55 protein-coding genes are annotated in these 55273 nt (G+C 70.3%); 26 read left to right on the top strand and 29 right to left on the bottom strand.

The annotated features are described in order from the left end of the window. Positions 1 to 256: 256 nt before the first annotated feature. From rpmB to ITJ66_RS12585, 8 genes are all read left to right on the top strand, one after another. A complete protein-coding gene (gene rpmB / locus ITJ66_RS12550) occupies positions 257 to 493 on the top strand; it encodes a 50S ribosomal protein L28 (protein WP_056010522.1) in 237 nt (78 codons plus the stop codon). Further along, positions 493 to 660: a 50S ribosomal protein L33 gene (gene rpmG, locus ITJ66_RS12555; protein ID WP_056010525.1), complete on the top strand. Its 168-nt coding sequence runs from the start codon at positions 493 to 495 to the stop codon at positions 658 to 660. The genes rpmB and rpmG overlap by 1 nt, the downstream gene beginning before the upstream one ends. Positions 661 to 662: 2 nt before the next feature. Next, the gene (gene rpsN / locus ITJ66_RS12560) at positions 663 to 968 is read left to right on the top strand and encodes a 30S ribosomal protein S14 (protein ID WP_064294760.1); all 306 of its coding nucleotides are present in this window, start codon (positions 663 to 665) and stop codon (positions 966 to 968) included. Between the two features lie 165 nt (positions 969 to 1133). After that, positions 1134 to 2501, top strand: coding sequence for a DHA2 family efflux MFS transporter permease subunit (locus tag ITJ66_RS12565; protein WP_370582710.1), 1368 nt, complete (start codon positions 1134 to 1136; stop codon positions 2499 to 2501). 203 nt (positions 2502 to 2704) lie between these two features. After that, positions 2705 to 2986: an HU family DNA-binding protein gene (locus ITJ66_RS12570; protein ID WP_064294762.1), complete on the top strand. Its 282-nt coding sequence runs from the start codon at positions 2705 to 2707 to the stop codon at positions 2984 to 2986. A 160-nt stretch (positions 2987 to 3146) separates the two neighbouring features. Continuing rightward, on the top strand, positions 3147 to 4316 hold the full coding sequence (locus ITJ66_RS12575) for an exonuclease SbcCD subunit D (RefSeq protein ID WP_194644849.1): 1170 nt from the start codon (positions 3147 to 3149) through the stop codon (positions 4314 to 4316). Beyond that, entirely contained in the window at positions 4316 to 7555 is a 3240-nt protein-coding gene (locus tag ITJ66_RS12580) for an AAA family ATPase (RefSeq protein ID WP_194644850.1), read from the top strand. Before ITJ66_RS12575 ends, ITJ66_RS12580 begins: the two co-directional genes overlap by 1 nt. 108 nt (positions 7556 to 7663) lie before the next feature. Further along, positions 7664 to 9658 (top strand): cytochrome c oxidase assembly protein, encoded by a 1995-nt coding sequence (locus ITJ66_RS12585; protein ID WP_370582645.1) that lies wholly within the window; start codon positions 7664 to 7666, stop codon positions 9656 to 9658. A gap of 68 nt (positions 9659 to 9726) precedes the next feature. On the opposite strand, the gene ITJ66_RS12590 is transcribed toward ITJ66_RS12585, so the two are convergent. After that, positions 9727 to 10794, bottom strand: coding sequence for a hypothetical protein (locus ITJ66_RS12590; protein ID WP_194644851.1), 1068 nt, complete (start codon positions 10792 to 10794; stop codon positions 9727 to 9729). A 66-nt stretch (positions 10795 to 10860) separates the two neighbouring features. Between ITJ66_RS12590 and ITJ66_RS12595 the strand changes: the two genes are divergently transcribed. Both ITJ66_RS12595 and ITJ66_RS12600 read left to right on the top strand, forming a co-directional pair. Continuing rightward, complete coding sequence (locus tag ITJ66_RS12595) at positions 10861 to 12120, top strand: ATP-dependent RecD-like DNA helicase (RefSeq protein WP_194719016.1); 1260 nt, start codon at positions 10861 to 10863, stop codon at positions 12118 to 12120. Positions 12121 to 12341: 221 nt separating this feature from the next. Beyond that, positions 12342 to 12776: a hypothetical protein gene (locus ITJ66_RS12600; protein ID WP_086475145.1), complete on the top strand. Its 435-nt coding sequence runs from the start codon at positions 12342 to 12344 to the stop codon at positions 12774 to 12776. A 52-nt stretch (positions 12777 to 12828) separates the two neighbouring features. Here the strand turns inward: ITJ66_RS12600 and ITJ66_RS12605 are convergent, their stop codons facing one another. The 4 genes from ITJ66_RS12605 to ITJ66_RS12620 all read right to left on the bottom strand — a co-directional run bounded on the left by ITJ66_RS12605 (position 12829) and on the right by ITJ66_RS12620 (position 15437). Then, the gene (locus ITJ66_RS12605; protein WP_194644852.1) at positions 12829 to 13533 is read right to left on the bottom strand and encodes an alpha/beta fold hydrolase; all 705 of its coding nucleotides are present in this window, start codon (positions 13531 to 13533) and stop codon (positions 12829 to 12831) included. Between the two features lie 123 nt (positions 13534 to 13656). Then, on the bottom strand, positions 13657 to 14316 hold the full coding sequence (locus ITJ66_RS12610) for a heme oxygenase (biliverdin-producing) (RefSeq protein WP_137244281.1): 660 nt from the start codon (positions 14314 to 14316) through the stop codon (positions 13657 to 13659). Between the two features lie 94 nt (positions 14317 to 14410). Next, a complete protein-coding gene (locus ITJ66_RS12615) occupies positions 14411 to 15025 on the bottom strand; it encodes a hypothetical protein (protein WP_194644853.1) in 615 nt (204 codons plus the stop codon). Between the two features lies 1 nt (position 15026). Further along, positions 15027 to 15437, bottom strand: a complete 411-nt coding sequence (locus tag ITJ66_RS12620) for a DUF4383 domain-containing protein (RefSeq protein WP_192019770.1) — start codon at positions 15435 to 15437, stop codon at positions 15027 to 15029. A 166-nt stretch (positions 15438 to 15603) separates the two neighbouring features. Between ITJ66_RS12620 and ITJ66_RS20045 the strand changes: the two genes are divergently transcribed. Beyond that, the gene (locus tag ITJ66_RS20045) at positions 15604 to 17265 is read left to right on the top strand and encodes an Ig-like domain-containing protein (protein ID WP_194644854.1); all 1662 of its coding nucleotides are present in this window, start codon (positions 15604 to 15606) and stop codon (positions 17263 to 17265) included. 58 nt (positions 17266 to 17323) lie between these two features. On the opposite strand, the gene ITJ66_RS12630 is transcribed toward ITJ66_RS20045, so the two are convergent. After that, complete coding sequence (locus ITJ66_RS12630; protein WP_370582646.1) at positions 17324 to 17632, bottom strand: DUF2470 domain-containing protein; 309 nt, start codon at positions 17630 to 17632, stop codon at positions 17324 to 17326. A 146-nt stretch (positions 17633 to 17778) separates the two neighbouring features. On the opposite strand from ITJ66_RS12630, the gene ITJ66_RS12635 reads away from it, so the two are divergent. Next, entirely contained in the window at positions 17779 to 19077 is a 1299-nt protein-coding gene (locus tag ITJ66_RS12635) for a serine hydrolase (protein ID WP_194644856.1), read from the top strand. 103 nt (positions 19078 to 19180) lie between these two features. Continuing rightward, the gene (locus ITJ66_RS12640; RefSeq protein WP_194644857.1) at positions 19181 to 19732 is read left to right on the top strand and encodes a DinB family protein; all 552 of its coding nucleotides are present in this window, start codon (positions 19181 to 19183) and stop codon (positions 19730 to 19732) included. A gap of 26 nt (positions 19733 to 19758) precedes the next feature. Here ITJ66_RS12640 and ITJ66_RS12645 read toward each other — a convergent pair whose 3' ends face one another. Continuing rightward, on the bottom strand, positions 19759 to 20322 hold the full coding sequence (locus ITJ66_RS12645; RefSeq protein ID WP_192006889.1) for an ABATE domain-containing protein: 564 nt from the start codon (positions 20320 to 20322) through the stop codon (positions 19759 to 19761). Positions 20323 to 20413: 91 nt separating this feature from the next. On the opposite strand from ITJ66_RS12645, the gene ITJ66_RS12650 reads away from it, so the two are divergent. Then, positions 20414 to 21349: a DMT family transporter gene (locus ITJ66_RS12650; protein WP_194644858.1), complete on the top strand. Its 936-nt coding sequence runs from the start codon at positions 20414 to 20416 to the stop codon at positions 21347 to 21349. A gap of 5 nt (positions 21350 to 21354) precedes the next feature. Here the strand turns inward: ITJ66_RS12650 and ITJ66_RS12655 are convergent, their stop codons facing one another. Continuing rightward, positions 21355 to 22515 carry an NAD(P)-binding domain-containing protein gene (locus ITJ66_RS12655; protein WP_194644859.1) on the bottom strand — a complete coding sequence of 387 codons (1161 nt, stop codon included), beginning with the start codon at positions 22513 to 22515 and terminating at the stop codon, positions 21355 to 21357. Positions 22516 to 22578: 63 nt separating this feature from the next. After that, positions 22579 to 23151 carry a hypothetical protein gene (locus tag ITJ66_RS12660; RefSeq protein WP_192019764.1) on the bottom strand — a complete coding sequence of 191 codons (573 nt, stop codon included), beginning with the start codon at positions 23149 to 23151 and terminating at the stop codon, positions 22579 to 22581. 41 nt (positions 23152 to 23192) lie between these two features. Between ITJ66_RS12660 and ITJ66_RS12665 the strand changes: the two genes are divergently transcribed. Next, positions 23193 to 23858, top strand: coding sequence for an SIMPL domain-containing protein (locus ITJ66_RS12665; protein ID WP_194644860.1), 666 nt, complete (start codon positions 23193 to 23195; stop codon positions 23856 to 23858). 8 nt (positions 23859 to 23866) lie between these two features. On the opposite strand, the gene ITJ66_RS12670 is transcribed toward ITJ66_RS12665, so the two are convergent. Next, on the bottom strand, positions 23867 to 24775 hold the full coding sequence (locus ITJ66_RS12670; protein ID WP_370582647.1) for a DMT family transporter: 909 nt from the start codon (positions 24773 to 24775) through the stop codon (positions 23867 to 23869). A gap of 117 nt (positions 24776 to 24892) precedes the next feature. Here ITJ66_RS12670 and ITJ66_RS12675 point away from each other — a divergent pair, with 117 nt between their 5' ends. After that, positions 24893 to 25774: a LysR family transcriptional regulator gene (locus tag ITJ66_RS12675; protein WP_192019763.1), complete on the top strand. Its 882-nt coding sequence runs from the start codon at positions 24893 to 24895 to the stop codon at positions 25772 to 25774. Between the two features lie 66 nt (positions 25775 to 25840). Here the strand turns inward: ITJ66_RS12675 and ITJ66_RS20180 are convergent, their stop codons facing one another. Then, positions 25841 to 26926: a GTP-binding protein gene (locus ITJ66_RS20180; protein WP_194644861.1), complete on the bottom strand. Its 1086-nt coding sequence runs from the start codon at positions 26924 to 26926 to the stop codon at positions 25841 to 25843. A 93-nt stretch (positions 26927 to 27019) separates the two neighbouring features. Here ITJ66_RS20180 and ykgO point away from each other — a divergent pair, with 93 nt between their 5' ends. Next, positions 27020 to 27142: a type B 50S ribosomal protein L36 gene (gene ykgO, locus ITJ66_RS12685; protein WP_079707423.1), complete on the top strand. Its 123-nt coding sequence runs from the start codon at positions 27020 to 27022 to the stop codon at positions 27140 to 27142. Between the two features lie 3 nt (positions 27143 to 27145). On the opposite strand, the gene ITJ66_RS12690 is transcribed toward ykgO, so the two are convergent. Then, positions 27146 to 27565: a hypothetical protein gene (locus ITJ66_RS12690; RefSeq protein WP_064294781.1), complete on the bottom strand. Its 420-nt coding sequence runs from the start codon at positions 27563 to 27565 to the stop codon at positions 27146 to 27148. Positions 27566 to 27807: 242 nt separating this feature from the next. On the opposite strand from ITJ66_RS12690, the gene ITJ66_RS12695 reads away from it, so the two are divergent. Continuing rightward, the gene (locus tag ITJ66_RS12695) at positions 27808 to 28875 is read left to right on the top strand and encodes a LacI family DNA-binding transcriptional regulator (RefSeq protein ID WP_194644862.1); all 1068 of its coding nucleotides are present in this window, start codon (positions 27808 to 27810) and stop codon (positions 28873 to 28875) included. A 547-nt stretch (positions 28876 to 29422) separates the two neighbouring features. On the opposite strand, the gene ITJ66_RS12700 is transcribed toward ITJ66_RS12695, so the two are convergent. Next, positions 29423 to 30931, bottom strand: coding sequence for an HNH endonuclease signature motif containing protein (locus ITJ66_RS12700; protein WP_191942069.1), 1509 nt, complete (start codon positions 30929 to 30931; stop codon positions 29423 to 29425). Positions 30932 to 31286: 355 nt separating this feature from the next. Between ITJ66_RS12700 and ITJ66_RS12705 the strand changes: the two genes are divergently transcribed. From ITJ66_RS12705 to ITJ66_RS12715, 3 genes are all read left to right on the top strand, one after another. Then, the gene (locus tag ITJ66_RS12705; protein ID WP_194644863.1) at positions 31287 to 31622 is read left to right on the top strand and encodes a nuclear transport factor 2 family protein; all 336 of its coding nucleotides are present in this window, start codon (positions 31287 to 31289) and stop codon (positions 31620 to 31622) included. Between the two features lie 260 nt (positions 31623 to 31882). Next, a complete protein-coding gene (locus ITJ66_RS12710) occupies positions 31883 to 32479 on the top strand; it encodes a hypothetical protein (protein ID WP_194644864.1) in 597 nt (198 codons plus the stop codon). A 141-nt stretch (positions 32480 to 32620) separates the two neighbouring features. Continuing rightward, the gene (locus ITJ66_RS12715; RefSeq protein WP_137244261.1) at positions 32621 to 33271 is read left to right on the top strand and encodes a GntR family transcriptional regulator; all 651 of its coding nucleotides are present in this window, start codon (positions 32621 to 32623) and stop codon (positions 33269 to 33271) included. 39 nt (positions 33272 to 33310) lie between these two features. Here the strand turns inward: ITJ66_RS12715 and ITJ66_RS12720 are convergent, their stop codons facing one another. From ITJ66_RS12720 to ITJ66_RS12740, 5 genes are all read right to left on the bottom strand, one after another. Beyond that, entirely contained in the window at positions 33311 to 34561 is a 1251-nt protein-coding gene (locus tag ITJ66_RS12720) for an amino acid permease (RefSeq protein WP_194644865.1), read from the bottom strand. Between the two features lie 43 nt (positions 34562 to 34604). Beyond that, on the bottom strand, positions 34605 to 36605 hold the full coding sequence (locus ITJ66_RS12725; RefSeq protein WP_194644866.1) for an AarF/ABC1/UbiB kinase family protein: 2001 nt from the start codon (positions 36603 to 36605) through the stop codon (positions 34605 to 34607). 162 nt (positions 36606 to 36767) lie between these two features. Further along, complete coding sequence (locus ITJ66_RS12730; protein ID WP_192019755.1) at positions 36768 to 37262, bottom strand: NUDIX domain-containing protein; 495 nt, start codon at positions 37260 to 37262, stop codon at positions 36768 to 36770. Between the two features lie 93 nt (positions 37263 to 37355). Then, positions 37356 to 38582, bottom strand: coding sequence for an MFS transporter (locus tag ITJ66_RS12735; RefSeq protein ID WP_370582648.1), 1227 nt, complete (start codon positions 38580 to 38582; stop codon positions 37356 to 37358). Next, on the bottom strand, positions 38579 to 39604 hold the full coding sequence (locus ITJ66_RS12740; RefSeq protein ID WP_194644867.1) for a zinc-dependent alcohol dehydrogenase family protein: 1026 nt from the start codon (positions 39602 to 39604) through the stop codon (positions 38579 to 38581). Before ITJ66_RS12740 ends, ITJ66_RS12735 begins: the two co-directional genes overlap by 4 nt. 128 nt (positions 39605 to 39732) lie before the next feature. Here ITJ66_RS12740 and ITJ66_RS12745 point away from each other — a divergent pair, with 128 nt between their 5' ends. Then, the gene (locus tag ITJ66_RS12745; RefSeq protein ID WP_194644868.1) at positions 39733 to 40665 is read left to right on the top strand and encodes a helix-turn-helix domain-containing protein; all 933 of its coding nucleotides are present in this window, start codon (positions 39733 to 39735) and stop codon (positions 40663 to 40665) included. Further along, the gene (locus ITJ66_RS12750) at positions 40665 to 41387 is read left to right on the top strand and encodes an SDR family NAD(P)-dependent oxidoreductase (protein WP_194644869.1); all 723 of its coding nucleotides are present in this window, start codon (positions 40665 to 40667) and stop codon (positions 41385 to 41387) included. The genes ITJ66_RS12745 and ITJ66_RS12750 overlap by 1 nt, the downstream gene beginning before the upstream one ends. A 9-nt stretch (positions 41388 to 41396) precedes the next feature. Here ITJ66_RS12750 and ITJ66_RS12755 read toward each other — a convergent pair whose 3' ends face one another. The 9 genes from ITJ66_RS12755 to ITJ66_RS12795 form a co-directional block, all read right to left on the bottom strand. Continuing rightward, the gene (locus tag ITJ66_RS12755; RefSeq protein WP_191942058.1) at positions 41397 to 42266 is read right to left on the bottom strand and encodes a MurR/RpiR family transcriptional regulator; all 870 of its coding nucleotides are present in this window, start codon (positions 42264 to 42266) and stop codon (positions 41397 to 41399) included. Then, positions 42256 to 43293, bottom strand: coding sequence for an N-acetylmuramic acid 6-phosphate etherase (gene murQ, locus ITJ66_RS12760; protein WP_194644870.1), 1038 nt, complete (start codon positions 43291 to 43293; stop codon positions 42256 to 42258). The genes ITJ66_RS12755 and murQ overlap by 11 nt, the downstream gene beginning before the upstream one ends. Beyond that, complete coding sequence (locus ITJ66_RS12765) at positions 43277 to 44218, bottom strand: N-acetylglucosamine kinase (protein ID WP_194644871.1); 942 nt, start codon at positions 44216 to 44218, stop codon at positions 43277 to 43279. Before ITJ66_RS12765 ends, murQ begins: the two co-directional genes overlap by 17 nt. Further along, positions 44215 to 45879, bottom strand: coding sequence for a glycoside hydrolase family 3 protein (locus ITJ66_RS12770; RefSeq protein WP_194644872.1), 1665 nt, complete (start codon positions 45877 to 45879; stop codon positions 44215 to 44217). Before ITJ66_RS12770 ends, ITJ66_RS12765 begins: the two co-directional genes overlap by 4 nt. Beyond that, the gene (locus tag ITJ66_RS12775; protein WP_079706980.1) at positions 45876 to 46718 is read right to left on the bottom strand and encodes a carbohydrate ABC transporter permease; all 843 of its coding nucleotides are present in this window, start codon (positions 46716 to 46718) and stop codon (positions 45876 to 45878) included. The genes ITJ66_RS12770 and ITJ66_RS12775 overlap by 4 nt, the downstream gene beginning before the upstream one ends. Before the next feature lie 83 nt (positions 46719 to 46801). After that, on the bottom strand, positions 46802 to 47773 hold the full coding sequence (locus ITJ66_RS12780; protein ID WP_370282131.1) for a carbohydrate ABC transporter permease: 972 nt from the start codon (positions 47771 to 47773) through the stop codon (positions 46802 to 46804). Positions 47774 to 47779: 6 nt separating this feature from the next. Continuing rightward, on the bottom strand, positions 47780 to 49066 hold the full coding sequence (locus ITJ66_RS12785; protein ID WP_085514313.1) for a sugar ABC transporter substrate-binding protein: 1287 nt from the start codon (positions 49064 to 49066) through the stop codon (positions 47780 to 47782). Positions 49067 to 49306: 240 nt separating this feature from the next. Then, complete coding sequence (locus ITJ66_RS12790; RefSeq protein ID WP_192019951.1) at positions 49307 to 49984, bottom strand: FCD domain-containing protein; 678 nt, start codon at positions 49982 to 49984, stop codon at positions 49307 to 49309. Continuing rightward, positions 49981 to 50709, bottom strand: a complete 729-nt coding sequence (locus tag ITJ66_RS12795; protein WP_194644873.1) for an SDR family oxidoreductase — start codon at positions 50707 to 50709, stop codon at positions 49981 to 49983. The genes ITJ66_RS12790 and ITJ66_RS12795 overlap by 4 nt, the downstream gene beginning before the upstream one ends. A gap of 116 nt (positions 50710 to 50825) precedes the next feature. On the opposite strand from ITJ66_RS12795, the gene ITJ66_RS12800 reads away from it, so the two are divergent. Both ITJ66_RS12800 and ITJ66_RS12805 read left to right on the top strand, forming a co-directional pair. After that, positions 50826 to 51596 (top strand): SDR family NAD(P)-dependent oxidoreductase, encoded by a 771-nt coding sequence (locus ITJ66_RS12800; RefSeq protein ID WP_194644874.1) that lies wholly within the window; start codon positions 50826 to 50828, stop codon positions 51594 to 51596. Between the two features lie 269 nt (positions 51597 to 51865). Next, positions 51866 to 52771, top strand: a complete 906-nt coding sequence (locus ITJ66_RS12805; RefSeq protein WP_064294922.1) for a serine hydrolase — start codon at positions 51866 to 51868, stop codon at positions 52769 to 52771. A gap of 214 nt (positions 52772 to 52985) precedes the next feature. On the opposite strand, the gene ITJ66_RS20185 is transcribed toward ITJ66_RS12805, so the two are convergent. Further along, positions 52986 to 53417: an NUDIX domain-containing protein gene (locus tag ITJ66_RS20185; RefSeq protein ID WP_370582649.1), complete on the bottom strand. Its 432-nt coding sequence runs from the start codon at positions 53415 to 53417 to the stop codon at positions 52986 to 52988. After that, entirely contained in the window at positions 53414 to 54256 is an 843-nt protein-coding gene (locus ITJ66_RS20190; RefSeq protein ID WP_194644875.1) for a hypothetical protein, read from the bottom strand. Before ITJ66_RS20190 ends, ITJ66_RS20185 begins: the two co-directional genes overlap by 4 nt. Before the next feature lie 112 nt (positions 54257 to 54368). On the opposite strand from ITJ66_RS20190, the gene ITJ66_RS12820 reads away from it, so the two are divergent. Beyond that, positions 54369 to 54968, top strand: coding sequence for a DUF4190 domain-containing protein (locus tag ITJ66_RS12820; RefSeq protein WP_137244246.1), 600 nt, complete (start codon positions 54369 to 54371; stop codon positions 54966 to 54968). Positions 54969 to 55273: the final 305 nt, after the last annotated feature.

Raw genomic sequence — 55273 nt, forward strand, 5'->3', positions numbered from 1 at the left:
TGTGGGAGAGTAGGACACCGCCGGACTTCTTCGTTGAAATGGCCACCCAAGGTTCTTGGGTGGCCATTTTGCGTTAAGTACGAGAAACACGAATTTGCAAAACGCCTGGTCACAGCGTACGCTTGACCCTTGGTGTGGACGCTCCATGTCCACATCGTGTCCACGATCCCCACCGCTTACGCAGACCGGGATCGCGCACGCCGACAAGAGATCTTGGGCAGGGCAGTCGCCCTGCGGTAATGAAGGAGAAACTACTATGGCAGCAGTGTGCCAGGTGACTGGAGCCGTTCCCGGCTTCGGTCACAACATCTCGCACTCGCACCGTCGCACGAAGCGCCGCTTCGACCCGAACGTGCAGAAGAAGACCTACTACGTGCCCTCGCTGCGTCGTAACGTCACCCTCAAGGTGTCCGCCAAGGGCATCAAGGTGATCGACGCCCGTGGCATCGAATCCGTCGTCAAGGACATTCTCGCTCGTGGGGTGAAGATCTAATGGCTAAGCAGCAGGACGTCCGTCCAATCATCAAGCTCCGTTCGACGGCTGGTACCGGTTACACGTACGTGACCAAGAAGAACCGTCGCAACAACCCAGACCGTCTCGTGCTCAAGAAGTACGACCCCGTAGTGCGCAAGCACGTTGAATTCCGAGAGGAGCGCTAAACATGGCTAAGAAGAGCAAGATCGCCCGTAACGAGCAGCGCAAGGTTATCGTCGACCGCTACGCCACGAAGCGCGCCGAGCTGAAGAAGGCCCTCGTCGACCCCGCCGGGACCGACGAGTCGCGTGAAGCAGCTCGCCTCGGCCTCCAGAAGCTCCCTCGCAACGCTTCGCCGGTTCGCCTCCGCAACCGCGACGCCATCGACGGACGCCCGCGAGGCAACCTCTCGAAGTTCGGCATCAGCCGCGTTCGCTTCCGCGACATGGCGCACAAGGGCGAACTGCCCGGCGTCCGCAAGTCGAGCTGGTAACACCCGCTCAGTCGGAGCTCACATTCCGCTGACACAGCATCGCAACACCGAAAGGGCCGTCCGCATCGCGGGCGGCCCTTTCGCGTTGTCGGCGACAGCTGCAAGGATCGAACGATTCCCACATCCACCGAGGAGGCGCTGCTGGACGTCCGTACGCAACGAGCAATCGCCCTCCTGGTCGCCGGCTGCTTCTTCATGGAGAACCTCGACGGGACCATCCTCACCACCGCCGCACCGAGCATCGCGCGCGACCTCGGGACCTCGTCGACCGCCGTCGGGCTCGCCGTCACCGCATTCCTGCTCACGGTGGCCGTCCTCATCCCCGTCAGCGGTTGGCTGACGGACCGGTTCGGCGCCAAGCGCATCTTCGCGCTGGCGATCGCGGTGTTCACGATCGCCTCTGTGCTGTGTGCGTTGAGCTCGAGCCTGCCGATGCTCGTCGGCTTCCGGGTGCTCCAGGGCGTCGGCGGGGCGTTGATGGTGCCGGTCGGTCGACTGGCCGTGCTCCGGGTGACGCCCAAGGAGCGGTTGATCCAGGCCATCGCCCTCCTGACGTGGCCCGCCCTCGCCGCCCCGATCATCGCGCCGTTCCTCGGTGGGGTCATCACCCAGTACGCCTCCTGGCACTGGATCTTCCTCATCAACGTGCCGATCGGTGTCGTCGCGTTCATCGTGGCGCTCCGCATCGTCCCCGACTTCGCCGCCGACGAGGTGCCTCCGCTCGACTGGCTCGGCCTGTCGCTCGCCTGCGTCGGGCTCGCGTCGCTCCTGGTGGCGGCGTCCCTGGTGTCCGGCGCCGGGTTCGATGCACGGTGGTTCGCCGGGTCGCTCGTGGCAGGTGTCGTTCTGCTCGCCCTCGCGATCCGACACCTGTTCCGCGCGCCCCACCCGTTCGTCGACCTCCGCTCGCTGCGGATCGAGACCTTCCGCCTGGCCAACGCCGGCGGCAGCGTCTACCGGCTCACGATCAGCGCCGTCCCCTTCCTCCTGCCGCTGCTCTTCCAGGACGCATTCGGCTGGACGCCCGTCCAGGCCGGTTCGATGGTGCTCTTCCTCTTCGCCGGCAACCTCGCGATCAAGCCGGCGACGACCTGGATGTTGCGGCGGTTCGGATTCCGTCTGGTGCTCGTGTCGTCGAACCTGATCGGAGTCCTGTGCATGGCCGGGATGGCGTTCCTCACCGCCGGCACGTCGATCGTGCTGATGGCACTGCTGCTCTTCCTCAGCGGGGTCGCCCGGTCGATCGGCTTCACGGCGTACAACACGATCACCTTCGCCGACGTCGAACCCGCTGCGATGTCGCGCGCCAACACCCTCAACTCGACCCTGCAACAGGTCGCGAGCGGCTTCGGTGTCGCCGTCGGGGCGATCCTGCTGACGACCGGATTCTCCCTCGAGGACGGGGTCGGTGGCGGCCAGCTGCTGCCGTATCAGTTCACGTTCCTCGCGATCGCCGTCCTGACCCTCTTCCCGACGATCGAGGCGTGGTTGCTGTCGCGAGCTGCCGGGCACAGCGTCATCGGGGTCCGCTGAGCGGCCACACCGACGGCTCCCAGCTGGGAAACGACCGACACGCAGGCCCGATTGTCCGCGTAGAGCGGAGAAATCCGCGAAATCTCGCGGATTGCTGCTACATTCGAGGCGGTCACACCGACCAGTTGGTGCCGTATCAGCGACACCTTCGCTACCAACACATCAGCTGTACGTTGCAGCAACGTCCGAGGAGGACCCTCACAATGGCAAATTTGAACAAGACCGAACTCGTCGCCGCCATCGCCGCATCGACCGGCCAGAGCCAGGCGACCGTCGGCAGCGTTGTCGACGCGCTGTTCACCACCGTCGCTGAGACCGTCGCCACGGGCGGCAAGGTCTCGATCCCGGGTTGGATCGCCTTCGAGCAGACCGACACCGCCGCTCGCACGGGCCGCAACCCGCAGACCGGCGCCGAGATCCAGATCCCGGCCGGCAAGCGCGTCAAGGTGACCGCCGGCTCGAAGCTCAAGGCTTCCGTCAAGTAAGTCGTCGCGGGCGTCAGCCCGCACGGACTCGGACCACGGAGACACTCCGCCGGTTCAGACCACACAGCAGGGCGTCGCGAGAGCGACGCCCTGCTGTCGTTCGTCCGGGTGCCGTCCGGGGCGCGGCGAGGTGTCGGCGGCTCGGCCTAGCATTGCTGTCATGCGGATCCTCCACACCTCGGACTGGCACCTCGGCCGTTCGCTGCACGGGGTCGACCTGCTCCCCTTCCAACGCGACTTCCTGGCGCACCTCGAGCAGACGGTCGTGGACCACGAGGTCGACGTCCTCCTCGTCGCCGGCGACATCTACGACCGCGCCATCCCGCCGGTCGAGGCGGTGACGCTGCTGTCGGAGTCGCTCGGGCGGCTGGCGGGCCGCACCCGGGTCATCCTCGCTCCGGGCAACCACGATTCGGCCATCCGGCTCGGTTTCGGCGCCGCCATGCTGCGCGACGGGATCGACATCAGAGCCGACCTCGCTCGGGTCGGCGAACCGGTCCTGGTGGACGACGAGCACGGGCCCGTCGCCTTCTACCCGCTGCCCTACCTCGACCCCGACACCGCGCGAGGGGTGCTCGCCCCGGACGACCAGCCGCTCGCACGGTCGCACGCCGCCGTCATGGGTGCAGCCCTCGCAAGCGTCCGAGCCGATCTCGCGCAGCGTCGCGAGCATGGAGCGGTCCGATCGGTCGTGGCTGCGCACGCCTTCGTCATCGGCGGTCTCGCGAGCGACAGCGAACGCGACATCCGGATCGGCGGGGTCGATGCGGTGCCCGCCCAGCTGTTCGACGACTTCGACTACGTCGCGCTCGGCCATCTCCACGGTGCGCAGCGCGTCGGGGCCGCGTCGGGCGTCGACCGCATGCGGTACTCCGGGTCGCCGCTCGCCTACTCCTTCTCCGAACGCAACCAGGTGAAGTCGAGCGTGCTGGTCGACCTCGCCGTCGACGGCTCCGTGCACCTGGAGCTGCTGCCGGCGCCGGTGCCGCGTCGGCTCGTCGACGTCACCGGAACCCTCGCAGAGCTGCAGGGCCCCGCGGGAGACGACGCCGTCGATGCCTGGGTGCGCGCCACGGTCACCGACGACGTGAGGCCACCGGAGCTGTACGCGACGCTGACCCGGCGCTTCCCGCACCTGCTCGTCTGGTCGCACGCGCCGGCGGACCGCTCCGAGGAGGCGCGCGCCGCAGCCGTCACGGCGGTCTCCGACCCGGTCGAGGTCACCGCCGAGTTCATCGAGTACGCGACGGGTGCACCGGCGACCACTCGCGAGCGCGAGCTCATCGCGGCGGCGAACGAGGCCGCACTCGCTGCGGAGGTGAGCGCCTGATGCGCCTGCACCGACTCACGCTGCAGGCCATCGGGCCGTACGCCGGTGAGCACACCATCGACTTCGTCGAACTCGGGCGGGCTGGTCTGTTCCTCCTGGAGGGACCGACCGGCGCCGGCAAGTCCACGATCATCGACGCCATCGTGTTCGGGCTGTACGGAGAACTCGCCGGTACCGGGGCCAGTAAGGACCGCCTCCACTCGCACCACGCGCAGCCCGGGACGGAACCGTTCGTGGAACTCGTGTTCGAGACCGGATCCGGCGTGTACCGGGTGCGGCGGACGCCGGCCTACCAGCGGCCGAAGCAGCGCGGTGCCGGCTTCACACCGCAGCAGGCGAGCGCCACCCTCGTCCGCCTGACCGACCCCGACGCACTGGCCGGAGAGACCCTGTCGACCCGCGCGCAGGAGATCGGTCCCGAGATCAGCCGGATCGTCGGTCTCTCCCGGGAGCAGTTCGTCCAGACGATCGTCCTCCCGCAGGGCGAGTTCGCGAAGTTCCTCGCCGCCGGCGGTGAGGAGCGCAGCGAACTGCTCCGGTCCCTGTTCGGGACGGAGCACTACGAGCGGGTCGCCAAGCACCTCGTCGAGCGGCGACGGCAGGCCCAGCGAGACATCGAAGGCGCACGAGAGGCGCTGGGCCGCGCGATCTCCCGGTTCGCGGGAGCGGCCGAACTCGACGACGCACGGGAACTCGTCGCGGGCAGGGGAACGGACACCCCGGCCGGGATGGACGCCGCCTCGACAGTCGATGCCGAGCCAGGCGATACCGCGACTGCCGGTGATCCGTCGGCTGCGGAGCCCGACCTCCACCCGGACGTCGCGGATGGCGAGCCCGATTCGGACATCGCGACCCTCGCGGTCCCGCTCGAACCCGATTCCGAAGACCTCGTCGGTGACGCCACGCGCATCGTCGCCGTCCTCGAGCGCCACGCCGCAGCCGACGCCTCGACCGCTGGCGAGGCGCGGGTCGCCCTGGAGGGCGTCCGCACCGAACACGCCGCGGCCCAGACGCTGCTCGCGTCCATCGAACGTCGCGCGGAGCTGCTGACCGAGCGTGAGCTGCTCTCGGTGGACGACGAACCGGTCGCGCGGCTCTCCGAACGGATCGCGGCAGCGGCTCGGGCGGACACCGTCGCGTCCGCGCTCGCCGGAGCGGCCACGGCATCGGTGGCGCTCGAGGACGCCATCGCGTCGCTCGCCGCGATGGAGGAGCAGGCCGACGAGGCGATCGTCGCACTCGACGACGCGTCCGTCACCGCGCGCCGCGAATCCCTCACCGTCGAGCGGGCGTCGATGGCGGCCGTGCTCGTCCTCGAAGCCGCCGACGCCGACCGGGAACTCGCGCTCGCAGCACTCGCCGAGGAGCTCGCGACCGTCGACGAACGGCTCGCCGAGCTCGCAGCGGAACAGACGCGACGGGACGCCCGCCGGGCAGCGCTCAGCTCGGCACCGGAGCGCGCCTCGCGTGCGGCCACCGAGTCGGCCAGGGCCGCCCGGTCCGTCGAGCGCGCGGCTGAACGCCGCACGGTGCTGGATCGGGTGGACGCGGCCGACGAACGCCTCGCGGGGCTCGCCGATGAGGTCACCGAGGCCGCCACGGCCGCGAAGGCGGCGATCGATGTCGAGACGTCGCTGCGCCTCCGGAGGATCGAGGGCATGGCGGGTGAACTCGCCACCGGCTTGCGGGACGGCGAGCCGTGCAGCGTCTGCGGCTCGCTGAGCCATCCGGCGCCCGCGGTGCTCGACGGAGACCACCCCGACGCGGACGCGGTCGACGCGGCATCCGTCGCTCGGGCCGATGCCGAGGCGAGGATGCAGTCGGCGCAGAACACCCGGGACATCGCCCGGGCGGAGCGCCGTCGCCTCGTCGAGCAGTTCCTCGCGCTGGCCGACGACCCGGGCGACGTCGCCGCTGCCGGCTCCACCGACGCTTCGACGACGGCGACTGCCGGGTTCGACCCGGTCGCTGCGCGGGCGGCCGTCGATGCGGCCGCTGCGGAGGCCGAGCGGCAGCACGCGGAGGCCGTGGTCATCGCCGAGGAGGCGGACGCCGAGGTCGCGGAGGCCGGACGCCTCGCGGAGGAGCACCTGGCCGGCGTGGTCGCGGTGTCGGAACGCACCGCCACCCGGGCGACACTGACCGAGCGGCTCGCCGCCGCGCAGCGCGCCCACGAGCAGGCCCGCGCCGAGGTGGCCGGTGTCCTTGCCGGTCGAGCGGCTTCACTCGCCGAGCTCGACGCGATGCTCGAGGCCGAGCTCTCCTCGCTGTCGCTGCTCGCGGCGGCACGAGCGACCGTCGCAGACCGGCGCCTGCGTGACGCTGAGCGCGCGGTCGAGCTGGAGGCGGCACTCGAGCGGGCCGGGTTCGCCGACCGCGCGGCCGCAGAGGCCGCAGCCATGAACGGGGTCGAACGAGCGAGCGCCGAGGCGCGGGTGGCCGACCACCTGCGTCACACGACCGCGAACGCGGAAGCACTCGCGAGCCCGGCCATCGCCGGTGTCGCCGGTACCGCCGCCCCCGACGTCGAAGCGACGGCCCGACGACTGGCCGACGCCGAGGCGGCGGCAGGCACCGCGACCGCGGCGGCCGCCGTCTCCGCACGACGAGCGACCAACGCGGCTGCCGCCGGCACGGCGCTCGCCGAGGCGGCCGACGAGAACGCCGATGCGGTCCGCGAGGCCGCGGCCGTCGTCCGCCTCGCCGACGTGGTGTCGGCCACCGGCAGCGAGAACAGCACGAAGGTCACCCTCGGCACCTACGTCCTCCTGCGCCGCTTCGAGGATGTCGTTGCGGCGGCGAACGCGCGCCTGGAGTCGATGTCCGGCGGGCGCTACGAGCTCGTCCGCAGCGACGTCAAGGAAGGACCCTCCCGCAGCCAGCGCGTCGGGTTGTCACTCACGGTCCACGATCACCGGACCGACCGGCGTCGCGATCCGAAGTCGCTGTCCGGCGGCGAGACGTTCTACGCCTCGCTCTGCCTCGCACTCGGGCTGGCGGACGTCGTCACGGGCGAGGCCGGCGGGGTCGAGCTCGGCACGCTCTTCGTCGACGAAGGGTTCGGCAGCCTCGACCCCGAGACGCTCGACACCGTGATGGCCGAGCTCGGTCGGCTGTCAGCCGGAGGGCGCGTCGTCGGCGTCGTCAGCCACGTCGAGGAGATGAAGCAGCGCATCGGCGAACGCATCGAGGTGCGGCGGCTGGAAGACGGCTCCTCGACCCTGCTCGTCCGGTCGTGACCGGCGCCCTTCGACAGGCTCAGGGACCGGTGGTTCGGCTGAGGGACCGGTGTTTCGGCTGATCCCGCTGCGGTCGGGGTTCCCAGCAGCGCCGCGTAGGCTTGCAGCGTGAATCGTGTCGTCCGCCTCGCGGGTCCTGCCCTCCTGCTCCTCGTGGCCGTGGCGACCCTCCTCGCGGGTCTGGCCTTCGGCGGCGGAGCGGATGCGCAACTCCTGGGCGATCCCGGCGCCGTCGTGCGGTGGGGACTCCCGATCGCACAACTGCTCGTCAACCTGAGCGCGGCCGTCACCATCGGCGCGTTGCTCATGGCCTGCTGGGCGCTCAGCCCGGACCGGCGCGAGTACGGCGCGGCGCTCGACGTCGCCGCAGCCGGCGCCGCGGTCTTCACCGTCGCGTCCGGCGTGACGGGCTTCTTCACCTTCCTGAACGTCACGCAGGTGCCGCTCACCTTCGACGACGCGTTCGGTGCGAAGCTCAGCCTCTTCTTCACCGGGATCGAGTCGGGCCAGGCCTGGCTGCAGACGACGCTCATCGCCGCGGCCGTCACGGTGCTCTGCTTCGCCGTCCGCAACCACACGGTGCTTGTGTTCGTCTTCGGGCTGTCCCTCGTGTCGCTGCTGCCGATGGCCCAGCAGGGTCACTCCGCCGAGGCGAGCGGGCACAACGCCGCCGTCACCGCGCTCGGCCTGCACCTCGTGTTCGCCGCCATCTGGCTCGGCGGTCTGCTCACGCTCGTCTTCATCCGCAAGACCCTCGAAGACGGCCGGCTCGCCCCCGTGCTCATGCGGTACTCGACCGTGGCACTCGTGTCCTTCGTCGTCGTGGCGGTCTCCGGGTATGTGAGCGCCGAGCTGCGCATCGGCTCGCTCGACCGCCTGGGCACCCCGTACGGCATCCTCGTCCTCGTCAAGGTCTTCGCCCTGCTGGCGCTCGGCCTGTTCGGTGCGCTGCAGCGTCGGGTGCTGATCGGTCGCATCGAGCGGTCCGCCGCTGCACGTGCGGACACCCCCGCGGGCCGCACCGGCACCTTCTGGTGGCTGGTCGCCCTCGAGCTCGGGTTCATGGGCATCGCCTCCGGTGCCGCCGCAGCCCTCGCGAAGACGGCCCCGCCGGTCGACCAGACCGTGCCGGCCGCGCCGACGCCCGCGGTGCTGCTCACCGGGGAGGAACTGCCGCCGGAACTGACCTTCGCGCGGTACTTCACCGAGTGGAACATCGACCTCCTGTGGCTGCTGGCCTGTGCGTTCGGCATCTTCTTCTACATCGCGGGCGTCGTCCGCCTGCACCGCCGCGGCGACTCCTGGCCGATCCTGCGCACCGTCAGCTGGGTCCTCGGGCTGCTCGTGCTCTTGTACCTCACGTGCGGCGGCATCAACGTCTACCAGCCGTACCTCTTCAGCGTGCACATGCTCGGGCACATGGGCCTCACCATGCTCGTCCCCGTGCTCCTCGTCCCCGGAGCGCCGGTCACGCTGCTCGCGCGCGCGGTGCGGAAGCGCTCCGACGACTCCCGAGGGGGCCGGGAGTGGGTGCTCCTGGCCGTGCACTCGAAGTTCGCGGGGATCATCTCGAACCCGATCGTCACCGCGGTGCTCTTCGCCGGATCACTCTGGGTGTTCTACTACACGCCGCTGTTCCGCTGGTCGATGGAGGACCACATCGGCCACGAGTGGATGGTGGTGCACTTCCTCATCACCGGCTACCTCTTCGTGCAGTCGCTCATCGGCATCGACCCGGTCCCGTACCGCCTGCCGTACCCGATGCGGCTCCTGCTGCTCTTCGCGACGATGGCGTTCCACGCGTTCTTCGGGCTGGCGATCATCTCCTCGACCGGGCTGTTCCTCGCCGACTGGTTCGGGGCGATGGGACGCACGTGGGGGCAGGCGCCGCTCCTCGACCAGCAGACGGGCGGCGGGATCGCCTGGAGCGTCGGCGAGATCCCGACCCTGGCGCTCGCCGTCGCCGTCGCGATCTCGTGGAGTAAGAGCGACGCGAAGGATCAGAAGCGGCTCGATCGCAACGCGGACCGCACGAACGACGCGGAGCTCAACGAGTACAACGAGCGTCTCGCGCGCATGGCGGCCAACGACACCCGCTCCTAGCCCGCGAACTGTCACTCCGGAACAGTGTGAGGGGTGTCGGACTGTGCTGGAGTGACAGTTCGCGGGCTTCAGCGGAGGTCGATGTAGAGGGAGCCGTCGTCGCGGATCGTCACGAACGCCGACAGCGTGAACGGGACGTCCTCGTCGAGGGTCGAGACCGTGCCGTCGAACAGCGACTTCACGTCGACGACGAGGTGCGCGGCTCCGTCCGTCGCCGGCATCTGCCAACCGGTGTCGCCCGGCTGGACCGCCACCACGGGGTAGGCCGCGATGGACCACACCGGTAGGTCGTCCACGCGATCGCGGATCACCATGCCGAACGGGCACCCGGTGGGCTGGAGGACCTGTTGCGTGGCGCAGTTGTCGAGGTAGCCGTCGATCTGCGTCTGGACCTCCCCGACGAAGTCCGAGGTGGCACTCGCGGTCACCTCGGCGTCGACGACGCTCGCGACCTCGGTCGTCGTCGCCGTCTCCACCGACGCCGCCAGGTAGGTGGTGTCGACGTCGAAGTCGACGCTGCCCGGCGTGAAGGTGAGGAGCGGGATGGTGGAGGTGAAGGCCCCCTCGGTCCCCTCCGCGACGCGGCGGGTGTCGAGCTCGAAGCCGTTCGCCCGGAACCCCGTCGTGTGTGCGACGGTCAGCTGGACGACGCTCAACGGGCTCGTCTCGAAGCGCCACGACGGGAACAGCCCGAAGGTGCGCTCGCCGCTCGTGATCGAGAACGCCGTACTGTGCGGTTGACCCGCGAGTCGGTACGAGAAGGTCACCTCGTGGGCGCCCGAGGCGGCCGTGACGTCGGAGACGAGGCGCACGTCCTCGATCGTGCCGAGCGCTTCGCTCCGGAGCAGGGCGTCCGAGCTGTCGGCGGGCAACCCCGCGTCGGCGAGTTCGGCGGAGCTCAGGGCGACTCCGGGCAACGCGAGCGCGGTCGCGGCGTCGTCGTCTGCGAGGGCGTCGAGGTACCCGCGCGCGAAGGAACCGGCGCCGTAGACGTCGCGGGCGATGGCCGACCAGGCGGAGACGATGGCCGCGACGAGTAATGCCGCGATGCAGAGCCACAGCACGACGGCGCGGACGAGCCCACCGCGCACCGTTCCCGGGCGTCGCAGCTCCCCACGTGTCGCGACATGGCTCATCCTGACATCCTAGGCGGGCACCTCGCATAGGATTGGAGGGCGAAAACGGGAGGGAACCGAAGCATCATGAGCGTAGCCCTCTCCGCCGAGCAGCAAGCCGTCTTCGACCGCATCGAGAGCACCCGCGAGCACCTGTTCGTCACGGGTCGGGCGGGCACCGGGAAGTCGACGCTCCTCAACCACCTCGCCTGGAACACCTCGAAGCAGCTGGCCATCTGCGCCCCGACCGGTGTCGCCGCGCTGAACGTCGGCGGCCAGACGATCCACTCGCTGTTTCGCCTGCCGATCGGGCTCATCGCCGACCACACGATCGACCAGAACGATCAGACCCGCAAGCTGCTCAACTCCATCGACACCCTCGTCGTCGATGAGGTCTCCATGGTGAGCGCCGACCTCATGGACGCGATGGACCGGAGCCTCCGGCAGGCCCGGCAGCGGCCGCGCGAGCCGTTCGGCGGCGTGCAGATCGTCCTCTTCGGCGACCCGTACCAGCTCGCTCCCGTGCCGGGCAGCCTCGAGGAACGGGCTTACATCGCCGACACCTACCGCTCGTTCTGGTTCTTCGACGCCAAGGTGTGGTCCGAGACGCCGCTGCAGCTCGTCGAGCTCACCGAGATCCACCGTCAGCACGAGGCCGAGTTCAAGTACCTCCTCAACGGCGTCCGACACGGTCAGGTCACCGCCGAGATGGCCGGCCGGCTGAACGGCATGGGGGCGAGGATCCCTCCCGAGGACGGCGTCATCACCCTCGCGAGCCGCAACGACACCGTCGACCGCATCAACAAGGCGGCGCTCGCCAAGCTCGACGGCAAGCCGCTCACCGCCAACGCGGAGGTCTCGGGTGACTTCGGCGGGCGGGCGTTCCCCGCCGACGAGGCGCTCGACCTCAAGGTCGGTGCGCAGGTCATGTTCCTCCGCAACGACAGCGAGCGTCGCTGGGTGAACGGCACGCTCGGGACCGTGGTGAAGATCGACTCCACCGTCTGGGTCGAGGTCGACGGCGAGCAGTTCGAGGTCGAGCCGGCGACGTGGGAGAAGTACAAGTACTCCTACTCCTCGGTGACGAAGCAGCTGAAGCGCGACATCGTGGCCGAGTTCACGCAGTTCCCGCTGCGGCTCGCGTGGGCGGTCACCATCCACAAGTCGCAAGGCAAGACCTACGACCGCGCGATCGTCGACCTGGGCAGCCGCGCGTTCAGCCCGGGGCAGAGCTACGTCGCACTCAGCCGCATCTCGACGCTCGACGGTCTCTACCTCTCCCGGCCGCTGCGCCCGAGCGACATCATCGTCGACACCGACGTGAAGCGGTTCATGTCGGGGCAGTAGCGTCTCCGGTCTCGGCCGAAGCCGTCCGGTCCCTGAGCCTGTCGAAGGGCGACGTCGCAACGGTCGCATGTGCCCTTCGACAGGCTCAGGGACCGGGGTTGGGCTCAGGGACCGGGGTTGGGCTCAGGGACCGGGTTCGGGCTCAGGGACCGGGGTTGGGCTCAGGGATCGGCAGAGTTTGTGCGAGCGGGACCACATCCGAAGAACTACGATTATCGCTCATGACCTATGGACAAGCTCAGTGGCCGCAGCCCGGTCCGATCACCGCCTGGCGCACGCTCGAGCTGAACGCCAGCAAGCCGCCGTTCGCCGGATACTGGGGGTTCATCCCGCTCGTCGTCCGCATCGACGGCTTCGAACACCGCCCGACCTGGGGACCGTCGCAGTTCACGGTTCCGGCCGACCGGCCCGTGCAGGTCTCGTGCTCGATGGCGTGGCTGTGGGAGTTCGGCCGTGCCGACTACCTGCTGCAGCCCGGCGAGGCGCCGACGCTCGACTACATCGCCCCGGCGCAGCAGTGGGTCTCAGGCTCGCTCGCGCCGCGGGGTCAGGCGGTCATCAAGGGACGCGGCGTGCAGATCGCGATGTACGCCGTCCTCGCACTGGTCTTCGTCGCCATGTTCGGCGTGCTGGCGCTCTCGCTCGCCATGTCCTGATCGGACTTCCGCGGCCCGTGCCGCGCTGAATCAGCGGCCGGGTGGCGTGACCTCAGGTGCGGTCGACGGCCCGGAGCAGGATCGCGCCGAGTTCGGCCGGCTTGGTGAACTGCGGCCAGTGGCCCGTCGGGAGGTCGACGAACTCGACGTCCTGTAGCCGTGCCAGTTCCGCGACGTACGGGTGGCCCTGTTCCATCAGGCCGCGCAGCATCTCCGAGGAGAATTCGCACGCGACCACGGTCGCCGGGACGGACAGACGACGGTCGTCGTCGGAGAGCTGCTGTCGGTCGACAGCGACGCCCTTCGGTTGCGGGACGGCTCTGGCCCGGAACTGCTCACGGAGCTCCTCGTCCAAGTCGACGAGGTCCTCCGCGTCGAACACCGTCCAGTCGGGCAACGGGATCTCGGAGCCCGACGAGGGGAGTTCCTCGTTGATGCACGCGCCGTCGGCGAGCGGACCCGAGTCGACGTACACGGCGCGGACGACGCGGTCAGGGCGGGCGTCGATCGCGGCGGAGATGATGGCGCCGCCGCCGGAATGCCCGACGAGCACGACCGGCTCGTCGCCGGCGTCGATCTCGGCGACCACGGCGTCGACATGGTCGCGGAGGCCGATGCCCGCGCGGTCGGCAGTGACGCTCTCGAGGCCGGGGAGGGTGAGCGGTCGGACCCGATGGCCTGCCGCTTCGAGCGGGGGTGTGACCGCACTCCAGGAGGATGCGTCGAGCCAGAAACCGGGTACGAGGATGACGTCCATGCCCGAGATGCTACGCCGGGCGTGCGAGCGGCGGGAGGGGTGTTTCGCCGCCCGCAGTTCGTTCGCCCATGTTTGGGCGAACGAACACCCATTCCCCCAAGAATGGGCGAATGGACGGACGGATCAGGCGACGGCGGTCGCTGCGGCCTTCGCGGTCGCGAGGTCGCGGAAGAGGTCGGTGTTGAAGCGGTACGCCACCATGACCTCGTCGATCACGCGGGCCTGCTCCTCGTCGTCCCACGGGACGGCGTCGAGCTGCTCGCGGTAGGTGTCCTTGAACTCGCGCGGTTTCGCGATATCGCCGAAGAGGTAGAAGCCGACGCCGTTGGTGTCGAAGCCGAACTGGCGCTGCATGAGCGTGCGGATGATCTGCCCGCCAGAGAGGTCGCCGAGGTACCGGGTGTAGTGGTGCGCGACGAAGCCGCCGGGCCAGACGGCGCCGACCTCGTTGATCCGTGCCACGTACCGGGCGGTGGTGGGGAGCGGGGTGATCTGTTCGCGCCAGTCCGGACCGATGAGGAACTCGAGGTCCTGCACGATGGCGGGGAGACGCGTCAGCTTGTCGCTGATGAACGGAGCGGCGACGGCATCGGCGCGCATGCGGTCGGCTGCGGCCTCCAGAGCCTCGTAGATGAAGAAGTGCTGCGCGACGAGGGCGATGTAGTCCTCCTTCGAGCCCTTCCCGGTCATGAGGTCGCTCATGAAGTCCGCCCCCTCGCTGGAGGCATGGCCGGATGACGTGCGCTCGCGCAGGGCCTGGGAGAAGGGGATCACAGTGCTCATGTCGGACTCCGCGTCGGCTGGCTCGGTAAGGGTTGCCTAAGTGTAACGGGCCGGGCTCGAGAACGGGAGGGTGAATCTGTCGCTGTGGAGGGAATCAGTGGCTGCTGTGCAGGGAACCGTGCGGGACCGCGAACGCACCGGCGTTGGTCTGCGCCAGCGCCGGTGTCGTGAGCGCCGCCACGACCGCTGCCCCGGCGAGCAGGGTGAGCACGTACCGTCCCGTGCTCGGCTCGCGATGTGGCCGGCGGTTCGCGCGCGTCACTAGGGCGTCGAGATCGAGTTCGTCCGGCGCCGTCGATGCGAGGGTGACCCGCCGGAGTCGCCGTGCGAGCACCCCGGCGACGACGAGCAGCAGGACCGTGGATGACAGGGTCGGCAGGAACGGGGGCACGGTCGTGACGCCGAGGGAGGCGAGTCCGTACAGCGCCACCCAGACGACGACCGTGCCCACCGCGCCGGCGAAGGACGCTCGGAGGCCCGGCACCCGGTCGCGGACGAGGACCACGACGGACCACAGCAGTGCGGCGACGCCCAGGGTGACGAGCGGGATCGCGCCCACGGGGGAGGACCCGGCACCGGTCGCGATCAGCACGAGACCGGCGCCGAGCGCGCACATCGCGAGCAGGCTGTTCGAGATCGACGTCGTCCCGGAGCGGACCGCTGTGCCGGCGCCCGCCCGGGCGTCCTGACGTTCGACGGAGACCGACATGTCAGGCCGTCGCCACCCGGTGCGTGCGCTTGTCCGCAGCCAGTCCGGCACCGAGCAGCACCACGGCGCTCGCGAGGTGGAGGAAGTGGTCGGCCGTGTTGAGCGCGAGGATGTTCAGCGCGGAACCCACGATGAAGAAGCCGACGACACCGAGCAGGAGGTAGAACCCGCCGACCACCGTGTTGACGGTCTTGGCCGCGACGACGTTCGAGAGCCCGGCGATGAGCAGGGCCGCGCCGATGAGGACGTGCGCGATGTTGTGCAGCGGGTTGACCTCGAAGATCCCGAGGAGGAGGCCACCCTCGGTGGTGAGGACGGGCAGGCCGCCGGCGACGATCCCGCCGAGGAGTCCGACGACCACGTAGACCGCGCCGAAGACGGCGGCGAGGAGCCGGTTGGGTGAGTGGAGCATGGAAGCCTCCTGAGTTCGGTCGAGCCTCGGGCTGATCCGAGGCGTGAGGTGATTCGGAGGTCGGCCGCTTCTCGGTTTGGTCCCGGCGACCGTTCAACCATTCGTCCGATTTCTGCGTCTGGTATTCCAGTTGTAGGCTGACCCGGTCCAGTTGAAAGGTCCCCTCATGCTCCTGCATCCTGCACGCGCCGCACGGCGTGCCACTGCCGCCGCCGCGCTGGCCCTCGTGAGCGTGTTGGCCTCACCGGCCGCGTCGGCGCTCGCCGAGTCGCCCCGGTCCGCTCCAGTGGAGCCCGCCGGAACGGTCGCAGACGCGACCATCGCGGACGTCCTGAACGCCCGCTACGCGGACACCGCCAGGTCCTGCGACGGTGGCGAAGCCGCCTACTTCTGCAACGGCGTCGTCGTCCGCACCACCTCGACGGTGCTCCCGACCCCGCTCCAGATCTCCCGCGACGGCGCCTCGTTCAGCTACTTGCGGGCGGATCTCGGCATCGAGACGCTCTGGCCGGCCGCGTCGGCCGGAATGATCCTGCAGCCGTGGGCCGACCAGGAGTCGCAGATGCGGCTCCGGTGCGCGTTCCCCTCCGACGCCGCGACCAACACCCGACCGGACAGCTGCGACCGCTCGACCGTCGAGGTGGAGTACGGCAATCCCGAGGGCAGTAGTGCCCCCTGCCTGGAACAGGGCATCGACTCCGGCGTCGCCTGGTCGCGGCACTTCGACAGCCTCGAGTGGAAGAACGGCAACTGTGCCTTCGGGGCGGATCTCGACGGGTTCGCCGCCTCATTGGAGATCCGCGCGCTCCTCCCGGTGGACGACTACCTGGACGCCCTGTGGAACGAGGTCGTGGTCGGTGCGTGGACCGTCGAGAGCACGCCGGAGCTGCCGGTCGAGGCGTTCTTCTTCATCGAGGGGAAGCCCGGCGGCCTGGAAGCCGCGGAGGCGCTGCAGGACGAGTTCGCGGCATTGAGCGGGCGGATCGTCCCGATCGTCGGGATCGACTTCGACCGGGAGGCGCCCTTCATCCCGGTGCCGTCGTCCGAGCTGTCGGTGACGTCACCAGCCGCGCAAGTCGGAGAGGCGCGGCCCGAGTTCGCCGGCCGGGCGACGCCCGGATCCTCGGTCGTCGTGCTCGATGCCGCCGAGCGGACGGTCTGCGCCGCCACGGCCACCGATCGAGGCCGATGGTCGTGCACCCCCGACGTCGCGTTCGCTCCGGGGGCGCACGAGGTGTCCGTCGTCGAGACGTCGACGGCCGGCGTCGTGTCCGTCAACCACACCTTCGAGTACCTCGTCAACGCGGCTCCCCGGATCATCTCCCCGGCCGCCGGGGAGCGGATCGTCGGCGAGCGCGTCGTCGTCACGGGTGAGGCCGAACCGTCGAAGTTGATCGAGGTGCGCGAGGCGGGGAGCTTCCTCTGTCTCACCTTCTCGACCCCGACCGGAACGTTCAGCTGCACGGTCGAGGCCGTCGGCGTGGGCGAGAAGCGGTGGACGGCCACGGCGAACGCCGGCGTCGCCACGAGCCCGGCCACCGAGTTCTCGTTCTTCGTCGCGCTCGAGGACGAGACCGGGCCGGTCACTCCAGAGGACCCGGGCACGCCCGTCGAACCGCCGGTCACGCCGGTCGACGGCGGCGCTGGACCGGTCGACGGCGGCGCTGGACCGGTCGCCGACGCCGTTGGGCCCGCGGAAGCGGACCTCGCCCGCACGGGAGTCGGCACCGGCGACACGCTCTGGGCTGCGGGGTTCCTCGTGCTCGCCGGCCTCGTGCTCGTGGTGCTGCGCGTCGGCCGGTCCCGCTCGGCGGGGATTCGCGGCTGACCGGCCGAGCGGGGCACGGTCCGTCTCCTGACCGCAGCGATCGTCCGGCCGTCGTCGCTCAGTCGTGCGGGCGTGGCTCCACACCCAGACGGGCGCCCGCGGCGTCGTAGAGGGCGACGACCTCGCGTCGGATCTCGCCGCGCTCGGTGATCGTGCCGGCGGGCCAGGGCGCCCGACCACCCGCGGCGGTGCCGTCGACCGTCCAGGTCCACTCGCCACCCGTCCCGTCCAGCGCGATCATGGTGGCGGTCTCGGCCGCCGGTTCCAGGAAGGCGCGCACGATGAGCAGGTTGTCGTCGGGATGGTCGCCGTTCATGTGCGCCAGGACGGCGTCGACGGTGGTCTGCGGGAAGGCGTTCGAGGTCACCTCTCCAGGGAACACCATCACCGGGCCCGGCACCAGGCCCGCCGCCCGAGTGACCGGCGCGCGGCGTGCGACCGCAGCTCCCAGCCGCGCCCGGTTACAATCGGGAACAGTCTGCAGCTCCGCAGACCGCTCATCAGGGGGATGACTTGACTGCAACAGCTCCGAGGCGACGGCGTCTCGCCGCACTCCTTACCGCGGCGACCCTCGCGACGGTGCTCGTCGGATGCTCGGGCCCCTCGGTGTCCGACACCGACTTCCCCGACCAGGTCAGCGGCACACTCGCCGGCGACACGACCGACGCCATCACAGCGGCGGTCGAGGCCGCCGTCACCCAGTCCGGATCCTCCGGGGCCATCGTCGGCGTCTGGGCGCCGTGGGCCGGGAGCTACACGGCCGGCGTCGGCACGACCGAGCCGGGTGGCAAGACCAAGATGGATCCGTCCATGGTCTACCGCATCGGCGACACCACGCGCCCGATGACCTGCACCGTGCTCCTCGAGCTCGTCGACGAGGGCAAGATCAAGCTCACCGACCAGGTCCACAAGACCCTCCCGCAGGTCCAGGGCATCGAGGGCATCACCTACCAGCAGCTGTGCAACGGCACGTCGGGGCTCGGCACCTACACGCCCGCGCTCAACGCCCAGTTCGTCACCAACCCGACCCGCAACTGGTCGATGGCCGAGATCCTCGCGAACGGCCTCGCGAGCGGCACGCGGACGGCTCCGGGGGCGCTCTTCGGCTCGAGCGACACCGGGTACATCCTGCTCGGCATGGCGCTCGAGGAGCTGACCGGTCAGTCGTGGCAGTCCCTGTACGACCACTACGTGTTCTCGCCGCTCGGCATGTCGAAGTCCAGCTTCCCCGACGCCTCCACCGTCGAGCTTCCGGGGTCGCACCCCAAGGGGTACCTGACGCCGCGGGTCGCGGACGGCACCTACCAGTGCGACGCACCGACGGACGAGACCGAGCTGTCGACCTCGATGGTGTGGACCGCCGGTGGCGTCGTCTCCTCGGTCGACGATCTGCGGAAGTTCACCCAGTCCTTCGCGTCCGGCTCGCTGCTGAACGACAGCACGTACAAGAAGCAGTGGAAGGACCCTGTCTCGCTGGGTGAGGCTGAGCCGACCTGGAAGAGCTTCGGCGTGGGTGGGTTGCAGATCGGTCCGCTCCGGGGGCAGGCCGGGTCGATCCCCGGGTCGCTCTCGGCGGCCTTCTCCGACCCGACCTCCGGCTTGACGGTCGTCGTCATGCTCAACAACTCGACGCTCGGTGCGGGCTTCGCGCAGACGCTCGCGATGCAGCTCGCGTCGATCGGTGCGAAGGCGGCACCGGCGAGCGGGCAGAAGGCCCCCGAGATCGCACTCCCGTGGTCCGAGCAGCAGATGGCGGAGCAGCTCGCCGCCGCGGCGATGGTCTGCGCCCCGCCGGTCGCCCCCGCCGGGTAACGGAGGCATCGGCACGGCGCCGCCAGCGGACTGTGGCGGCGGATCGCGGCACGATGACGCTTTCGCGAGGGCGCTGGGCCATGCCGCTTCCTAGAGTGAACCCATGACGACGAACACCCCCGACGACGGCACCATCGTCCCGGACACGAAGAACTGGACCTGGGTCCTCGAGCGCGCCTGTCCCGAGTGCGGGATGGACACCTCGCGGTTCGGGTTCCGGGAACTCCCCGGGTTGATCCTGGCGAACGCCGCCGCGTGGCCGGCGGTGCTGGAGCGTGCCGACGTCCGGGAGCGGCCCGACCCGCAGGCCTGGTCGCCACTCGAGTACGCGGCCCACGTGCGGGACGTGTTCCGCATCTTCGACGTCCGGCTGCGGCTCGTCCTCGACGAAGACGATCCCGCGTTCGAGAACTGGGACCAGGACGCGACGGCTCTGGAGGAGCGCTACGGCGAGCAGGACCCGAACCGGGTGTCGGCGGAGCTGGTCGAGGCCGCGACGGTGCTTGCCGCAGCGTTCGAGCGGGTACCGGACGAGGCGCTCACGCGGACGGGTCGACGGAGCGACGGCGCGCGCTTCACGACCGAGACCCTCGGCCGCTACTTCATCCACGACCCGGTGCACCATCTCTGGGATGTGACGAGCGCGCGGTCGTGAGCGTCGTCCGGGCCTGCTGACGACCGCTACTGCGCCCGCGCGCGGAACGCGATCGTGTTGACGCGGTTGCTGCAGCGGACGGAGCAGTAGCGTTTCGAACCGTTGCGGGACAGGTCGACGAGCAGGCCGTCGCAATCCTCGGCGGCGCAGAGCCGCAGGCGGTCCCAGGCGTCGGACCGGACGACGTCGACGAGTGCCATGGCGATCTCGGTCTGGACGCGGTCGACGAGCGGTGCGTCGAACTCGGTGGCGTGGAGGTGCCAGTCGAAGCCGTCGTGGCGGCGCAGCTGGGGGAGCGCGGCGGACTCCCGGAGCATCGCGTTGATCTCGGTGACGGCGCGGTCGCGGGTGTCCGGGGCGTCCGCGTCGGAGGCCCAGAGTGCGTGGATCCGTTCCCGGAGCCTGGCCACCGCGGCCCGCTCGGGCTCATCGCCGTCGACCCGACCCGAGTACCGACTGACCCGCAGGAGCTCGACGAGTTGCGGCGGTGTCGCGAGCTCGTCGAGTCCGCTTCGGGACGCCGATGCGCGGGTGTTCACGAGCAGCGCGGCGAAGAGCAGCGCATCCTCGGTGTCAGGGGCAAAATGCAAGTTGACTCCTTACTCTCTCCGAGAGTAGCTTCATCTCAGCCGGGCGTCCACCTCTTCTGCCGGCCCCACTCGCGGCAGCTGGAGACACCCCATGAAGCACACGTCCTCGACCACGGTCGGTCTGCTCGTCGCGGTGCTCGCCGCGGTCGCCTTCGGTACCTCTGGCGCGTTCATCAAGCCGGTGCTCGCGTCGGGGTGGAGCCCCGCTGCCGCGGTCACCGTCCGCGCCCTGATCGGCGGCCTGGTACTCGCCCCGTTCGCCCTCATCGCGCTCCGCGGTCGCTGGGACGCGGTCTGGCGTGGACGCTGGCGGCTGCTCGGCATGGGACTCATCGGGGTGGCGGCGACGCAGCTCGTCTACTTCGCGGCGCTGCAGACCATCGCCGTCGGGACCGCGATCCTCGTCGAGTACATGGCACCGCTGCTGCTCGTCGCCGTCGCCTGGGTGCTGACCCGACGTCGTCCCGCGACGGTCGTCCTCGTCGGCTCCGTCGTGTCGCTCGTCGGGCTCGTGCTCGTCGTCGCTCCGAGCGGTGGCTCGACGCTCGACCCGGTCGGTCTGCTGTTCGCCATCCTCGCGATGGTGGGCTGCGCCGCGTACTACGTCATCTCGGCGCGGCCGGCGAAGGGGCTGCCGCCGGTGGCGTTCGCCGCCATCGGTCTGCTCATCGGGGCGCTCAGTCTGTGGCTCGCGGGGCTCGTCGGCGTGCCCTTCACGACCTCCGACGCCGACGTCACGGTGCTCGGCACCGACGTCGTGTGGTGGGTGCCGCTCCTGTTCGTCGGGGTGGTGTCGACGGCCGTCGCCTACGCGTCGAGCATCACCGCGAGTCAGATGCTCGGCTCCCGACTCGCCTCCTTCGCGGGCCTCCTCGAAGTGGTCGCGGCGACCGGGTTCGCCTGGATCCTCCTGGGGGAGCAGCTGTCACTTGCGCAGCTCCTCGGCGGGCTGTGCATCCTCCTCGGGATCGGCTTCGTGCGCTCCGAGCGGGCTCCCGCCGTGCCGATCCCCGTCGCGGTGCAGTGACGGGGTCAGTGCCGTGGGACCGGGACGGCGGCGTCGAGGTCGGCGAGGACCGCCATGACCGCCGCCCGCCCGGCCCGGTTCGCTCCGACCGTCGATGCTGAGGGGCCGTACCCGATGAGGTGCACCCGCGGCTCGTCGGCCGCCCTGGTGCCGTCGATCCGGATGCCGCCCCCGGGGAGTCGGATGCCGAGCGGGGCGAGGTGGTCGAGCGCCGCTCGGAACCCGGTCGCCCAGAGGATGGCGTCGACCGGGAGGAAGGAGCCGTCGGCGAGGACGACGCCGTGCTCCTCGATGCGGCGGAACATCGGCTGACGCACCAGGACACCGCGCGCCTCGGCCGCCCGCGCCCACGGCGTCCAGTGCATCCCCGTCACGGAGATCACGCTGCCCGGCGGGAGGCCCTGGCGCACGCGTTCCTCGACGCCCTTGATCGCCTCCACCCGGGCGGCGGTGTCGAAGTCGTCCTCCACCCACTCCGGTTCGCGTCGCGTCATCCACACCGTCTCCGCCACCCGCGAGATCTCCTCGAGCAGCTGGATGGCCGAGATGCCGGCACCGACGACGACGACGCGTTGGCCACGGAACTCGTCAGCGGAGACGTAGTCGGCCACGTGCAGCTGGCGTCCGGCGAACCGTTCCCGCCCCGGGTACGCGGGCCAGAACGGTTTCGTCCAGGTGCCCGTCGCGTTCACGACCGCCCGCGCCCGGAACACGGCGGGGGAGTCGGCGCCAGGGGAGTCAGTGCCCGAGGAGTCGGCGCTCGCCGCGGTCTCGACGAGGAGTCGGCCGTGCGGGTCGTCGTCCTCGCGGCGGACGGCGCGGACCTGCACCGGGCGGCGGACCGCGAGGGCGAAACGCTCCTCGAACGCCGCGAAGTACGGCGGGATGACGTCGACACTCGGGGAAGCAGGATCGAGCTCGGGCTTCGGCATGCCGGGCAGGTCGTAGATCCCGTTGACGGTCGCCATGGTGAGCGACCGCCATCGGTGCTGCCAGGCGCCGCCCGGGGCGTCGTTCGCGTCGAGGACGACGAAGGTGCGTGCTGCGGTCGGGCCCTCGGTGGCGCCCAGCGGGACGAATCCGCGCCGATGCAGGTGGTACGCGGCCGACAGTCCGGCTTGACCCGCGCCGATCACGACGACGTCGACGGTCTCCGGTGTGCTCACGTGCTCCTCAACGTCGTCGACCGCTCCGGCATTTCCGTCAGGGTCCGAGCTCGTGTCCGCGATTCAGCCGTGGGCCAGGACCTGCACGCCGATGACGAGGACACCCAGGAGCACGAGGGCCGCGAGCGCGATGAGCTGCTGCCAGAGGGACAGCCGCGCGCGCCGGACGGCGACCCACCCGCTGAGCCCGAGGGTGACGAGGTAGACGATCGCGGACACGCGGAGGGAGGTCTCGAGTTCCATGACGTCGAACACGGCGAGCACGAGCAGGATGGTGGGGGTCGCGACGGTGAGCAGCGAGCCCCACGCGATCCGGAGCATGGAGTGCCACCCGCGCTCGTCGGGGAACGCCCCGTGGGCGGCGAGGTGTGCGATCATCTCGGCGACGAGGCCGGCGAGGGTGATGCCGACCACGCCGATGACGAGCGAGAAGAGCGCATCCGGCGCGTCGTGGTGCTCCACGTTCGCCGCCAGCACGAGGACGATCGCGAGGCCGGTGAAGGTCGCGTAGACGCGCTCCTTGAGGTACTTCGCGACCGTCTCGACGTCGCCGGGCGGCAGCCCGCGTCCCGCCGGACCGTGTGCGTCCCGCCGGCGTCCACGTCGTCGATCCGCCCAGGTTCCGCCGTCCGTCATGGTCCAGAGCGTAGCCGCCGTCGCGGGATAGAGTGCCGGGTATGAGCGAAACGATCATCACCGTCGAGGGCCGCTTCGACTACCACCACCCGGCTGAGCGTGGGACCGTCCTCATCTCGGCGGGCTTCCAGGGACCCGAACGTGAGCCCGTCGTCTCCCGGACCACCGCGCTGCACCGGGCGCTCAGCCAGACGGCGGAGCAGTTCCGCGCGCAGTCGGCAGTCACCTGGTGGTCCGCCGACCGGCTGCGGGTGTGGAGTGAGCGGCCGTGGAACAAGGACGGGAAGCAGTTGCCGCTCGTGCACCATGCGGCGGTCGCGCTCGAGGTGAAGTTCGCCGACCTCCAGTCGCTGGCCCGCTGGGCCGAGGAGATCGCGGTCCAGGACGGCGTGACGGTGACGGGCGTCACCTGGGCGCTCACCGAGGCGACGAAGCACCGCATCACGGCCGAGGCCCAGCACAACGCCGTCCGCGACGCCGTGGACCGCGCGACCGCCTACGCCCGGAGCCTCGGGTTGGGCACGGTGCGACCGGTCGCATTGGCCGATCCCGGCATGCTGGGTGACGAGACTCGCACCTCGGGGACCCAGACCGCGGCGCCGATGATGCGCGGAGCCGCCGCACCTGCCGGCGACACCGCCCTCGACCTGAAGCCGGAGGACATCACGGTGTCCTCCCGCGTGCACGCCCGCTTCGCCGCGTCCTGACCCGACGATCAGCTCGGCGCGATGCTCGGCTGCACCTCGGGTGCGCGACCCCGCCTGGCTGAGAGCACGGCGCCGATCCCGGCACCGACCACGCAGGCGATGCCGAGCCACTGCGGTGTCGTGAGCTGCTGACCGAGCACGAGGAGTCCGGCGATCGCGGCGATGGCCGGCGCGGATGCGAGCAGGATCGAGAAGGTCGCGGCGCTGAGGCGTCTGAGGGCGACGAACTCCAGCGCGTACGGCACGGCCGACGAGAGCGCGGCGACGCCCAGGCCGAGCAGGAGGATGACGGGATCGAACAGGGCGATGCCCGTGGTCGTCGCGGCGAGTGGGATGGTCACGAGCGCGCCGATGGCGGCGGCGATCGCCAGACCGTTCAGGCCGGGGAACTCCGACCCCGTCCGCGCCGACAGCAGGATGTAACCGATCCAGAGGGCGCCGGCGGCGAGTGCGAGGACGACGCCGATCGGGTCGAGTGCGGCCGTCGGTCCGCTGTGGAGGAGCACCCCGCCGAGGAGGAGGACGCCGACGAGGGCGACGCCCGCCCAGAGCGCGCTCGTCCATCGACGACCCGCGATGACGCTGAGTGCCAGCGGGCCGAGGATCTCGAGGGTCACCGCCGGGCCGAGCGGGATGCGGTCCAGCGCCAGGTAGAAGCAGACGTTCATCGCGGCGAGGACGAGCCCGAAGCCGACCGCCGATCCCCAGGCGCTCCTCGGGTGTCCGCGGAGGGCCGGGCGGGCGACGGCCAGCAGGATGAGCGCGGCGAACACGAGGCGCAGCGTCACCATGCCGATCGGACCGACCTGCGGGAACAGCGTGACCGCGATCGACGCGCCGAGCTCCTGACAGACGAGTCCGGCCAGGACGAGGAGGGCGCCGGTCGCCGCCTGGCTCGGTCGCGGTCTGCGGATCACTGCACCACGCTAGCGCGCCCGGTCGCCGAGCCTCATCCGGTCACCGAGCGCGCCCCGGTCACCGAGCTTGTCGAGGTGCCGCCCCAGTCGGGCTCGCCGGTGCGGCATCATGAGGGCATGAGGATCGACGAACTCGCGTACCTTCGGGCGCTCGCCGAAGACGGTCACGTCCCGTACGCCGCTGAGGCGCTCGGTATCTCCCAGTCGACGCTCACGAGGGCGATCGGTCGGCTCGAGGCGGACGCCGGGGTCGAGTTGTTCGACCGCCACCGCAGCCGGCTCGAACTCAACCGCTACGGCGAGATCCTCCTCGTGCACGCGCTCCGGGCGCAGACCGAGCTCGACAATGCGCAGTCGCGGATCGACGAGCTCCGCGACCCCTCGGCGGGCCTCGTGTCCATCGCCTACGTCTCGTCCCTCGGTGGCTGGCTCATCCCGCGCATCGTGAGTGAGTACCGCCAGCTGCTGCCGGACATCCGGTTCGTCCTCGACGGCGGGAAGGCCGACAGTGTGTTGGACGCGCTCCGCTCCGGCTCGGCCGACGTCGCCTTCCTCAGCCCGGAACCGCGTGATCCGGACATCGAGTGGCGTCCGCTCACCTCCGAGCGGCTCGCGCTGGGTGTGCCGGTCGGGCATGCGTTCGCCGATCGGACGTCGTTGGCGGCGTCCGACCTCGAGCAGACGGAGTTCCTCGCGATGACGACGGACTCGGGGCTCCGGCAGATCGCGGACGCGTACTTCGCGAGGCACGGCGTCGTGCCCCGGGTGGCGATGGAGGTGTCCGAGCTGTCGACGCTCCGTGGTCTCGTGCGCGCAGGGGTCGGGATCGCCGTTCTCCCCGATTCCACGAGTATGGAGGGCGTCGTGCTCGTCCCGCTCGACGACGAGGCGGTCCGGGTGATCGGTGTCGCCACCAGCCGTGCCCGGGCGGTGTCTCCCGCCGTCGAGCAGTTCGTGCGGTTCGTCCGCGAGGAGTGGGTGAGCGCGCGGATCCACTGAGTCGCCCGGACCTGCATGAAATCGACCGGGATCCGAACCGTTTCGGGCAGTTGACGGGCCGGCCGCTCAGCGCTCGTGGGTGGTGCTCCATGGTGTGAAGGCGTCGGGGTAGTGCGCCCACGCCACCGGCCCGGCGAGGAGTTCCTCGTCCGTCAGGGTGCAAGCGTGCAGGGCGGCGGAGATGGCGACCTCGTCGAGGTCGATCCCCGTGACGACGAGCTCCTGACCGAGCGGTGCGCCGGGGTCGTTCGTCTCGAACGACGTGGGTTCCAGATCGATCATCGAGCCGACGTGCTGCAGGACGCCGACGCGGGAGGCGCGCGTCGCGAGGACGAGGAACCCCGCCGTACGGATGACCTGGCCGAACCGCCCCGCCTCGATCGGTCCGTCGAAGCATGCGAGGAGCCGTTCCGGGTGCATCGGCCGGGGGCTGTCGAACCGCAGGGTGGTCACGCGGTCGTGATCCACCCACGGCCGGTGCTCGCCGTTCAGCATCGCGATCCACCCGGGGGAGGTGCTGAAGCGGTCCAGTTCGAACGGGGAGTCGCGGTAGCGCGCGAGCGGCTCACGGGTGCTCGCGGTCGCCGGAGCGCCGGGTGTGACGCGCGGTCGGGCCGCGACCGGTTCGACCATCCGCGTCAGCGCCGTCGGGTTCAGGTGGCTGAGGAGCGCGAGGAGCACCGCGAGTCGCTCGTGTGTGACGCCGCGTCGGCCTGCGACGGCGATGGTGTCCGCGTACTCGAGCTGCTCCACGGTGATCATCGACCGTGCGGTGTAGGCCGTGTCGCCGTCCTCGTCGTGGGTGACGTACTCGTCGTCTTGGAGGTCGTGCAGGAGATGGGCTGCGTCGACGACGGTCACGACGGCGTCCAGAACGGCCGTGTCGCGGTGCCCGAGGACGGCGGAGACCGCGTCGACCGGGCGGACCGTGCTCCCGCAATCGAGGACGAGGTGCCGGGGAGCGAGCGGGTGTCGCGCGACGGCGTCGATCGCGTCGTCGATGTCAGGGTGGGCGCTCTCGGCGTCGTCCTGCCGTTCGATCGTGACGAGCGCCGCGGATCGTCCGGCGATCTGTCGGGCCACGGTGCGACGCTCCGGCGGACAGGTGCCGAGGACGAGCGTCACGGTCAGCGGCATGTGAGGCGTGGTCACGGCGGGTTCTCCTGGTCGATGGGTGCTACAGTGCGTTCTGTTGAGAATCGTTCTCAACAAGGTAGCACGCATCGTGATCACCAGGAGGTCGCCATGAAGGTCCGCGCTTCACTCAAGTCGCTCAAGGACAAGCCGGGGTCCCAGATCGTCCGCCGCCGTGGCCGGGTGTTCGTCATCAACAAGCAGAACCCGCGGTGGAAGGGTCGCCAGGGCTGAGTGTCAGCCGCGCACCACGTTCACGACGATCGTGACGACGCCCAGCGCGGCGATGACGTACGCCCAGAAGCGGACGGGGATGAAGAAGAGTGTGGAGCTCGGGCGGCTGTAGAGCTGCTCGCCGGTCTGCGGGTGGCGCACGGGCACGGCCTCCTGCTTGACGGTGATGCCGTGCTCGTTGACGTACGGCTGCGCGAGCTGCTGCCAGACGACGACCGGCCGCGGTGCGTCCAGCTTCGCCAGCGCGAACTTCCCGAAGGCCCAGCAGGCGACGGCGCCGAGCAGGAATCCGATGCCGACAAACACCCCGGACTGCGCCGATCCGCCGTCGGGTGAGACGATCGCCTTGATGAGGAAGCCGGCGCCGACGGAGAGCCCGAAGATCAGGAAGACGACGATGCCCCAACGGGTCCAGATGATCATGTGTGCTCCTGTTCGGGTGTCGGTCGCGACGCGCAGCTGAACACGCGGCGCCCGCGCGACCGGTGGCTCGTCCATCACGGTACCGAGGTCGGCTGTCCACCGGCGATGGGGAGCGGTGCCCATGCGGGCTACCTGCCGAACCGCTGGAGGTGGCGCGGAGAGCGCAGCCGTGCCGTGAACGGACGGATACGCTTCTCGGGGAGAGGCGTGCGGACCTCGTCAGGTGGGAGCCGGCAGCACTGGTGGGTAACGACGACGGGCGGGCACGGGTCGCGACCATCTTCGATGTGGCGCGCCTCGCCGGGGTCTCGCATCAGACCGTGTCCCGGGTGCTCAACGATCTGCCGAACGTGCGACCGGCGACGAGGCAGCGGGTCGAGCAGGCGATCACGCAGTTGCGGTACACGCCCTCGCAGGCCGCACGGTCGCTCGTCACCCGCCGTTCACGAACGATCGGCCTCATCACGACCGGTGGGCCGGACTACGGGCCGTCGAGTACGGCGCTCGGCTTCAATGAGGCCGCACGGGACGCCCGGTATGCCGTGAGCATGGCGAGCATGCTGGAGTCGGATCCGGCGTCGCTGCGGCAGGCCGTCGAGTTGCTGCTGCGGCAGAACGTCGAGGCGATCGTGCTCATCCCCGCGCATCGTGGGGCGCTCGACGCGGTGCGCGGGATCGAGCTGGGGGTGCCCCTCGTCGCGGTCGAGTCGACTCACCGGGACGGGTTCCACCGTGTCTCCATCGACCAGTACCAGGGGGCGCGGATCCTCGTCGACCACCTCGTCGGGTTGGGGCATCGCCGCATCGCCCATCTCGCGGGGCCGGCGGATTCGGTGGACGCGTTGGAGCGGGTGCGGGGGTGGCGTGATGCGCTGTCCGAGCACGGGCTCGTCGCCCGCGAACCGCTGGTGGGCGACTGGACGCCGGCGAGCGGGTTCCGGCTCGGGCGGGAGCTCGTGGCGGACCTCGGGGTCGGAGACGATGACGACGGGCGGTCCGGTGGACGGGTCGGTGGGCTGTTCACGGCCGTGTTCGCGGCGAACGACCAGATGGCGCTCGGCGTGATCCACGCGCTGTCGGAGCGGGGCCTGCGGGTGCCGGACGACGTGAGCGTCGTCGGGTTCGATGACATCCCGGAGGCTGAGCACTTCGCGCCGCCGCTGACGACGATGCGGCAGGACTTCCCGGAGCTCGGGCGGACGATCATGTCGACGCTGCTCGAGGTGCTGAGCGATGCGGACTCCATCGGCGTGGTGCGTTCGGTGCCGCAGCTCATCGTGCGGGAGTCGACGGCGGCCCCGAGCGCCTGAGCTGAGCTCGATCCCGTTCCTCGGCCCGGCGCCCCGCCCCCGAGGCAGCAGCCACGGTCCTCGAGGCGGTGTCCCCGGTCCCTGGGCCGGTGTCCCCGTTCCCTGAGTCCGTGTCCCCGGTCCCTGAGCTTGTCGAAGGGCGGGTGGTCGCTCGTGTGCCCTTCGACAGGCTCAGGGACCGGGATGGCTGGGTTGTCGAATACGGCGTCGTTCACCGAGCTTGTCGACGGGTGGTGGTTCCCGTCTCGGTCCCTGAGCTTGTCGAAGGGCGGGTGGGACGGTTCGTCATCGGCCCTTCGAGTGGCTCGGGGGTTGGGTGGTCCGGTCGCTGAGCTTGTCGAGGCAGCGTGGTTCCCGTCTCGGTCCCTGAGCTTGTCGAAGGGCAGGTTCAACGGCTGTTCGTGTGCCCTTCGACAGGCTCAGGGACCGGGATGGCCGGGTTGTCGAGTAGGGCGTCGTTCCCTGAGTGTGTCCGGGTGTGCTGGGTTCCCGTTTCGGTCGCTGAGCTTGTCGAAGGGCGGCGTGTGGGCAGGCGGGTGCCCCGGGTTCAGGCGGCGAGGTGGATGCGTCCGCCTCGGATGGGGGTTTGGTGTCGGTCGATGTGGCTGGGTGGGATGAACCAGGGGACACCGTTTTGGACGCGGATGGTCCAGTGGTCGTCGTGGATGCGGTGGTGGTGGAAGGGGCAGAGGAGGATGCCGTTGTCGAGGTTGGTGGGTCCGCCTCGGGACCACCAGGTGATGTGGTGGGCTTCGGTGAAGGATGGTGGGTGGGTGCAGCCGGTCCAGGCGCAGCCGCCGTCGCGTTCGGCGAGGGCGAGTTTCTGGGCGCGGGAGAACAGTCGGGTGCTGGTGCCGAGGTCGAGGACCTGGGATGGTCCGCGGAGCACTGCGGGGATGAGGTTGGCGTCGGCGGCGAGGCGGCGGAGGGCGCCGGGGCCGATGGGTTCGTCGATGCCGTCGATGGTGGTGGTGCCGAGACCGGTTTCGAGGGTGTCGTGGTCGGTGCGGATGATGACGGTGACGGGGGTGAGTTCGGTGGCGGCGCTGCTGCAGCCGGCCAGGTGGCGGAAGGTCTCGGTGAGGGCGATGGCGCGGCGTCGGTCGATGGGGATGAGCGTGGTGGCGGGCATGGGGTGACCGGACCCGTCTGGGGCGTCGGTGTCGGACGGCTGCTCGGGGTCGATGAAGCGGGGTTTGCGGATGCTTGCGGTGATCAGGGCGTCGAGGCCGGCGCGGATGAAGGCGGCGCTTTCTGGGGCGAGTTCGGCGCGGAGGAGGGTCATGCCGGTGGGGAGTTCGTGGATGGTGCAGCGTTCCGCTCGGCGGAGGAGTTCGTCGCGGGGTTCGCGGCCGTCTTGGTCGAGGCGGGTGCGGACGAGTTTCGCGATGCGGGTGACGTCTTGCAGGGGTGTGTGTCCGGCGTGCTCGATCGCGATGACCGACGCCGCCTCGAGCTCGCCTCTGCTGCAGATGCGGCCCGCGTTGCGGAGCTCCCGGACGATGACCGCGGCCCCGTCGACGCTCAGGGGTGCCCGTGGTGTGCCGAGCAGGCTCAGGCCACGTGGGTCATCTTCCGCCGTGGCGGAGAGCGGATCGGCGGTTAGTTCGGTTGTGGCGTCGAGATCCTGGGTCGGTTCGACTGCCGCAGCGACCGCCGGGAACGGGCATTCCTCCAGCTCGCCGAGCAGCCCGCGAGGCTGCGTGATCGCGGCACCGACCTCCGCGATCGCGGCGCCTCGGGCGCGTGCCACCCGCCACCGCTCGGACACCATGACGCCCGGGTTCGCGTAACCGGCGGCCCGCACGAGCGTGCCGTCGCGGCCAGTAGGCGAAGGTCGGAGGGCGATCGCGCCGACGACGCGGGCGGCGAGGACCTCGACCGCGTGCTGCACGGCGCCGAGTTCGTCGAGGAGACGGAGGATCGCCTCGTCGTTCATGTTCTCGAGCTGCTCCGCGACACCTGCGCCGGGGCGGATCGCGTCGAGCGCGCCCTGCCAGACGGCATCGAACCCGGCCGCGGCGGCGGCGAGCGGGTTCGGTGCGGTGCTGGTCATGGATCCATCCAAACACGGACCACTGACATTCGAACGGTTACCGAATCAGCCGCTGATCAGCCCATTTATCCGACAATTGATACTTCCTCAGGGCCCCCTTCGACAGGTTCAGAGACCGGCGATGACGCGTCCGCCGAGCCTGCCGAGGTGCGGTGGGGGAGGTTGTTCGTGGGCCCTTCGACAGGCTCAGGGAACGAGGTTCCGCCGTTGTCGAGGTGCGGAGCGGGAGATTCCCGCGGGCCCCGCGACAGGCGCAGGGACCGAGGCACAGACAATCGGTCCCTGCGCTTGTCGAAGGGCCCCACGCGGACACCTTCCCCGACCGCAGCGCCAGGCCCGCGCGTAGGATCACCGCATGCGTTCATCGGCGATCGACACGGTTCTGACGTTCATGCGGGCGTTCCGCGAGCAGGATCGGCCTGCCGCCGAGGCGCTCATGCACACGGACTTCGTCTTCACGAGCCCGCAGGACGACCACATCGATCGCGCGGCCTGGCTCGAACGCTGCTTCCCGAGCGCCGACCATTTCGACACCCCGGGGGTGACGCTCCAGATCGTCGAGACCGACGGCATCGTCCTCCGCCGCTACGAGTATGTCGTGCAAGGGAAGACGTACCGCAACCTGGAGGCGACTCGCGTCGTCGACGGCACCGTCCGGGAGGTCGAGGTCTACTTCGGTGGCGCTGTCTGACGGGTCTCCGCCGATTCGCCCGGCAGGTCCGCGACTCAGTGGCCGAGCAGCGCGTCGAGCCGTTCGAACCCCTCGACGACGCCACGCTCCATTCCGTTCTCGATCATGCCGCGCGTCCTTCGATGCTCGGGAACACGCTCCATCCCGACACGCGCGTACGGCCGTCGCCGAGGTCTGAGAACCGTATCGTCGAGATCTGTCAAGGTCCGCGCTGCCCATCGGGTCGCTCCACCCCGTTCTGACAGGATTGAGGCATGCGCATGAGTTCTCGTCGAACGACCCTGGCCGCGGCTCTCACGGTCGCCGCCCTCGCCCTCACCGGTTGCTCCACCGGCTCCTCGTCGGACGCTGACCGCGCCTCCGCTCCGCCGACGCCGTCGGTGTCGCAGCCGCCGAGCACGCCGCTCCAGGAGCACACACTCACCGACGACGTCGACGGTACGAAGGTGACCGCCCTCGCGATCGTCGACGACTTCCCGGCGCCTGCCGGCACCACCGACGGCCTGCGCCCGATGCTCGTCCAGGTCCGGCTCGAAGCCGGCGACGAGTACGGCGGCAGTGTTTTCCCCTACCGGGTCTCCGTCACCACCCGAGCCGTCAACCTCGACTATGTGACGCTCGGTCTCGGAACGCCCGAGGAGCTGAAGGCGCCGATGGCCGCGGCCGGCTACTCGCTCCTGCAGGCGACGCCCGCCGGTGAGACGGCGACGGGCTGGATCGGCGCCTGGGTGCGCACTGATGAGACCGAGTTCGACCTCGTCTACGACCGCACAGAGGGCAAGGTCATCGGCGGCAGCAAGAGCGGCGAGGTCGTGCCGCCGAGCCGTGACATCATCCCGCTCATCCCGCAGGACTAGCCGCCGATCGAGGGCGACCCGGTGAGGTCCGAGCGGTGACCCAGCCCGTCAGGTGTCGTGGGATCTCGCGTCAACCCCGGGTGGATCCGCTGATATTCGGTACGCTGATGGCATAGCATTCGCCGACGAAGGAGATCCCGCATGCCCGTGCCCTCAGCCAACCCGCCCGTCGAGCGTCGTTCACTCCGCGAGGTCGCGGTCGAACGCATCCGCACGGCCATCTTCGACGGCACCCTCGAGCCCGGTGAGCACCTCAACGACGGCGAACTCCAGTCCTGGCTCGGGATCTCCCGCACGCCGATCCGCGAGGCCCTCAACGACCTCGCCCGTGTCGGCCTCATCGAGATGGCCGCACAGCGGTACACCCGCGTCGCCCTGCCCGACCCGGCACAGCGCACCGAGGTCATGCAGACGCTGGGTGCGATGCTCGGCGGTGTCGTCCGCGTCACCGTCCCCGGCCTCGGCGCGACGCAGAAGAAGGCGCTCGTCCGCGCGATCAACCAGGTGATCGTGGTCGTCGAGCAGCGCGACATCGCCGAGCACGGGCGACTCAGCTGGGAGCTCTTCGACGCGTTCATCGCCGCGTGCCCGAACGCCACACTCGTCGCTGCGACGAAGGACATCATCGACGGCCTCACCTACCGGTCCTCCGCGACGCGCACCGAGGAGAACACCGACTGGGCTGCCAAGGAGCAGGGCTACCCGGCACTCCGCGAGGCGGTCGAGGCCGGCGACGCGATCGCCGCCGAACTGGCCGTCGAGAACATCTTCCGCCTCTCCGCGCAGCTGTAGCCGGTCGGCCCTTCGACAAGCTCAGGGACCGGGGGCCGGTCACCGAGCTCGTCGAGGTGCCAGCACCGCCCGCCCGGCGAACCCGAGGAGCACGACCACCGTGCCCACGATGACCGACGTCGGCGGCAGCGTGAACATGAGGACGACGCAACCGACGGCGCCGAACACACTGACCGCGCGCGGGTACCGTCGGTGCTCGCGCGTCTGGCGGAACGCCGCGACGTTGGCGACCACGTAGTAGAGCAGCACGCCGAACGAGGAGAACCCGATCGCGCTCCGGAGGTCGACGAGCAGGACGAGCACGATGACGACCGCGCCGACGAGCAGTTCCGCGCGGTAGGGGGTCGCGAACCGCGGGTGCACCGCGTCGAGCGCTCGTGGCAGGTCGCCGGTCCTCGCCATCGCGAAGGCGGTGCGTCCGATGCCCGCGAACACGGCGAGGAGCGCCCCCAGACAGGCCGCCGCCGCGCCGAGCCGCACCAGTGTCGCAGCCCACTGCCAGCCGTTCGCCTCCACCACCGCGGCCAGGGGTCGTGCACTGGCTGCGAGGCCGTCCGCGCCGAGCGTGAGCAGCGACACGACCGCGACGGCCGCGTAGACGACCACGGCGACGGCGAACGCGATCCCGATGGCGCGCGGGATCGTCTTGGCCGGGTCGCGGACCTCCTCGCCGAGGGTCGCGATCCGCGCGTACCCGGCGAAGGCGAAGAACAGCAGCCCCGCCGACTGCAGCACGGTGAGCGGGCTGGCGTCGAACCCGAGCGACGCGAGTCCCGTCCAACCGGCGTCTGGCCCGACGACGCCTGAACCGACGACCACGGCGAGGACCAGCAGGACGGCCACCACGATCACCCGGGTCGCGGTCGCGGTGCGGGTGACCCCGAGGCAGTTGGTCACGACCACGAGGGCGACCGCGAGCGCGGCGACCGGACGACTCCACTCGGGCGGTGCCGCATACGCGGCGAACGCGACCGCCATGGCTGCGGCGCTCGCCGTCTTGCCCACCACGAAGCTCCATCCGGCGGCGAAGCCCCACCACGGCCCGATGAGTTCGCGGCCGTAGAGGTAGGTGCCGCCGGCCGAGGGGAGTTGCGAGGCGAGCTGCGCGGAGGACATCGCGTTGCAGCAGGCGACGACCGCGGCGATGACGAGCCCGATGAGGAGTCCCGCGCCGGCGACCTCCGCCGCCGGCTGGAACACCGCGAAGACGCCGGCGCCCATCATCGAGCCCAGGCCGATGAACACCGCGGCGCTCGTGCCCAGGCGTCGTTGCAGTCGGGGATCGCTCACCCGATCACGGTAGTGCCGTCAGGTGAACAGCGGGGTGCTCCGGTCACCGACCCCGACGGACGACGGTCTGTCGCAGGACGCGCAGCAGCCCCAGGAAGCCGAGGAACCCGATGAACGCCGCGATCAAATCGAACACCCGCAGGCCGCCGGGGAGGACCGGGCCGGCACCGGTGACGACGAGGACCACGGCGATCACGAGGGCGGCGATCGAGATCAGGGTTCCGACGATCTCAGCGGTCACGCCCTCCACGAGTCCCTTCGCCGGTTCGTCGGCGAAGCCCTTCAGCGTCACGCCGACCGTCCCGTCCTCGAGTCCGGACAGCAGCGAGTCGAGTCGACGCGGGAGGTTACGGGCCAACGCAGCGGTGACGGCGGCCTGCGCCTGCAGGGTGACCGCCGTTTGCCGGATGGACTGCGAGCGGCGGAGGAGACGCGGGACCATCGGGAGGGCCTGTTCGAACATGTCGAAGTCGGGGTCGAGCGCCTTGAGGCACCCTTCGAGGGTCGCGAAGCTCCGGAACGCGGCGGCGAGGTCGCCGGGGAGCGCGATGTGGTGCTGCCGGATGACGTCGAGGAGCCGGCTGAAGATCGAGCCGTCGCCACCCGGACGGTGGCGCTCGGTCGTGATGACGATGCCCACGTCGTGGCGCAGGGCGTCGAGGTCGGCGTCCTCAGGCAGGTCGACGATGAGGAGGAGGGCGTCGGTCGCCGCGATGTCGTCCTCGCTGACGGTCGCGAGCATCACCGCGGTGAGTCGCTGCCGCTGGCTGCGCTCGATGACGCCGACGGCTCCGAAGTCGATCAGCCCGAGCGATCCGTCTTCGCGGAGGATGACGTTGCCCGGGTGGAGGTCGGCGTGGAAGACGCCGTGCACGAGGATCTGTTCGAGCACGACCTCCATGAGGCCGGTCGCGAGGGTCTCGCGTTCCTCCTTGGGGATGGTCGCGATCCGGTCCCGCGCTCGACTGAGCGGCAAGCCGTCCACGAGGTCCATGGTGAGCAGGCGGGCACCCGAGGCCGCCGGGTAGACGCGTGGCACCGTGATCCGGACGCCCTCGTCGCGCTCCTCGCGACGCTTCAAGGTGCTGCGGATCATCTCCACGTTGCGGGCTTCGATCCGGTAGTCGAGCTCCTCGAGCAGCGTCGAGGTGAAGGCGCGCGCGACCGAAGCGAGGCGGAGGTCCTGCCCGAACTTGGTGTGCGTCTCAGCGCGCTCGGCGAGGCGGACGACGATGTCGGCGTCGGCCTCGACCTGCACCCGCGCGGCCGGTCGCTGGACCTTCACGACCACGGGGGTGCCGTCGAGCAGCTCGGCGGTGTGCACCTGCGCGACGGATGCGGCCGCGAGCGGCTCGGAGTCGATCGACGCGAACACGGTGTCGATGGGAGCACCGAGTTCCGTCTCGATGACGACCTGGACCTCGTGCCAGGGCAGCGTGGTCGCTTCGGACTGCAGCGACGCGAGGGCGCTGAGGTACGGCTCGGGCACCAGGTCGCGTCTCGTCGAGAGCACCTGTCCGAGCTTCACGAAGGTGACGCCGGAATCGTTGATCGTGGCGATGATCGCGTTGGCGCGCTGCTCGCTCGTGGTGAGTTCGAGCTGGACGCGGGACCGGCCGTGCACGAGCCAGCCCGCGCCGTGCCGTGACGCGATGGCGAGGATCTGCAGGTATCGCCTCGTCCGTCGCCGTCGTTTGATCGCGGAGCGGACGACGTCGATCGGGTTCATCAGCGGCCGGGTCGGGATGATGACCTCGATGGCGACGAGGACGCCGAGGCCGAGCGCGAAGATCCAGCCGATCGCGAGGAGGGCGACGGCGATCGCCGCGAAGGCCGCCCGAGCATCTCCGGACTCACCCGGCTGGACCAGGCCGGTCTGTTGCAGCAGCCAGTTCACGAACGGTGGGCCGGTGACGAACACGACGAGCCCGACGAGGATGCTGCGCGGCCATCCGACCGGGGCGTCGAGCACGCGTCGGGCGGCGAATCCGAGGAGCAGCGCCGACACGACCGCCAGGACGATGGTGAGTGCGTCAGTCAGCATCCGGCATCCCCTCGTGGGTCGAGCGGTCGTCTCGTCCCGCCCGCCAGCGTATCCGGCCCGGCTGAGCGAGCGCGAGCGGTGATGCGCTCACCGAAAGCGCACAAGACGCTCTCAAACGCGGCTTGGGCGGACATCTTCTGCACTCTCGGTGGGCTGCCGAGGTCATCCCGCCTGGAATGCTCCCGACGCGGCGTAGGCGTCGAACAGGCGCAGGACCTCCACGGTAGGACCGTGCATCGGGGTGGGCGGGGCAATGAGCGGAGCCCAGCGGAACTCGACGACCTCGTCCGCCTCGGCGCGCAGCGAACCAGTCCACGTGCGCGCGACGAAGCACATCGCGAACGCATGGACTCGATCGCCGTTCGGGTAGTCGAGGACGTGGTGCTCGGCAGCTGAGAGACAGGCGAACGGCTCGAGGTCGCGCTCGTCCACTGACAGACCGGTCTCTTCGGCGAGTTCGATGACTGCGGTCTGCGCGAAGCTGCTGCCGGGCTCGCAGCTACCGGCCGGGATCTCCCACAGGCCGGTGTCGACCCGCCGCTGGAAGAGTGCGTTCTCCTCGCTGTCCAGCACGAGCACCTGCGCACCCGGGAGCGCGAGGAGCCGATGCCCCACGAGCTGCCGCAGCTCCCAGAGATCGCTTCCGACATAACCCATGCGCGGGAGTCTAGGCGCCGGCGGACACCGTCCTCTCAACGTCGCGCATGTCACGATCAATCCGCGGTCGCTCAGGGCCATCCGGTCTCGTCGTCACCCCGCGGTGAAGGCCGAACGGCGTCCCGCGATCGTGAGCAGCAGCGCAGCGAGCCCGAGGGCGATCATGACCACCGGGAGGATCAGGCCGTCGAAGGTGCCGAGGAGGAGCGCCCCGAGGACACCGCCGGCGAAGATCGCGAGGTTGAACGCGACGGGCAGGAAGGAGTTCGCGATGTCCGAGTGCTCGCGTCCCGATCGGGTGAGCGCAGACTGCAGCTGGGCGGAGGAGCCACCGAACGCCAGCCCCCACAGGACCGTCGCGACGAGGACGGCGACGATCGACGCGTGGCCGAGCAGAAGCAGCACGCCCGCCGTGACGAACGTCGCGACGCTCCCGTGGAGCAGCGCGCGTGGAGCCCGGTCGATGAGCGCCGCCGTGAGACCGATGCCCGCGATGGACGCGACACCGTAGACGAGCAGCACGAGATCGGCTCCGAGTCCCGTGCCCGAGGACCGAAGGAACGGCGAGATGTAGGTGTAGACCGTGTTGTGCGCCAGCATCCAGACGACGATCACCGCGAGGACGACAGCGACACCCGGTAGGACGAGCACCCGTCGAAGCGGGAGCCGTGCCGAGCGAGGCTGTCCGGGCGCGTCGGGCACCAGCACCGCGATGGACCCGAGCACGACGAGCGCGAGCGCCGTGAGTCCTCCGAACGCCCAGCGCCAGTCGAACGCGGTGCCCAGCCAGGCGCCGAGCGGCGTCCCGAGCGCCAGCCCGGCGGGCGCTCCGACGGACACGATCGACAGTGCGAGGCCTCCACGGTCGGGCGGGCTGATGCGACGCCCGTAGGCGGCGAGCATGCCCCAGATCACCCCGCAGAACGCACCGGCGACGAACCGCGACACCAGCGCGACGGCGACGTCCCCCGAGACCGCGGTCGCGGTGTTCGCGAGGATGAGCCCGACGATCGCGCCGAGGAGGAGCGGCTTGCGACGCAGCCCACGGGTGAGCGCGAGCGCCGGGATCGTCAGGATCACGGTCCCGAGCGCCCACACGCTGATGAACTGACCGATCAGGCCCTCGCTCGTGTCGAGATCCCGGGCGATGACCGGGAGGAGTCCGGCCGGCATCGTCTCCGCGGCCACGAGGACGAACCCCATCGCGGCGAGGGTCGCCAGTGCGAACCAGGGCATCCGGGTGGGCGTCCCGGCTGCGGGGAGGGTCGACGAACCGGCCGACGCGTCCGGCGTCGAGGTGGTCGGTGCCGCGGGGCTCACAGCGTCAGCAGCACCTTGATCGCACGGCGCTCGTCCATGGCCCGGTAGCCCTCGGCCGCGTCCTCGAGTGGCAGCGTGAGGTCGAAGACCTTCCCCGGGTCGATCCTCCGCTCCCAGATCATCCGGATGAGCTCGGGGAGGAACCGTCGCACCGGCGCCGGCCCACCGTGCAGGTGCACCTCGGCGAAGAAGAGCTCGTCGAGCGGCAGCGAGACACCCTCGTGGGCGACGCCGACGAAGCCGACGTGGCCGCCACCGCGAGTGGAGCGGATCGCCTGCAGCATGGACTCTTCGGTGCCGACCGCCTCGATGACGCTGTGCGCGCCGAGACCGCCGGTCAGTTCCTTGATCCGTGCGACCCCCGCCGCACCGCGCTCCTCGACGATGTCGGTCGCGCCGAACTCACGGGCGAGCGCCTGCCGGTCGGCGTGACGCGACATCGCGATGATGCGTTCCGCCCCGAGCTCCCGGGCCGCGAGGACGCCCATGAGCCCGACGGCCCCGTCACCGACGACCACGACCGTCTTCCCCGGCCCCACCTCGGCGGCGACCGCGGCGAACCAGCCCGTCCCGAGCACGTCGGACGCGGCGAGCAGCGAGGGGATGAGCTCCGCGTCCGGCTGTCCGGGCGTCGCCACGAGCGTGCCGTCGGCGTGGGGGATGCGGGCGAGCTGAGCCTGCGTCCCCGCGGCGACCGACACGAACTCGGCGTGCACGCACTTCGACTGGTACCCCGCCTGACAGATCTCGCAGGTGTTGTCGGAGGTCACGAAGGAGCCGATGACGAAGTCGCCGACGGCGATCGTCCGCACGTCCTCGCCGATCTGCTCGACGACACCGACGTACTCGTGCCCCATGTTCGTGTGGTCGACGGGCTCGACCCCGCGGTACGGCCACAGGTCGGACCCGCAGATGCAGGTCGCCGTGAGCCGGATGACGGCGTCGGTCGGGTCGACGATGACGGGGTCCGGACGGTCCTCGACCCGGACGTCGCCGGGCGAGTGCATGACGACTGCGCGCATGTGTGCTCCTTCTGTCGGGTGGTGCAGGCGACCAGTCAACGCCCCGGGCGACGCGGGAGGGAGTCCCGCCTGAGAGGTGTACCGAGAGGGCACCTGTCGGCTCGCCTCGAGGACGTATCGTCGGAGGCATGGACGATCGAGCAGACGTACGCGAGTTCCTCATGACGCGTCGGGCACGGCTGACCCCGGAACTCGCCGGCTTGACCGCGGGCCCCAACCGACGGGTGGCCGGGCTGCGGCGATCCGAGGTGGCGGCGCTCGCCGGGGTCAGTGTCGAGTACTACGCGAAGCTGGAGCGCGGGGCCATCGCCGGAGCGTCGTCGACCGTCCTCGACGCCATCGCCCGTGCGCTGCAGCTCGACGAGGCGGAACGCACCCACCTGTTCGACCTCGCCCGCGCGGCCGACGGCGTCCCGCTCTCCGGTCGACCGCGTCGCCGGGCGGCCAAGAACCCCGCGACCCGGCCGAGCCTGCACTGGATGCTCGACGCGATCACCGACGGCATCGCCTTCGTCCGCAACACCCACCAGGACCTCCTCGCCACCAACGAGCTCGGGCGCGCGTTCTACTCACCGGTCATCGGCGACGGCGGGCGCACCCCGAACCTCGCACGGTTCCAGTTCCTCGACCCGGCATCCCGGGACTTCTACCCCGACTGGGACGTCTTCGCCGAGATGTGCGTCTCGGTCATGCGTGCCGAGGCCGGCCGGGACCCGCACGACAAGGGACTGCACGACCTCGTCGGTGAGCTGTCGACCCGGAGCGACGCCTTCCGCATGCTCTGGGGAGCGCACAACGTGCGCACGCACGGCACGGGCACGAAGCGGTTCAACCATCCGATCGTCGGCGAGATGACCTTCGCCTACGAGGAGCTCGCGATCACGGCCGACCCAGGCCACGTCGTGCTCGTCTACACGGCGGAGCCCGGCTCGCCGTCCGCCGAGCGACTGCAGTTGCTCGCGAATTGGGCGGCGTCCCAGCGGGAGGCTGAGCAGGGTGTTGCTGCGGCGGTCACGAACCAGCCCGACACCAGCGAGGCCGGACGGGCAGGGGGTCGCTGATGCCGCGCATCCTGGTGACCGGCGCCGCCGTCGGCCTGGGGCTCGGCGCCGCGACCGAGCTGGTCGACCACGGGCACGAGGTGCTCGTCCATGCCCGGAGCCTCGCCCGCGCCGACGGGGTCCGGCTGCTCGACGAGCCCTCCGTGCACCTTGTCACCGGTGACCTCGCCACCCTCGACGGCGTCCATGAGCTCGCGGAGCAGGTCGCCGCAGCCGGTCCCGTGGACGCGATCATCCACAACGCCGGCGTCCTCGACGGAACGGCCGTCCTACCGGTCAACGTGGTCGCGCCCTACCTCCTGAGCGCCCTCGTCCCCGCGCGGCGACTCGTGTTCCTCAGCAGCAGCATGCACCGCGGCGGTACCGCGACGCTCGACGGTCTCGACTGGTCGGGTTCCACGAGGACGGCGAGCTACTCCGACAGCAAGCTCCTCGTGACCGTCCTCGCGGCGGCCATCGCGCGAGTGCGTCCCGGGGTGTTCAGCAATGCGGTCGACCCGGGGTGGGTGCCGACGCGGATGGGCGGGCCGAACGCGCCCGACGACCTGGAACTCGGGCACCGGACCCAGGTGGCGCTCGCCGAAGGGCGTGGCGCGGACACCTCCGGCTACTGGCACCATCAGCGACGAGAGGAGCCGCATCGCGCGGTCCGCGACGAGGCGTTCCAGGACGAGCTGCTGCTCGCCCTCGCCGAGCACACGGGCGTCTCGCTGCTGCCCTGATCTCAGCACTCAGGTGTCGATGCGGTGGTCCTGGATCGACTCGTAGGTGACGCGGAGCGACTCGGCCGCGGCGTCGTAGCGACGCTGGGCGACACGGATGAAGAGCAGGTCGACGAGCGCGAGCTGGGCGATGCGCGACGACATCGCACCCGAGCGGTATCGGCTCTCCCTCGCCTGCGTCGCGAGGACGAGGTCGCAGCGGCCGGCGATGGGGGAGTCGGGGAAGTTGGTGATGCACACGGTCGTCGCGCCGGCGGCCCGCGCGAGCTGCATCGCCTGCTCGGTCTCGACCGTGAGCCCGGAGTGCGAGATGCCGATGGCGACCCCACCGGGCCCGAGGAGGGCGGCCGACGGCAGCGCGAGGTGGGCGTCGACGAAGGTGTTGGCCGGCATGCCGATCCGGTAGAGCTTCTGGTGGAGGTCCTGCGCCGTGAGGTTCGAGGACCCGAAGCCGATGATGTCGATCCGTGGGGCGACGAGGAGCGCGTCGACGACCGCGTCCAGGGCGTCGCGGTCGAGCGAGCGGGCGGTGAGCTCGATCGCTTGCACCTCCTGGTACGCGACCTTCGCGACGACGGTCTCGACCGAGTCGTCCGGGTCGATGTCGGCGTCGTCGACCTCGAACCGGTCACGCTCCGCCTGCTCGCGACTCGTGGAGGTCGCGACGGCCACCCGGAACTCCCGGTAGCCGGTGTACCCGATGGTCTGACAGAACCGCGCGACGGTCGCCTGCGAGGTGCCGCAGGCCTTCGCGAGTTCGGTGATGGTCAACTCGACGACGAGCGAGGGGGTGCCGATGATGGTCTCGGCGACGCGCGTCTCGGCGGCGCTCAGGCGAGGGATCGCCTGGCGGAGCACGAGCAGCGCATCAGTGGACATCCGGTGCGGCCCCCGTCGGGTCTTCGGCGGCGTGCGCTGCGATGGCCGCGCTGAGGGAGCCGTCGCCACCACGGAGGCGGGCGACTGCTTCATCTGCGGCGATGCCGGTCACGAGGACGAGGATAGCGGCCTTCACCCAGCCGTCCACGGATGCGAGCGTCTTCGCGGCCGTGGCGGCGTCGACGTCGGTCGCCAACATCACCGTGCGTTCCGCCCGCGCCCGCAGCTTCTCGTTCGTGGTGAGGAGGTCGACCATGAGGTTCCGGTACGTCTTCCCGAGCCGCACCATCGTGATCGTCGACAGCATGTTGAGCACGAGCTTCTGTGCCGTCCCCGCCTTCAGTCGGGTCGATCCCGTGAGGAGCTCCGGACCGACGACCGCCTCGATGCCGATGTCCGCGTCCCGGGCGAGTGGGGAGCCGGCGTTGCACGACAGGCCGATGGTGATCGCACCGATCGAGCGCGCGTACTCGAGGGCGCCCAGGACGTAGGGCGTGCGACCGGATGCGGAGACACCCACGACGGCGTCGTCCGCGGTGATCGACAGCGATTCCAGATCCGCCCGACCGAGGTCGTCGCGGTCCTCGGCGTTCTCCACCGCCTGCTGGATGGCGCCCGGGCCACCCGCGATGAGTCCGACGATGAGGCCTGGGTCGGTCCCGAACGTGGGTGGGGCCTCACTCGCGTCGAGGATGCCCATCCGTCCGGCGGTCCCGGCGCCCAGGTAGACGAGTCGTCCGCCCCGGCGGAGGCGCTCGACGATCGCTTCGACGGCCTCGGCGATCTCGGGTTCGACGGCCGCGATGGCGTCGGGGACGGAACGGTTGTCCTCGTTCATCGCGGCGACGAGTTCCCGCGTGGAGAGGGCGTCGAGGTCGGGGTGTCGCTCGTTCACCTGCTCCGTCGAGAGGGTGGCGAGCTCCGCGCGGATGGTGTCGCGGTCGGAGGTCAGCCCTGCGGTGATCGGCCCAGGCCCTTCGACAGGCTCAGGGACCGGTGGTGAGGCGCTCTCAGGCTGCGTGGACATCGTCGCGCACGACCCTTCCGTCGTAGGAGATCGCGGTGTCGAGCGCGACGAGTCTGGCTCCGTCGAGCGCGTCACCGCGGGGTGCGACGAGGTCGACGCCGACCTCGTGCATGGCCGTCGCGAGATGTGCGGCGACGTAGGGGTGGGAGGCGATCCCACCGACGACGCACACGGCGCCCGTGCCGGCAGCGGCGGCGCTCACGGCGAGATGGGCGCAGGCGGCGTCGACGATGTCTGCGGCGACGGCGTCGCCCTCCTCGGCGCGCGTGATGACCGTGGGCGCGAAGGTGCCGAGTTGGCGGGCCGGGGCTCCGGTGCTGGAGACCCAGCGGGGGAGCGCGGGGATGGACCCGATGAGTGCCTCGGCGTCGGCGAGCAAAGTGGTGGCGGGGCCGCGGCCGTCGAAGGCGCGCATGCAGGCCTCGAGGCCCTGCTGCCCGATCCACCGACCGCTGCCCTCGTCTCCGAGCCAGGGACCCCAACCGTCGATCTGCTTCACGGAGCCGTCGGCGTCGACGTCGAACACGACGGATCCGGTGCCGGCGATGAGCACCGTGCCGGGACCACCGGCGAACGCACCGGCGTGGGCTGCCAGAGCGTCGTTGACCACGGCGATCGTCGCTCCGAGCGCCAGACGCAGTTCGGCGGTGAACGCGGCGACCTCGTGCGGTGCCGCCTCCACCCCGGCGGCGCCGATCCCGACGTGCTGCACCTCGGCGAGGAGGTCGGCCGGGAGGTGCGCGACCGTCTCGAGGACCGCGCGGGCGGACAGCTCCGCACCCTCGTGGTCGGCGAGGCCCGGTGCACCGTGGCCGCGGGCCTCCGCGAGGATGGTCAGGTCGTCGCCGGATCCGCTCGTGATGCGGGCGCGACAGGAGGTCTTCCCGAGATCGATGGCGAGGACGGGTGCTGCGAGGTGGTTCATGATCCGTTCCGGTGGTGCTGGTCGTGCAGATGGTGCGTCGGCGCCGCGGAGGAGGCCGCGGCGAGGAGTTCGGTGACCCGGTCGGCGGATGCCCGGGAGGCCGCGAGCGTGTCGATCACCGGCAGGGGGAGGACGGCGTCCTCGGAGAGCGGTAGTCCGACGCTCACGACGACGGCGTCCGGGCGGACCAGCGCAACGCGGTCCACCGCGAGCCGCTGCGGGGTGTCGTGGCCGAGGCGGTCCGCGAGGAGGACGACCCCGTCGTCGGCGGGGATCGTCTCGAGCAGGAGGGTCAGCTCGTCGGAGGCGGGGGCCTCGGTGTCTGGGCCCGGTGTCCGGAGGCTCGGGCCGGCAGCGAGCCGGGTGACGTCGAACCGTTCGGCGAGCGACTCGGCGAACGGATCGTGGGCCGAGGCGACGGCGAACGTCGGTCGGTCGCGGAGGTCGACGAGGGTGATCGCCGACGCGGTGATCGCGACCTCGCCCCGGACGCGGACGACCCGGCGGATGGCGTCGGAGAAGCGCCCTTCGACAAGCTCAGGGACCGTGGACCGCTCGGGGACCGGGGACCGCTCAGGGACCGTGGACCGCTCGGGGGCCGGGGACTGCTCGGGGACTGATTCCCCGGTCCCTGAGCCGGTCGAAGGGCTGACGGACCGCGCGAGCCACGCCACCCGGGCGGCCGCGCGCTCGACGATCGCTCGATCGAGCTCGCCGTCGGCGACGGCGGCACAGACCGCCTCGAACACCTCGAGGTAGTCGTCCTCGTCGGTCGTCGCACCCTGCTTCGGCCCGAGGTTGGACGGGTTGCCGATGCAGAGCAGGTCGACGCCGGCCTCGAGGGCGAGGACCGCCCCGCGTCCGGAGCCCGTGGTCGAACGGATGGCGGCCATGTCGAGCGCATCGGAGATGATCACGCCGTCGAAGCCGCTCTCGCGCAGCCGGCGGAGCGGGATCGGGTTGAGCGTGGCCGGGGCGTCGCCGAACGCCGGGACGACGATGTGGGCGGTCATGACACTCGCGACGCCGGCGGCGATCGCTGCGTCGAACGGTGGCAGGTGCTCGGCTTCGAGCTCCGCCAGGTCCAGGTCGATGCGGGGCAGATCCAGGTGCGAGTCGCTCGCCGTGTCGCCGTGGCCGGGGTAGTGCTTGACGCACGCGGCGACTCCGCCGGCCTGTAATCCGTCGACCATCGCGGCGACGTGGCGGGAGACGAGGTCGGCGGTGGGGCCGAACGAGCGCACCCCGATGACCGGGTTCGCAGGGTTCGTGTTCACGTCGGCGACGGGCGCGAGGGCGACGTTCGCCCCGGCGGCGTGGAGCCGCTCGGCGAGTGCCGCACCCACCGCGCGCGTCGTCTCGACGTCGTCGAGTGCACCGAGCTGCGCATGCCCGGGCAGGGTCGAGCCCGTCTGCGCCTCGAGGCGCGAGACGTTGCCGCCCTCCTCGTCGACGCCGATGAGGATCTCGGGCCGGTGGTCGCGGAGTTCGGCCGACAGCGCCGCGACCTCCGCCGGGTCCGAGGAGAGGTTCTGCCCGAAGTACACGACGCCCGCGAGGCCGCCGTCCAGCTCGCGCAGCAGCCAGTCCGGGGCGGTCCGGCCGAGGAAGCCCGGCCAGAGGACGCCCCGGACGAGCCGCGCGACGTCGGGGTCGATCATCCCTTCACCGCTCCGGACACCAGACCGCCGGAGAGGCGGCGCTGCACGAGGATGAAGAAGATCATGACCGGGATCGTGATGATCGTCGACGCCGCCATGACCGAACCCCAGTCGTTGGAGTTCAGGCCGAAGAACTGCTTGAGGCCGATGGCCACCGTGTAGTTCTCCGTCGAGCCGCCGAGCAGGGTCATCGCGAAGATGAACTCGTTCCAGGCCGTGATGAAGCTGAACACGCTCGTCGCGACGAGGCCGGGGGCCACGAGCGGGAGCATGATCGAGCGGAACATCCGCCACCAGCTGGCACCGTCGAGGAACGCCGCCTCTTCGAGCTCCACCGGCACTGCCGCGACGAAGCCGCGCAGCATCCAGATGCCGAACGGCAGTGCGAGCGCGACGTACACGATGATGAGCCCGAGCAGCGTGTTGAGCAGCTGCAGGTCGCGGATCTGCACGAACAGCGGGATCACGAGCGCCTCGAGCGGCACCATCTGCACGACGAGGATCATGAGCAGCACCGCGGTGCGGAACTTGAACCGGAAACGGGCGACCGCGACCGACGCCAGGAGCGCGACGGCGGCGGAGATGAGCACCGTCGCACCGGCGACGATCGCGGAGTTACGGAGGAAGACCGCGAACCCGCCGTCGGTCAGCACCGACTCGAAGTTCGTGAACGACAGCTCCTTCGGGAAGAAGGACTGGCCGCCACTCGACGCCTGTGCGTCGAACGCGCTCGACAGCATCCAGTACGCCGGGAACAGCGTGAACACGAGCAGGAGGGTGACGAGGATCGCCTTGACGGTGTTCGAGCGGATCTTCCGACCGCTCGCCTTCCGGTGCATCGGGACCTGCGGCTTGGCGGACCGGTCGGTGCCCGGTCCCTCAGCCGGTCGACGGGCGGCGGTGGGGGCGGGAGCGTGGGTGGTCACAGTTCGTCCTCCTTCATGAGGGCGCGGATGTAGACGATCGTGATGCCGAGCAGGACGAGCGTCAACAGCACCGCGATCGCGGAGCCGAAGCCGTAGCGGTTCTGCCCGAAGGACTCCACGTACGACCACACGCCGAGGTTCAACACCTCGCGGTTCGAGCCGGAACCACCAGGCATGAGGTAGATCTGCGCGAACACCTTGAAGTCCCAGATGGTCGACAGGATGATCACGACCGAGAACACCTGGCGCAGCGACGGGAAGGTGATCTGGAAGAAGCGACGGAACGCGCCCGCCCCGTCCATCTCGGCGGCTTCCAGCATCTCCTTGGACACGCCGAGTAGGCCGGCGAGGACGGTGATGGCCACGAACGGGAAGCCGTGGTGGATCACGTTCAGGAGCGCGATGCCGTAGAACGTGAACTGGTTCGTGAACCAGTTGAAGGGCTCGTCCATGAGCCCGAGCCCCATGAGCGTCTGGTTGACGATGCCGCGGTCGGCGTCGAAGATCCAGACCCACACGTAGGTGCCGGTGACGGCTGGCATCGCCCAGGCGACCATGATGGCGCTGCCGACGATGGTGCGCCAGAAGGAGCCGAGGTTCGCCATGAGCAGGGCGACGAGGGTGCCGAGGACGACCGTGCCGATGACGGCGGCCGCGGCGAAGAAGACGGTGTTCGGGAGGACGACGGTCCAGAGGGTCGGGTCGGCGAAGACCTCGGCGTAGTTCGCGCCGCCGTTGAAGTTGGTGTCACCGCTGACGATCTCGCGCAGGCCGTAGTCCTGCAGGGAGAACAGGACGACGCGGATGAGCGGCCAGAGGAGGAGCACGGCGAGGATGAGGAGCGCCGGCGCGAGCAGCAGCCAGGGGCGGGTGCGCATCAGCAGGCGCAGCCGCTTGGGGGAGGGGCCCCCGGCCACCCGCGAAGCGGGGGCTTCGCGGGTGACCGTGGGCGGGGTGAGGGTCGACACGATCGGCTACTTGCCGTTCATGATGTCGTCCATCTCCTTGGCGGCATCGGTCGTCGCCTGGTCGACCGACTTGCTTCCGGAGAGGATGGCCTGGATCATCGCGTTGGTGGTCTTCTTCGCCTGCACCGCACCGAACTTCGGGGTCACGGGGAGGGAAGCGCCGCCGTCGACGAACTGCTCGGCGAAGGGCTTCACCAGCGGGTCGTCGCTCTCGGTCGAGTCACTGAGGAGCGAGGTCTGGCCGGGGAAGTACCCGGTCTGCTCGGCCCACTCGGAGGCGAACTTGCCGGTGGTCATCATCTCGATGAACTGGAACGCGAGGTCCTTGTTCTTCGAGGTGTTGAACATGCTGAGGTGCGAACCACCGAGCACGGAGGGTGACATGCCGCCGTCTTCACCCGGGATCGGGATGGCGGCGAACTTGCCCTCGAGCTCCGGGTTCTTCTGGACGATCGTCGCCGGGGTCCAGGAGCCCATGATCGCCATGGCGACCTTGTCCTGCACGAAGTTGTCGAGGACGTCGGTCTCCTTCCAGGTGGTGGCACCTGAGGAGGAGAGGTCGTACTTGGTGGCCAGGTCGGTCCAGAACTGGATGCCCTTGCGCGAGTCGTCGCTCGCGAGACCCGACTTCCAGGTGTCGCCGTCGAGCTCGGAGACCTCGCCGCCGGCGCCCCAGACCCAGGGGTAGGCCGTGAACTCGGCGTCGCCGGGGACGGGGAACGGGATCATGTCGGGCTTGGCGGCCTTGATCGCGGTGCCGGCGTCGATGATCTCCTGCCAGGTGGTCGGCGCCTTGAGGCCGAGCTCCTCGAAGACGTCGGTGCGGTAGACGATCGAGCGGACGCCGGCGTACCACGGCATGCCGTAGAGCTCGCCGTCGTAGGTGCCGGAGTCGGCGAGGCCCTGGACGAGGTCGTCCTTCAGGCCGGCCTTGTCGACGTAGTCGCCGATGGGGGCGAGGGCGCCGGCGTCGGCGAACTCGGCCGTCCAGGTGGTGCCCGTCTCGGCGACGTCGGGGGTGGTGTTCCCGGCGATCGACGTCACGAAGCGGTCGTGGGCGTCGGCCCACTGCACGTACTCGACCTTGAGGGTGGCGCCGGTCTCCTTCTTGAAGGCCGAGCCGACCTCCTTGAAGAAGGCCTCGGAGTCGGGGTTGGTGCCCTGCATGATCCAGACGGTGAGCGTCTGGCCGTCTGCCGAGACGTCGCCTGAGCCGGAACCGCCACCGGCACAGGCGGTGAGGCCGAGTGCCGCGGTGGCGAGGACGGCCAGCGGAAGGGTGCGCTTGCGCATGGTGCTGCTCCTCGATTCTGGGATCGGGAGTCCGGGCCGTCGTTGGCCCGGGATCCGGAGTGACCGGGAAACCGCGGTCGATCCCTGCTGTTTTCAGTGGGTGTGGAAACAGTATTCAATAAGTACAGGAAGCTTGCAAATATTTTCCAGCACTGCAACACGGTCGTTACCTGCGTGACGGACGTGTTTCACGAAGCTGCGAGAACCGTGTGTGTGGATGGCGGACGGGCGCCGCCGTCGTCAGGCCGTGCGGAGGATGATCACGCGCATCGTCGCGGCGGCCCGCTCGCCGTCCTGCGCCTCGATCGCCGACGCGAGGTCCGTGTGCAACGCCGCGTCGTGGTGGTCGATGCCGTCACCGGGCAGCTGGTCCACACGATCCCGGAGTGCCTCGTCGACGGCGTCGCCGACCCGGTCGAGGATCGGGTTCGCCGCCGCGCGCCGGATGAGGCGATGCAGCAGGAGGTCGGCCTCGAGGAACGCGATCGGATCCTGGCGAACCGCAGCCGCGCGGAGCGCCTCACTCGTCACGCGGAGCTCACGGGCGTCCTCGTCGCTGCGTCGCTCGGCCGCGAGCCGCGCCGACTCCGGCTCGGTCGCAGTGCGGAGTTCGCGGATCGCCAGGATGGTGGACTCCCGTCGTCCGCTCGCCAGCGCCCAGCGGAGCACCCGAGGCTGCAACCAGTCCCAGCTCGACGACGGCTGCACGGTGTGGCCGACGTGCGCCTTGCTGGCGAGGAGTCCCATGCCGGAGAGCACGCGGGTCGCCTCCCGGACCACCGAGCGGGAATGTCCTGCCATGGCGACCAGCTCGTCCACCGTGCACACCCTGCCGGCGGGTAGTCCGCCGTCGACGATGTCGGTACCGATCCGGTCGAGCGTCCGTTCGAAGGCCGACGCCCCCGGTGAGCGGCTCACGCCCGTGCGGACGGACGGGTGGGGGAGATCACGAGCTCGTCGATGCGCACGTGCGGCGGGCCGTCGAGGATGAACCGAACGGCGCGGCCGATGTCCTCGGGCGTCAGCATCGTCTCGCGCGCCGACGCGTCCGGCACCTGCGGCCGCATGGAGAGGAACGGGGTGTCGACGTCGCCCGGGCAGAGGTGGGTGGCGCCGACGCCGTGGGCCCCCTCCTCCTCGTTGAGGGTCGCGCAGAGCGAGGCGAGTGCGGTCTTGCTCGCGCTGTAGGCCACGCCACCCTTCGTCGAGAAGCGCCAGCCGGCGAAGGAGGAGATGGCGATGATCCGTCCCTGGGCGTCGCGGATGGTGGGCAGCGCGAGGTCGATCGTCCGTGCGACCGAGGTGAGGTTGGTGTCGACGATCGCGGCGAACTCCGTCATCGACTGGTCGTCCCACCGGCGCCGAGGCGCGTTCAGGCCCGCCGCGGTGACGAGGTCGTCGACCGGGCCGAGCTCGGCGACGACGCGTTCGTGGGCTCGGGCGAGCGAAGCGGGGTCCGTCGCGTCGGCCTCCGCGGCGACGGCCACACCGCCCGCGGAGGTGACGGCTCCGACGGTCTCGAGGAGTGCCTCGCGGCGTCGCCCCGTCACGGCGACGCGCCATCCCGCCTCGGCGGCCGACACCGCCACGGCCTGTCCCATGCCGCTGCCGCCACCCGTCACCCAGAGCACTCGATCCGTCATGGCGCCAGTGTAGCGAGCTGGCCGACCATAAGTATGTTTTACTCGCCTGGTGCGTACGCGGCCGTCGACACCGGGTCGGCGCGTCGACGGATGCGCTCGGACGACGGGAGACACCGATGCTGCTGGACCTGACGGACCGACGGGTGATCGTGACCGGAGGTGCTCGAGGGATCGGGCTCGCCCTCGTGGAGTCCTTCCTCGCCGAGGGGTCCCGCGTCGCGGTGCTCGACCTCGACGTCTCCTCCCTCGACGCGCTCGTGGCGTCCCACCACGGCGACCTCGTCGCCATCACGTGTGACGTGCGATCCGAGGACTCGGTGTCGAGCGCGGTCGCGGCGGCTGCCACCGGGCTCGGAGGGATCGACGTCCTCGTGAACAACGCCGGGATCAACGTGCAGTCACTGCTCGAGGAGACGAGCGACGCCGCGTGGACCAGGTGCTTCGACGTCAACGTCGGCGGCGTCTTCCGGGTGTCGAAGGCGGTCATCCCGTATCTGAAGGAACAGCGTTCCGGCCGCATCATCAACGCCGCGAGCTTCGCCGCCGTCATCCCGAGCGTCGGCAGCGCGGCCTACGCGGCGTCCAAGTCCGCGGTGGTCCAGTTGACCAGGGTCCTCGCGAGCGAGCTGGGGCCGTGGGGCATCACGGTGAACGCCTACGCACCCGGCATGGTGCCGACGGCGATGAACGGCTTCGCCGATCTCCCGACGGCGCAGCAGGACGAACTCCTCGACACGCTCTCGGTGCGCCGATGGGAGGAACCGGAGGACGTCGCGAACATCGTACGGTTCCTCGCGAGCGACCAGGCGGGCTACGTCACCGGTGCGCTGATCGACGTCAGCGGTGGCAAGTTCGCGACCCAGTTCCCAGCCCGCGCCCGCGGCTGATCACGAGCTGAAACCTGCGGGATCCGGGCGGTGGACCGACCGGATTCGCGGGCGATGGAAGCGACGGATGTCGGACCGACGCGCCCGGGAACGACGTTCCCAGGCCCAGATTCGCAGCCAGCGCGAAGGGCGCTTACGATACCGTGGACGGCACATCCGGAGGCCCGCTGCGCGGGTCGTCGGACGCCCGTCGAGTGGGCTGACCGGGGCTGGTCCACACCCGCAGGATCGTCGGGATCACCATCTGGAGCAGAGGAGTTCGGTCAGCCGTGGCTTCACGAGTGCACGAGTCGGAACGTCGCCGTTCGCGCGATGCGCGTCGAGGGCGCCACCGTGCCTCCGCCCAGATCGAACCCTTCACCCGCGGGTTCAGCGCCCTCGGCGAGCTGGCCGCGTCGGGCGCGCAGGTCAGCCTCCGGATCAACGACATCACCACCGGCGAGATGCTCATGTCGGCCGACGACCATGTCGTCGTGCCCACCGCCTCGATCGGCAAGGTCCTCCTCCTCATCGAGGTCGCGGCCCGCCTCGGCGACGCCGACTTCAGCGGCCTCACCATCCTCGACCGCGAACCACTCGACGCCGTCGCCGACTCCGGGATCTGGCAGCACCTCCAAGCGCCGTCTCTCCCGGTCGCCGACCTCGCTGCCCTCGTCGGCGCGACGAGCGACAACCTCGCCACGAACGTCCTGCTCCGCCACATCGGTCTCGACGCCGTCCGCCACCGTGCTGAGGAGATCGGGCTGAAGCGCACGGCCCTCCTCGACATCGTCCGCGACCACCGCGGACCCGACAACGCGCCGCAGCTCTCCGTCGGGTCCGCCCGCGAACTCGCCTGGCTGTTCCAGGCGCTCGCGACGGGCGAGATCGTCGACGCGACCACGAGCCGCCGGGTCCTGGCCTGGTTGTCGCTCAACACCGACCTCTCGCTCGTCGCCTCGGGCTTCGGGCTCGACCCGTTGGCCCACCGTGAGCCCGACCACGGCATCCAGCTCTTCAACAAGACCGGTTCCGGGGTCGGCGTGCGAGCCGAGGCGGGTATCCTCCGCGGCCCGAACGGCGCCGTGAGCTACGCCGTGTGCACGAGCTACGACGACACGGAGCTCGGCACCCGCCTCGGGGTGGTCGACGCCGTCCGGATCCTCGGCCAGGACCTCCTCGAGTACGTGCACTGAGCCGGTCTCACTCCTCCGGTCCCTGAGCCTGTCGAAGGGCTCAACTCCGCCGGTCCCTGAGCTTGTCGAAGGGCGTGTCCGTGGGCACTTCGACAGGCTCAGTGACCGGGGTGGCTGACTCGTGGGCTGTCCGGTCCCAGTTGTTCATCGGCCCCTGAGCTTGTCGAAGGCTTTCACCCTTGGACAGGCTCGGGGACCGGACCCCACCCGCTACTCAGTCGATGAGCCCCGCCGCCGCCAGGCGCTCGAGCACCTCACGCCCCGCGGGTGGGCAGCGGTCGAGTGACTCCGTGCCCACCCAGTGGACCGCGCTCACCTCGGCGGAGGGCGTCGGTGTCTCGTCCGTCTCGGCCGCGAAGACGTGCATCCGCACGAGCTGGCCGTCGGGCTCGCCGTGCGCCTGCGTGACCACCGTGAACAACGGCGACACCCGTGCCGGATCGATCTCGACCGCGACCTCCTCGCGTGCCTCCCGGACGGCGGCCTCGGCCGGCGTCTCGCCCGCGTCGATCTTCCCGCCCGGCATGTAGAGGACGTCGCGGCCGCGAGCCGTCACCATGAGCACCCGCCGTCCGCGGACGATCGCGACCGCGGACACGAGGATGTCGGGGAGCGCGCTGCCAGAGCTCTCGGGTGCGCGGCTCACCGGTCGGCCGGGCGCTCGGTGTCGAGCGCGGGTCGCACCCGATCGGCGAACCCGTCGACGGCGAGTTCCACGGCGTCCTTGAGCTCGTCCGTGCTGAGGATCACGAAGTGACCCGGCACCGGGAGGAGCACGTTCGTCGCTCCTGGTAGCACGCTGCTGGACGGCACGTGCGGGTCGAAGGTGCTGTAGATCGAGACGATGTCGGCGTTGACGTCGTGCGGCGCCCCGAGCGCCACGATGGTCTCGTCCGTCGGGAGGAACGCGCGGAGGCTCGGATCGACGACGTACTTCGCGAGCACCGATCCGGAGAACGGCGAGCAGATCGCGACGACCCCGAGCAGGCCCAGCCGCTCGCGTTCGGTGAGGAGCAGCTCCTTCCCGACGAGCCCTCCCTTACTGTGCGCGACGATGACGCACCCGGCCACGGGCTTCGGCAGCCGTCCGAGTGCGCGGGCGAAGCGGGCCGCCGTGTCGCGGATGGGTTTGCGGTTGTACCCGAGGCCGCGGGCGATGCGGATCCGGTAGCCGTCGGCGTTCAGGCGGTCTGCGACCGGCTTCAGGAACGCCCAGGTCTCGTACACGCCGGGGATGAGGACGACGACCGGTCGGCTCGCGTCGCCGCGGGCGTACTCCTTCGGGATGCGGCCGCTGAAGAAGGCCCGCGTGTGCCAGACGACCGAGTGGACCCAGTCGACGGCGACGATCCCGGCGATGGTCAGCGCGCCGGGTCGCTCGGCGACCGGCGGGGCGTCGGCGAGCGTCACGTCCTCGGCTTCCGCCACCGACTCCTCGTCCATCCGCACCCCCTCGTCCATCTTGCCACCGCCTCCGGTGCGCACCGCGCGAGCCCAGTGAACATCAGGGATCGCGGGTTACCCTGTGTTGACAAGGCGACGGCACGCTGCAAGCATGAGTCCGTTCGTCGAACCCCTATGCGCGAGGTGCACCTTCATGACTGATCCGAACTCCGGCCAGCCGAACGACCCATACGGTCAGAGCCAGAACCCCCAGCAGCCGGCCTACGGCGAATCGCAGGTTCCGCCGGCTCCGCAGTACGGGGAACAGGCTCCGCAGTACGGCCAGCCCTCGCCCTACGGTGAGCAGCCGGGCCAGCAGGCTCCGCAGTACGGCGAGCAGCCGAAGTACGGTCAGCCGCAGGCTCCCTACGGCGAGCAGCAGAACCCCTACGGCCAGCCGCAGGCACCCTACGGGCAGCAGCAGAACCCCTACGGCCAGCCCGCCGCTCCGTACGGACAGCCTCAGGCGCCGTACGGCTACGCGCAGCCGACCGGCCCGAAGACGAACGTCATGGCGATCATCTCGCTCATCGCCCCGTTCGTCGGGTTCGGCGTCGTCGGCCTCGTGCTCGGCATCATCGCGCTCGGTCAGATCAAGCGCACCGGCGAGCAGGGCCGTGGCCTGGCCCTCGCCGGCACCATCGTGAGCGGCGTGTCGGTCCTCGCCGGCATCATCGTGATCATCTTCTACTTCCTGATCATCGCAGGCGCGATCGCCGGCGCGAGCTCGTACGACTACAACTACGACTACTGATCCACGGCCTGCTCCGCAGGCGGATCACGACGGGCATCGGCATCGCGCCGGTGCCCGTTCGTCGTTCCAGCGCCCCTCCCGTCCCGTTGCCTGTGCGGTGACCCTCCTCCGGTCCCTGAGCAGTGACCCTCCTCCGGTCCCTGAGCTGCGCCGCACTGAGCCTGTCGAAGTGTCGAAGGGCGGTGCTTGACTCGTTCCCTGCGCGGTAACCCTCTCCGGTCCCTGAGCTGCGCCGCACTGAGCCTGTCGAAGTGTCGAAGGGCCCACGGGGAACGTCCATGGTCGGTCGCGTGTTCGCGCACCTC

Origin of the sequence: Plantibacter sp. VKM Ac-2885 (assembly GCF_015351205.1) — a bacterium.
GTDB lineage: Bacteria > Actinomycetota > Actinomycetes > Actinomycetales > Microbacteriaceae > Plantibacter > Plantibacter auratus.

Bases quoted from the DNA above. Each gene is read 5' to 3' on its own strand.
- ITJ66_RS12725 (WP_194644866.1), bottom strand. From the start codon at position 36,605: ATGCTGACTGACGCACTCACCATCGTCCTGGCGGTCGTGTCGGCGCTG.
- ITJ66_RS12610 (WP_137244281.1), bottom strand. From the start codon at position 14,316: ATGAGCACTGTGATCCCCTTCTCCCAGGCCCTGCGCGAGCGCACGTCA.
- ITJ66_RS12600 (WP_086475145.1), top strand. From the start codon at position 12,342: ATGACCTATGGACAAGCTCAGTGGCCGCAGCCCGGTCCGATCACCGCC.
- ITJ66_RS12710 (WP_194644864.1), top strand. From the start codon at position 31,883: ATGAGTTCTCGTCGAACGACCCTGGCCGCGGCTCTCACGGTCGCCGCC.
- ITJ66_RS12570 (WP_064294762.1), top strand. From the start codon at position 2,705: ATGGCAAATTTGAACAAGACCGAACTCGTCGCCGCCATCGCCGCATCG.
- ITJ66_RS12620 (WP_192019770.1), bottom strand. From the start codon at position 15,437: ATGCTCCACTCACCCAACCGGCTCCTCGCCGCCGTCTTCGGCGCGGTC.
- ITJ66_RS12745 (WP_194644868.1), top strand. From the start codon at position 39,733: ATGGACGATCGAGCAGACGTACGCGAGTTCCTCATGACGCGTCGGGCA.
- ITJ66_RS12770 (WP_194644872.1), bottom strand. From the start codon at position 45,879: ATGATCGACCCCGACGTCGCGCGGCTCGTCCGGGGCGTCCTCTGGCCG.
- ITJ66_RS12730 (WP_192019755.1), bottom strand. From the start codon at position 37,262: ATGGGTTATGTCGGAAGCGATCTCTGGGAGCTGCGGCAGCTCGTGGGG.
- ITJ66_RS12750 (WP_194644869.1), top strand. From the start codon at position 40,665: ATGCCGCGCATCCTGGTGACCGGCGCCGCCGTCGGCCTGGGGCTCGGC.
- ITJ66_RS12800 (WP_194644874.1), top strand. From the start codon at position 50,826: ATGCTGCTGGACCTGACGGACCGACGGGTGATCGTGACCGGAGGTGCT.
- ITJ66_RS12595 (WP_194719016.1), top strand. From the start codon at position 10,861: ATGAGCGTAGCCCTCTCCGCCGAGCAGCAAGCCGTCTTCGACCGCATC.
- ITJ66_RS12575 (WP_194644849.1), top strand. From the start codon at position 3,147: ATGCGGATCCTCCACACCTCGGACTGGCACCTCGGCCGTTCGCTGCAC.
- ITJ66_RS12755 (WP_191942058.1), bottom strand. From the start codon at position 42,266: ATGTCCACTGATGCGCTGCTCGTGCTCCGCCAGGCGATCCCTCGCCTG.
- ITJ66_RS12665 (WP_194644860.1), top strand. From the start codon at position 23,193: ATGAGCGAAACGATCATCACCGTCGAGGGCCGCTTCGACTACCACCAC.
- ITJ66_RS12615 (WP_194644853.1), bottom strand. From the start codon at position 15,025: ATGTCGGTCTCCGTCGAACGTCAGGACGCCCGGGCGGGCGCCGGCACA.
- ITJ66_RS20045 (WP_194644854.1), top strand. From the start codon at position 15,604: ATGCTCCTGCATCCTGCACGCGCCGCACGGCGTGCCACTGCCGCCGCC.
- ykgO (WP_079707423.1), top strand. From the start codon at position 27,020: ATGAAGGTCCGCGCTTCACTCAAGTCGCTCAAGGACAAGCCGGGGTCC.
- ITJ66_RS12775 (WP_079706980.1), bottom strand. From the start codon at position 46,718: ATGCACCGGAAGGCGAGCGGTCGGAAGATCCGCTCGAACACCGTCAAG.
- ITJ66_RS12650 (WP_194644858.1), top strand. From the start codon at position 20,414: ATGAAGCACACGTCCTCGACCACGGTCGGTCTGCTCGTCGCGGTGCTC.
- ITJ66_RS12590 (WP_194644851.1), bottom strand. From the start codon at position 10,794: ATGAGCCATGTCGCGACACGTGGGGAGCTGCGACGCCCGGGAACGGTG.
- ITJ66_RS12785 (WP_085514313.1), bottom strand. From the start codon at position 49,066: ATGCGCAAGCGCACCCTTCCGCTGGCCGTCCTCGCCACCGCGGCACTC.
- ITJ66_RS12660 (WP_192019764.1), bottom strand. From the start codon at position 23,151: ATGACGGACGGCGGAACCTGGGCGGATCGACGACGTGGACGCCGGCGG.
- ITJ66_RS12640 (WP_194644857.1), top strand. From the start codon at position 19,181: ATGACGACGAACACCCCCGACGACGGCACCATCGTCCCGGACACGAAG.
- ITJ66_RS12605 (WP_194644852.1), bottom strand. From the start codon at position 13,533: ATGGACGTCATCCTCGTACCCGGTTTCTGGCTCGACGCATCCTCCTGG.
- ITJ66_RS12740 (WP_194644867.1), bottom strand. From the start codon at position 39,604: ATGCGCGCAGTCGTCATGCACTCGCCCGGCGACGTCCGGGTCGAGGAC.
- ITJ66_RS12690 (WP_064294781.1), bottom strand. From the start codon at position 27,565: ATGATCATCTGGACCCGTTGGGGCATCGTCGTCTTCCTGATCTTCGGG.
- ITJ66_RS12765 (WP_194644871.1), bottom strand. From the start codon at position 44,218: ATGAACCACCTCGCAGCACCCGTCCTCGCCATCGATCTCGGGAAGACC.
- ITJ66_RS12820 (WP_137244246.1), top strand. From the start codon at position 54,369: ATGACTGATCCGAACTCCGGCCAGCCGAACGACCCATACGGTCAGAGC.
- rpsN (WP_064294760.1), top strand. From the start codon at position 663: ATGGCTAAGAAGAGCAAGATCGCCCGTAACGAGCAGCGCAAGGTTATC.
- murQ (WP_194644870.1), bottom strand. From the start codon at position 43,293: ATGTCCACGCAGCCTGAGAGCGCCTCACCACCGGTCCCTGAGCCTGTC.
- rpmG (WP_056010525.1), top strand. From the start codon at position 493: ATGGCTAAGCAGCAGGACGTCCGTCCAATCATCAAGCTCCGTTCGACG.
- ITJ66_RS12700 (WP_191942069.1), bottom strand. From the start codon at position 30,931: ATGACCAGCACCGCACCGAACCCGCTCGCCGCCGCCGCGGCCGGGTTC.
- ITJ66_RS12580 (WP_194644850.1), top strand. From the start codon at position 4,316: ATGCGCCTGCACCGACTCACGCTGCAGGCCATCGGGCCGTACGCCGGT.
- ITJ66_RS12705 (WP_194644863.1), top strand. From the start codon at position 31,287: ATGCGTTCATCGGCGATCGACACGGTTCTGACGTTCATGCGGGCGTTC.
- ITJ66_RS12675 (WP_192019763.1), top strand. From the start codon at position 24,893: ATGAGGATCGACGAACTCGCGTACCTTCGGGCGCTCGCCGAAGACGGT.
- ITJ66_RS12795 (WP_194644873.1), bottom strand. From the start codon at position 50,709: ATGACGGATCGAGTGCTCTGGGTGACGGGTGGCGGCAGCGGCATGGGA.
- ITJ66_RS12715 (WP_137244261.1), top strand. From the start codon at position 32,621: ATGCCCGTGCCCTCAGCCAACCCGCCCGTCGAGCGTCGTTCACTCCGC.
- rpmB (WP_056010522.1), top strand. From the start codon at position 257: ATGGCAGCAGTGTGCCAGGTGACTGGAGCCGTTCCCGGCTTCGGTCAC.